The sequence below is a fragment of the Pseudovibrio sp. W64 genome (genome assembly GCF_001623145.1).
GTDB lineage: Bacteria > Pseudomonadota > Alphaproteobacteria > Rhizobiales > Stappiaceae > Pseudovibrio.
The window spans coordinates 115,344-173,014 of record NZ_LMCI01000014.1 but is presented as its reverse complement, the minus strand read 5'-3'; the positions used below and the strand labels follow the sequence as shown (position 1 = coordinate 173,014).

The 57,671-nt window shown below is 51.5% G+C and carries 48 protein-coding genes (2 of these 48 cut by a window edge); 21 read left to right on the top strand and 27 right to left on the bottom strand.

The genetic code is table 11. From position 1 onward, the window contains the following. The 6 genes in view from murJ to PsW64_RS08710 are tightly spaced (at most 58 nt apart) and all read right to left on the bottom strand, a layout consistent with a single transcriptional unit that may run on beyond the window. Positions 1-241: the beginning of a murein biosynthesis integral membrane protein MurJ gene (gene murJ / locus PsW64_RS08735; protein ID WP_063303357.1), read on the bottom strand. 1,313 nt of this gene lie to the left of the window's left edge; 241 of the gene's 1,554 nt are visible here — the first part of the coding sequence; it begins with the start codon at positions 239-241; the stop codon falls past the left edge of the window. Between the two features lie 6 nt (positions 242-247). Further along, positions 248-3,076, bottom strand: coding sequence for a [protein-PII] uridylyltransferase (locus tag PsW64_RS08730; RefSeq protein ID WP_063303356.1), 2,829 nt, complete (start codon positions 3,074-3,076; stop codon positions 248-250). 58 nt (positions 3,077-3,134) lie between these two features. After that, a complete protein-coding gene (locus PsW64_RS08725) occupies positions 3,135-3,506 on the bottom strand; it encodes a helix-turn-helix domain-containing protein (RefSeq protein WP_057463182.1) in 372 nt (123 codons plus the stop codon). Between the two features lie 18 nt (positions 3,507-3,524). Then, positions 3,525-4,196, bottom strand: a complete 672-nt coding sequence (locus tag PsW64_RS08720; RefSeq protein ID WP_063286250.1) for a Smr/MutS family protein — start codon at positions 4,194-4,196, stop codon at positions 3,525-3,527. Between the two features lie 26 nt (positions 4,197-4,222). Beyond that, positions 4,223-5,293 (bottom strand): murein transglycosylase A, encoded by a 1,071-nt coding sequence (gene mltA, locus PsW64_RS08715; protein ID WP_208980666.1) that lies wholly within the window; start codon positions 5,291-5,293, stop codon positions 4,223-4,225. A 35-nt stretch (positions 5,294-5,328) separates the two neighbouring features. After that, complete coding sequence (locus PsW64_RS08710) at positions 5,329-6,075, bottom strand: Tim44/TimA family putative adaptor protein (RefSeq protein ID WP_057463180.1); 747 nt, start codon at positions 6,073-6,075, stop codon at positions 5,329-5,331. Between the two features lie 294 nt (positions 6,076-6,369). On the opposite strand from PsW64_RS08710, the gene PsW64_RS08705 reads away from it, so the two are divergent. Then, positions 6,370-6,903 carry an FxsA family protein gene (locus PsW64_RS08705; RefSeq protein WP_057463179.1) on the top strand — a complete coding sequence of 178 codons (534 nt, stop codon included), beginning with the start codon at positions 6,370-6,372 and terminating at the stop codon, positions 6,901-6,903. Positions 6,904-6,915: 12 nt separating this feature from the next. On the opposite strand, the gene PsW64_RS08700 is transcribed toward PsW64_RS08705, so the two are convergent. Then, positions 6,916-8,010, bottom strand: coding sequence for a serine hydrolase (locus tag PsW64_RS08700; protein WP_208980665.1), 1,095 nt, complete (start codon positions 8,008-8,010; stop codon positions 6,916-6,918). A gap of 336 nt (positions 8,011-8,346) precedes the next feature. Here PsW64_RS08700 and PsW64_RS08695 point away from each other — a divergent pair, with 336 nt between their 5' ends. From PsW64_RS08695 to PsW64_RS08685, 3 genes are all read left to right on the top strand, one after another. Then, on the top strand, positions 8,347-9,393 hold the full coding sequence (locus PsW64_RS08695) for an acyltransferase family protein (protein WP_063292552.1): 1,047 nt from the start codon (positions 8,347-8,349) through the stop codon (positions 9,391-9,393). Positions 9,394-9,567: 174 nt separating this feature from the next. Further along, positions 9,568-10,344, top strand: a complete 777-nt coding sequence (locus tag PsW64_RS08690; protein WP_063303354.1) for a DUF2092 domain-containing protein — start codon at positions 9,568-9,570, stop codon at positions 10,342-10,344. After that, the gene (locus PsW64_RS08685; RefSeq protein WP_063303353.1) at positions 10,341-10,823 is read left to right on the top strand and encodes a hypothetical protein; all 483 of its coding nucleotides are present in this window, start codon (positions 10,341-10,343) and stop codon (positions 10,821-10,823) included. The genes PsW64_RS08690 and PsW64_RS08685 overlap by 4 nt, the downstream gene beginning before the upstream one ends. A 75-nt stretch (positions 10,824-10,898) precedes the next feature. Here PsW64_RS08685 and PsW64_RS08680 read toward each other — a convergent pair whose 3' ends face one another. Beyond that, positions 10,899-11,669: an SDR family NAD(P)-dependent oxidoreductase gene (locus PsW64_RS08680; RefSeq protein ID WP_208980664.1), complete on the bottom strand. Its 771-nt coding sequence runs from the start codon at positions 11,667-11,669 to the stop codon at positions 10,899-10,901. A 77-nt stretch (positions 11,670-11,746) separates the two neighbouring features. Between PsW64_RS08680 and PsW64_RS08675 the strand changes: the two genes are divergently transcribed. Together PsW64_RS08675 and polA are read left to right on the top strand one after the other, a co-directional pair. After that, complete coding sequence (locus tag PsW64_RS08675) at positions 11,747-12,355, top strand: TetR/AcrR family transcriptional regulator (RefSeq protein WP_208980663.1); 609 nt, start codon at positions 11,747-11,749, stop codon at positions 12,353-12,355. A 130-nt stretch (positions 12,356-12,485) separates the two neighbouring features. Further along, entirely contained in the window at positions 12,486-15,428 is a 2,943-nt protein-coding gene (polA, locus tag PsW64_RS08670; protein ID WP_082831060.1) for a DNA polymerase I, read from the top strand. 62 nt (positions 15,429-15,490) lie between these two features. On the opposite strand, the gene PsW64_RS08665 is transcribed toward polA, so the two are convergent. Beyond that, positions 15,491-15,802: a hypothetical protein gene (locus PsW64_RS08665; RefSeq protein ID WP_063303351.1), complete on the bottom strand. Its 312-nt coding sequence runs from the start codon at positions 15,800-15,802 to the stop codon at positions 15,491-15,493. 546 nt (positions 15,803-16,348) lie between these two features. Between PsW64_RS08665 and PsW64_RS08660 the strand changes: the two genes are divergently transcribed. Beyond that, a complete protein-coding gene (locus PsW64_RS08660; protein ID WP_193757771.1) occupies positions 16,349-18,010 on the top strand; it encodes a DMP19 family protein in 1,662 nt (553 codons plus the stop codon). Positions 18,011-18,356: 346 nt separating this feature from the next. Further along, positions 18,357-18,629, top strand: coding sequence for a hypothetical protein (locus tag PsW64_RS08655; RefSeq protein WP_063303349.1), 273 nt, complete (start codon positions 18,357-18,359; stop codon positions 18,627-18,629). 320 nt (positions 18,630-18,949) lie between these two features. On the opposite strand, the gene PsW64_RS08650 is transcribed toward PsW64_RS08655, so the two are convergent. The 4 genes from PsW64_RS08650 to PsW64_RS08635 form a co-directional block, all read right to left on the bottom strand. Further along, positions 18,950-21,208: an amidohydrolase family protein gene (locus PsW64_RS08650; RefSeq protein WP_193757770.1), complete on the bottom strand. Its 2,259-nt coding sequence runs from the start codon at positions 21,206-21,208 to the stop codon at positions 18,950-18,952. A 330-nt stretch (positions 21,209-21,538) separates the two neighbouring features. Continuing rightward, complete coding sequence (locus PsW64_RS08645) at positions 21,539-22,369, bottom strand: DUF3883 domain-containing protein (protein ID WP_063303347.1); 831 nt, start codon at positions 22,367-22,369, stop codon at positions 21,539-21,541. A gap of 75 nt (positions 22,370-22,444) precedes the next feature. Continuing rightward, on the bottom strand, positions 22,445-22,975 hold the full coding sequence (locus PsW64_RS08640) for a GNAT family N-acetyltransferase (protein ID WP_193757769.1): 531 nt from the start codon (positions 22,973-22,975) through the stop codon (positions 22,445-22,447). 155 nt (positions 22,976-23,130) lie between these two features. Further along, complete coding sequence (locus PsW64_RS08635) at positions 23,131-24,939, bottom strand: M2 family metallopeptidase (protein ID WP_063303376.1); 1,809 nt, start codon at positions 24,937-24,939, stop codon at positions 23,131-23,133. A 297-nt stretch (positions 24,940-25,236) separates the two neighbouring features. Here PsW64_RS08635 and PsW64_RS27865 point away from each other — a divergent pair, with 297 nt between their 5' ends. The 3 genes from PsW64_RS27865 to PsW64_RS08625 all read left to right on the top strand — a co-directional run bounded on the left by PsW64_RS27865 (position 25,237) and on the right by PsW64_RS08625 (position 28,708). After that, on the top strand, positions 25,237-25,410 hold the full coding sequence (locus tag PsW64_RS27865) for a hypothetical protein (protein WP_208980662.1): 174 nt from the start codon (positions 25,237-25,239) through the stop codon (positions 25,408-25,410). A 282-nt stretch (positions 25,411-25,692) separates the two neighbouring features. Further along, on the top strand, positions 25,693-26,397 hold the full coding sequence (aqpZ, locus tag PsW64_RS08630; protein ID WP_057463164.1) for an aquaporin Z: 705 nt from the start codon (positions 25,693-25,695) through the stop codon (positions 26,395-26,397). Positions 26,398-26,632: 235 nt separating this feature from the next. Beyond that, positions 26,633-28,708: a TonB-dependent receptor domain-containing protein gene (locus tag PsW64_RS08625; protein WP_063303345.1), complete on the top strand. Its 2,076-nt coding sequence runs from the start codon at positions 26,633-26,635 to the stop codon at positions 28,706-28,708. Between the two features lie 152 nt (positions 28,709-28,860). Here PsW64_RS08625 and PsW64_RS08620 read toward each other — a convergent pair whose 3' ends face one another. Beyond that, complete coding sequence (locus tag PsW64_RS08620; protein WP_063303344.1) at positions 28,861-29,679, bottom strand: HesA/MoeB/ThiF family protein; 819 nt, start codon at positions 29,677-29,679, stop codon at positions 28,861-28,863. 16 nt (positions 29,680-29,695) lie between these two features. After that, positions 29,696-30,781: a heat-inducible transcriptional repressor HrcA gene (gene hrcA / locus PsW64_RS08615; RefSeq protein WP_057463266.1), complete on the bottom strand. Its 1,086-nt coding sequence runs from the start codon at positions 30,779-30,781 to the stop codon at positions 29,696-29,698. A 191-nt stretch (positions 30,782-30,972) separates the two neighbouring features. On the opposite strand from hrcA, the gene rph reads away from it, so the two are divergent. From rph to PsW64_RS08585, 6 genes are all read left to right on the top strand, one after another. Further along, positions 30,973-31,692 (top strand): ribonuclease PH, encoded by a 720-nt coding sequence (gene rph, locus PsW64_RS08610; RefSeq protein ID WP_082596820.1) that lies wholly within the window; start codon positions 30,973-30,975, stop codon positions 31,690-31,692. Next, on the top strand, positions 31,692-32,333 hold the full coding sequence (gene rdgB, locus PsW64_RS08605) for an RdgB/HAM1 family non-canonical purine NTP pyrophosphatase (RefSeq protein WP_063294365.1): 642 nt from the start codon (positions 31,692-31,694) through the stop codon (positions 32,331-32,333). Before rph ends, rdgB begins: the two co-directional genes overlap by 1 nt. A 78-nt stretch (positions 32,334-32,411) precedes the next feature. Then, complete coding sequence (hemW, locus tag PsW64_RS08600) at positions 32,412-33,575, top strand: radical SAM family heme chaperone HemW (protein ID WP_063294364.1); 1,164 nt, start codon at positions 32,412-32,414, stop codon at positions 33,573-33,575. 372 nt (positions 33,576-33,947) lie between these two features. Continuing rightward, the gene (gene phaZ, locus PsW64_RS08595; protein ID WP_063303375.1) at positions 33,948-35,468 is read left to right on the top strand and encodes a polyhydroxyalkanoate depolymerase; all 1,521 of its coding nucleotides are present in this window, start codon (positions 33,948-33,950) and stop codon (positions 35,466-35,468) included. Between the two features lie 108 nt (positions 35,469-35,576). Then, positions 35,577-35,990: a DUF2852 domain-containing protein gene (locus PsW64_RS08590; RefSeq protein ID WP_063303343.1), complete on the top strand. Its 414-nt coding sequence runs from the start codon at positions 35,577-35,579 to the stop codon at positions 35,988-35,990. A gap of 176 nt (positions 35,991-36,166) precedes the next feature. After that, the gene (locus PsW64_RS08585; protein WP_063303342.1) at positions 36,167-36,910 is read left to right on the top strand and encodes a M48 family metallopeptidase; all 744 of its coding nucleotides are present in this window, start codon (positions 36,167-36,169) and stop codon (positions 36,908-36,910) included. On the opposite strand, the gene PsW64_RS08580 is transcribed toward PsW64_RS08585, so the two are convergent. The 7 genes from PsW64_RS08580 to rsmI all read right to left on the bottom strand — a co-directional run bounded on the left by PsW64_RS08580 (position 36,911) and on the right by rsmI (position 47,197). Next, a complete protein-coding gene (locus PsW64_RS08580; RefSeq protein WP_244277259.1) occupies positions 36,911-39,262 on the bottom strand; it encodes a transglycosylase domain-containing protein in 2,352 nt (783 codons plus the stop codon). It lies immediately after the preceding gene. 337 nt (positions 39,263-39,599) lie between these two features. Then, a complete protein-coding gene (locus PsW64_RS08570; protein WP_153042355.1) occupies positions 39,600-40,442 on the bottom strand; it encodes a GNAT family N-acetyltransferase in 843 nt (280 codons plus the stop codon). A 360-nt stretch (positions 40,443-40,802) separates the two neighbouring features. After that, positions 40,803-43,040, bottom strand: a complete 2,238-nt coding sequence (locus tag PsW64_RS08565) for a PAS domain-containing hybrid sensor histidine kinase/response regulator (RefSeq protein ID WP_208980660.1) — start codon at positions 43,038-43,040, stop codon at positions 40,803-40,805. 64 nt (positions 43,041-43,104) lie between these two features. Then, the gene (locus PsW64_RS08560) at positions 43,105-44,631 is read right to left on the bottom strand and encodes a YifB family Mg chelatase-like AAA ATPase (RefSeq protein WP_063303340.1); all 1,527 of its coding nucleotides are present in this window, start codon (positions 44,629-44,631) and stop codon (positions 43,105-43,107) included. Positions 44,632-44,810: 179 nt separating this feature from the next. Further along, on the bottom strand, positions 44,811-45,785 hold the full coding sequence (gene gshB, locus PsW64_RS08555; RefSeq protein WP_082831056.1) for a glutathione synthase: 975 nt from the start codon (positions 45,783-45,785) through the stop codon (positions 44,811-44,813). A gap of 118 nt (positions 45,786-45,903) precedes the next feature. Beyond that, positions 45,904-46,311: a YraN family protein gene (locus PsW64_RS08550; protein ID WP_153040665.1), complete on the bottom strand. Its 408-nt coding sequence runs from the start codon at positions 46,309-46,311 to the stop codon at positions 45,904-45,906. Further along, positions 46,277-47,197, bottom strand: a complete 921-nt coding sequence (gene rsmI, locus PsW64_RS08545; RefSeq protein WP_063303339.1) for a 16S rRNA (cytidine(1402)-2'-O)-methyltransferase — start codon at positions 47,195-47,197, stop codon at positions 46,277-46,279. Before rsmI ends, PsW64_RS08550 begins: the two co-directional genes overlap by 35 nt. Positions 47,198-47,554: 357 nt before the next feature. Between rsmI and PsW64_RS08540 the strand changes: the two genes are divergently transcribed. The 3 genes from PsW64_RS08540 (at position 47,555) to coaBC (ending at position 50,664) form a co-directional block, all read left to right on the top strand. Next, complete coding sequence (locus PsW64_RS08540; RefSeq protein ID WP_063303338.1) at positions 47,555-48,787, top strand: penicillin-binding protein activator; 1,233 nt, start codon at positions 47,555-47,557, stop codon at positions 48,785-48,787. A gap of 159 nt (positions 48,788-48,946) precedes the next feature. After that, positions 48,947-49,312: a hypothetical protein gene (locus PsW64_RS08535; RefSeq protein ID WP_063303337.1), complete on the top strand. Its 366-nt coding sequence runs from the start codon at positions 48,947-48,949 to the stop codon at positions 49,310-49,312. Between the two features lie 149 nt (positions 49,313-49,461). Then, a complete protein-coding gene (coaBC, locus tag PsW64_RS08530; protein ID WP_063303336.1) occupies positions 49,462-50,664 on the top strand; it encodes a bifunctional phosphopantothenoylcysteine decarboxylase/phosphopantothenate--cysteine ligase CoaBC in 1,203 nt (400 codons plus the stop codon). A gap of 59 nt (positions 50,665-50,723) precedes the next feature. On the opposite strand, the gene PsW64_RS08525 is transcribed toward coaBC, so the two are convergent. The 4 genes from PsW64_RS08525 to PsW64_RS08510 all read right to left on the bottom strand — a co-directional run bounded on the left by PsW64_RS08525 (position 50,724) and on the right by PsW64_RS08510 (position 55,648). Next, complete coding sequence (locus tag PsW64_RS08525) at positions 50,724-52,370, bottom strand: GMC family oxidoreductase (RefSeq protein ID WP_063303335.1); 1,647 nt, start codon at positions 52,368-52,370, stop codon at positions 50,724-50,726. A 252-nt stretch (positions 52,371-52,622) separates the two neighbouring features. Further along, positions 52,623-53,123: an MmcB family DNA repair protein gene (locus tag PsW64_RS08520; protein ID WP_057463151.1), complete on the bottom strand. Its 501-nt coding sequence runs from the start codon at positions 53,121-53,123 to the stop codon at positions 52,623-52,625. Positions 53,124-53,198: 75 nt separating this feature from the next. Further along, positions 53,199-54,248: a hypothetical protein gene (locus PsW64_RS08515; RefSeq protein WP_208980659.1), complete on the bottom strand. Its 1,050-nt coding sequence runs from the start codon at positions 54,246-54,248 to the stop codon at positions 53,199-53,201. A gap of 29 nt (positions 54,249-54,277) precedes the next feature. Beyond that, the gene (locus tag PsW64_RS08510) at positions 54,278-55,648 is read right to left on the bottom strand and encodes a DEAD/DEAH box helicase (protein ID WP_063303334.1); all 1,371 of its coding nucleotides are present in this window, start codon (positions 55,646-55,648) and stop codon (positions 54,278-54,280) included. 438 nt (positions 55,649-56,086) lie between these two features. On the opposite strand from PsW64_RS08510, the gene PsW64_RS08505 reads away from it, so the two are divergent. Then, the gene (locus PsW64_RS08505) at positions 56,087-56,404 is read left to right on the top strand and encodes an ArsR/SmtB family transcription factor (RefSeq protein ID WP_057463148.1); all 318 of its coding nucleotides are present in this window, start codon (positions 56,087-56,089) and stop codon (positions 56,402-56,404) included. 11 nt (positions 56,405-56,415) lie between these two features. On the opposite strand, the gene PsW64_RS08500 is transcribed toward PsW64_RS08505, so the two are convergent. Next, on the bottom strand, positions 56,416-57,671 hold the 3' portion of the coding sequence (locus PsW64_RS08500; protein ID WP_063303333.1) for a bifunctional DedA family/phosphatase PAP2 family protein. It continues 748 nt past the right edge of the window; only the last 1,256 of its 2,004 coding nucleotides appear in the window; its start codon lies off the right edge, out of view — the gene reads right to left on this strand; its stop codon occupies positions 56,416-56,418.

Here is a 57,671-nt window from a genome sequence, read left to right as displayed (position 1 = left end):
GCGCGCCCTGCTCTCCGTCTTCCTCAACAGAGCGGGCAAACAGCGGTACGAAAGCTGAGTTAAATGCACCTTCTGCGAACAATCTGCGGAACAGGTTTGGTAAGCGGAAAGCCACAACAAAAGCATCTGCAACAGGACCAGTGCCTACAAAGGCAGCCAGCATCACATCTCGCCCAAACCCGCAGAGACGGCTTAGCATTGTTGCACCACCAACCGTGGCGAAGCTCTTGAAAAGGCTCATATAAAATTACTTACCTGTATGTTTTTGAGGTTTACGGCGTGAGCTCGTAGGCGCTTTTTGTGGCTTTTTACCGTCAAAGGCATTTTTGAGTTTATCGCGAATAGATTCCTGACGCCCCACATTGTGAACTTTCTGTCCAGTCAGATCGGTCACGTAAAATACATCAACCGCTTTCTCCCCAAAAGTCCCAACATGAGCACTCGCAATATTCAGGTTGAGAGCGGAGATCTCGGTGGTCAAATCAGAAAGCAAACCCGGTCGGTCAAGTCCGGTCACTTCAAGAACCGTATAGTTTTCTGACCACGAATTGCTAACTAAAACAGTTGTTTGCAGCGTAAACGCCTTGTTACGAGCATTCGGCTTTGTCGCTGCACCCTTCAGCTCAGGAACAGGCGCGGTCCCACGCAGTGCTTCTTTAATCAAACAGCAAATCCGCTCCCCGCGACGATACTCATCATCGTCCTCCGGCAGCTCACGGCTGATGTAAATCGTATCCAGCGCGAGCCCGTCTTTTGTGGTGTCGATGTGTGCGTCCACAATGTTCCCACCTGCGGCAAAGCAAGCCCGCGCAATTGTGGAGAGTAATCTTGGATGATCCGGTGCCAGAACGGTAATTTCTGTAACGCCCTCAAAAGCATGAGGCTCCACAGAAGTCGCCAGATGTTCCTCTTCCTTGTCCGTTTTGCGGATTAAGTTCGCATGGTTGATCTTGCTCTTCAGATCAACGCGCAGCCAATAGGCCGGATAGTGGCGATTGAGGTAATTATCCAGCTCCTCATCAGTCCAGCCTACCAGCTCTTCTGCCAGCTCTTGCTTCGCATGGTCAACACGTTGCTGTTGGCTCATACGGCCATGACCACCGCTGAGGATCGTCTCGCTCTCATAATAGAGCGTGCGCAGCAACTGCCCTTTCCAGCCATTAAACACATTCGGACCCACTGCCCGAATGTCCGCAACCGTCAAAATCAATAGGAGCTGCAAACGCTCCAGACTCTGCACTTTACGGCAGAAATCCTTGATGGTTTTCGGATCACTCAAGTCGCGAGACTGTGCAACAGTGCTCATTTCCAGATGCTGCTCGATGAGCCAGGCGACCGTATCAGTCTCTGCTGGAGAAAGACCCAGACGCGGGCAAATCTTCCGCGCAATCTTGGCGCCTGCAATAGAATGATCCTCTGGCCGTCCCTTCGCCACATCATGCAAAAGCATTGCAACATAAAGGACTTTTCGGCTGTGAACTGACTTGATCAGATCCGTTGCTAATGGATGACTATCACCACCCATCCCGCGCTCAATTTCAGAAAGAACGCCAACTGATCGGATGAGGTGTTCGTCGACAGTGTAGTGATGATACATGTTGAACTGCATCATGGCGACGACCTTCCGGAACTCCGGCAGGAACTGGCCAAGGATGGACGACTCGTTCATCGCACGCAAAACGGTTTCCGGATCACTGCGGCTTGTCAGAACCTTCAGGAACAGCCGATTCGCTTGTTCATTCTTGCGGAATTCCGCATTGATCAGCCGCCTGGATCGACGAACCAGTTTCAGCAATTCCGGATGCATATCCAAATTGGTTTTGTCGATCAGATAAAACACACGGATCACATTGACCGGATCTTTCTCAAAGACATCCGGCTTCGCCGCAATAATGCGCCCGTTCTCGACAAGGAAGTCCTTGGTTCCTTTGATAGATCGCCGCTTATGCTTACTTCCCGGAACAAAACTGCCAAGGAACCGCGAAATGCTCGGGGCGGATTTCACATGTTGCTCTTCAAGCGCAGCCGCAAAAATGCGTGTCAGATCACCAACATCCTTCGCAACAAGGAAGTAGTGCTTCATGAACCGCTCAACAGCCCGCATACCGGGATGGTCCATGTAACCGAGGCGGTCAGCAATTTCCCGTTGAACATCAAAGCTCAAGCGTTCTTCAGGACGGTTCGTTAAAAAATGCAGATGACATCGGACAGCCCAGAGAAAATCCTGACTCTTTCGGAACCGATTCAATACACGCCGCGAGAAGACACCCTTTTCAACCAGCCCTAAGCCACTGGGAACGCGATAAAAATACTTGGCGATCCAGAACAGCGTGTTCAGATCACGCATCCCGCCTTTGCCTTCTTTGACATTGGGTTCAACAAGGTAGCGGGACGCGCCGTGGCGTTCATGACGGTCATCTCGTTCAGCAAGCTTGGCGGCGATGAAATCCGGTCCTGTACCGGAAACGATTTCCTTATCGAAGCGCTTGGTAAGCTCTTGGAAAAGATCAAGATCACCCCAAACATAACGCGCTTCCAAAACAGCTGTGCGAACGGTCATATCTTCGCGGCACTGCTTGATTGTCTCATCAAGGTTGCGCGTGGAATGACCGACCTTCAGGCCCATGTCCCAAAGCATGTAGAGGATGAATTCAACAACCTGATCACCCCAGGGCGTTTGCTTGTACGGCCAGAGAAACAGCAGATCCACGTCAGAGTGCGGAGCCATCGTTCCACGCCCATAACCTCCAACAGCTATGATGCTGATGCGCTCGGATTTTGTTGGATTTTCAACGGGATAAACATAGGTAACCGCGAACTCATAGATCACCTGAATGAGCATATCCTGCACGCAAGACAAACGCTCGGAACACCGCCGGCCCTGCCCGTCTTCCATCAGGAGCTTTTCAATCTCTTTAAAGGCTGCTTTGTGCGTGGCTTTCAGCTTTGTCAAAACATCGCTGCGCAGCTTAAAGCTGTTGCCGTCGCCATCATGCTTCTCAACCAGCTCTTTGAGTTCGTTGAGAAGGGATTGGGGATCAACCAGTTGATCTACTTTGAGTTCTTCAGGCGTCATATCAGCAGTCCACTTCAAAAGTCAGCAGACTGACTTTACAGAGCTTTGTCGGCTTAGACTAGATATTGTCGCGAGAGCTAACCACTCTTAGTTGATGAATGAGGTGCTCCAGGGATTCCTCTGAGAGTCCATTGATCTTCGAGGCAAGCATGTTCGTCAGCTCAGTCGCCCGGGGTGTCAGGCCACCAGTATCGATGGTGATTTTTGGGTTGGAAAGTTCCGCAAGTCTTTGAAGTTCTTCAGCTTCATCCCAAATCACATTGAAGTAGGTGATCATGCGCTGAACCATGTACCAGGTTGGAGTACCGCGCTTGCCATGTTCAAGCGCACTCAGGTAGGCAGAGGAAACCGAAAGCGCTTCCGCCATTTCCTTCAGAGTAATCTTCTGCTTAGCCCGCAGCTCTCTAACCTTGGCTCCAAAAGGCGTCATCTTACTGAAATTCCTGCCTTATTTTTTGCGCTTACGAATGCGAACGTAAATCGCACCGCTGCCCCCATGCGAAACATGAGCTTGGTCGAAGCCTACCACACAGCTGCGCATATCAGGAAGAGAAAGCCACTGCGGTACCATTCTGCGCAACACACCACGATCATCGCCATAGGGGCTACTTGAATAGTCAAGTCCCTTACCGGTGATCACAAGCACGAGGGAGTAGCCCATGGCCTGCGCTTGATAGATGAACGAGGTTAAGCGTTGATGCGCCTGATACTGCGTCAAACCATGAAGATCGATGCGCGCATCAATATAGCCCTTGCCCCCGCGGACAACTTTTTTGCGCTCTTTCTTATTGAGCGGCGAAAGCGGAGGCATCGCAGGAACAACAGGCTTGGGCGGGCTGTAGTCTGGCGCGGTCTTCCCTTTGGAACCGCGAGACTTTTTGGCCTGAGGCTTCGGTGGAGAGGTCAGCTGCGGCTTAAGCTCAGGCTGAGACACCTCAGCGCTTTGAGCGTGCATAAGGGACTGATCCGGCTCGGAAAGCTGCGTCGTGTCTTCCAGCATATCAGAAAGGCGCTCTTGATGAATAGGCGTCAGAGTGGCTTTCACCCTGTCCCACAAGCGCTTGTCTGCTTCGCTCAGCTGCTTTGTTTTGGCTCGCTTTGCGCGATCACCATTCGTCATCTATCCGATCCGTCCACGATCATTTATTATTTTGGAACAAGGAGATAGAATTCCGCACGGTGACGGATATTCCCGGCAACGGCACCTGCCTCTGCACCACTTCCTACATAGATATCGCCACGCGCGGGGCCTTTGATGGCTGACCCGGTATCCTGAGCAACCATTAGTTTGGCGAAGCGATCACCTGATGTGTCGTAGGTCCTTAACTCACTAGAGACAAAAATTAAACTGCCATAAGTGTGCAGATCATCATCAATTGCCAGTGATCTCAGGTCCGTCAGGGCTGTTCCTGCCCCTCCAATGGCTGCAATCTCAGTGTCTTGCGCAGATTGTAACTCAAAGAAGATGTAGGATTTATTGTGCCGAAACACGTCTTTTTGCTGGGATGGGTTTTTGGATAACCAGGCACGAAGCGCGTCCATGCCCATGTTATCTCTGGAGATTTCGCCCTGCTCTATGAGCACACGGCCAATCGCGGTGTACTCATGACCAGACTTGCCTGCAAAAGCTAAACGCCGCAACTCGCCATCGGGCAGACGAACACGGGCAGAACCCTGAACAGCTGTAAAAAATGCATCTATCGGGTCTTTCACCCACAGCACTTCAAGGCCCATTCCATCCAGTGCACCGTCCATCACATCGCCGCGTGTCGGCATCACCTTCAGGCCTTTGGGATAGGCATGAAGGGGAACAACAAACTCGTCAGTGCGAACAAGTGAGCCTTCCAGCTCTGGCATGTAGTAGCCGGTCACAAACCCGTCGTCCTCTACGCGCTGAAGCGTAAAGTTCTGTTCTAAAAAGGTTTTTGCATCACTTGCGTTATTTACGTCGATTTTGCGCGATTTTGCGCAGATAGCGCGTAATTTTGCGTCGCTAATGCCAAACGCCTTTGTCGGCAGCGTTCGGCCCTCGCTCGCCTCGCAGTGAGCCACAAATGCGGAAAGGGCCGCAGAATGATCATCTGCAGCCCATCCGTCGATTTCGTTGGGATCAAGTGGCCCGGAGAGCTTCGCGCTTCGCATGGTCCTATGGTCTTTTGTAAGGGTGTTTCCAGCTACAGCAGCAGAACTTATCCCCGCCGCGACGCTGAGTGCCATAATGAAACTCATAGCGTCGCGAAAGAAAGAAAACGTCATGCAGATTCAGTTGCAACCAGCTTCCAGTTTGGATCGTTCTCACCAGTTACGCGAGCGAAGGTCCAGATGTCAGTCAGGTCACTCACTGCGGTTGGGTCACCATCCACAATGCGGTTTTCAGAATCCCGTGTCGCGGTGATCAGCTGACCCTTGAAGCGAACAGTCACTTCAGCAAGCTTGTCTTTGTCGTTGAAGACCGCTTCCACAATGTCAGCTTTGTCGATGCCCACAAAGGTGGACTCAACACGCTCATTGCGGCTTTCCCGGTCATCAATCGCAGCAGAGAAACCACTGAACACTTCAGGAGAAAGAAGCTCTTTGAGCGTGCGGCGATCACCCTGCGCAAACGACATCAAAATGATTTCGTAAGCGCCGCGTGCACCTTCCGCAAACTCTTTTGGATTGAAAGACGGCTCAGCTTTCCAGATTTCCCGCAGGCCGTGATTCAACTCACTGCCTTTTTTGGCAAGCTTGTCGATCTCAGCCTCAATCTGTTCGCGAGCTTCACGCTCTGCGCGCTCAGGGTCATGTTGAACATGCTCACTGCCTGGAAGAGGAATAACATTGTCCTCATTCTCAGGAGCCTGAGTCTTTTGAGAGTCTTGTTTTTGCTGAGCAGAATACGGGTCAAATGGTTGACGCTCGTTACCGGTGCGATTGCCCAAAACGGAGCGTAACCGCAGGAAAATAACAACTGCCGCAATAAGGAAGATTATGTTGTAGACGTCGAATATTTCGTTCATTCCGAGTACCGACCGGTCCTTTACTCGTGGGCTGCCAGGCGCCGATGATCAAATGCATTAGATATCTAGATAATGTGCTCTAGCGCATTTTTACAGGCTCTGTCACTAATTTAAGGTTTCTATCAGCAACATCCAGCTATTTCGTGTCCATCCCAACGCCTTTTTAAAGTCTTACCACGCAAGTATAAGCTAAAATCAGTCATTGCAATTCTGTGAAGATCACCCACTATAAGTAAGATCGCTTCAAAAAGAAGTGATCAAAAAGCAAAATAAACCTAAACCTACGCGGACGCTATGCCACTCGGACTTATCATTCTTGCCTGTTTCATTCTGCTACCAACCATTGAGATCTATCTCTTTATTGAGGTTGGAAGTGTTATCGGGGCAATTCCAACAATCCTGTTGACTGTAGCTTCCGCAGCTGCCGGCACCTATATGCTGCGCCAGCAGGGGCTGTCTTTGCTCATGCGCATGCGTTCTGAAATGGACTCAGGACGGGTTCCAAGTCATGAGATGATGCACGGCGCGATGATCGTGTTTGCAGGCCTCATGCTGTTGATTCCAGGCTTCTTTACAGACGCAATCGGCCTTCTGCTCTTCATCCCGCCACTGCGTGAGGTGATTGGCAACTATCTGGCGCGCCACGTGAAGGTGCAGAACCTCAACGTCAATCCGGGTTACCGTCGCCGCGATGGCACTGTGGACCTGAATGAAGATGAGTGGAGCTCCTCCCGTCATACAGAGCAGGATGATGACCCTTCCCATCCTCGTTCCAATGACCCGGACCAGATCAGCCCATGGTCCTCTGACGACGACAAGCGTCGCTAAACCCTGCCAAGTTTAACGGAGAGCCGCCTGAACTGCCTCAGGGCTCTCCAGCAACGTTGCGACCAGCGCGATCAGGTAAGTGACGTTCAGCTCCTGCTTTGCATTCCAGGTGGTGGAGAAGCACCAGTTGTTTCCGTCATTGTCCTCCAGCGCATACGTCATGTTGAGCACGCCAATCTCACTGCCGCCCTTATAAGCATAAGACGCCCAGTTATCCGGTTCGGCCACACCCGGGTTTACGAAAACTCCCTTGATGTCCTTCACTTCTGTCACAATCTTGCACAACTCGCGGTTCGAGATGTACCACTCAACTCCCTCTGTCAAAGGCACAGAAACCTTGTCGATCGGTGGAAGTTGAGCGGGTAAGACAGCAAGAATCCGCGCCCGCTCCTCTGGCCCTGCTTGGCGATAAGCTTCTGCAGCTTGCTCATCCGCTTTCAGGTGAAACAGCTGCTGCGTCGTAAGAGCCGGTGAACTTTCTCCCGGCAACATCACACTTTCCTGCCCCACCAAATCCATCAGCAAGTCTGTGGCCGTGTTGTCGGAGATCTCGATCATGTTGCGCGCCACGTCCAGCAAAACAAACTTCTTGCCAACCGGCTCATTTTGCATTGTGCCACCGGGATACGAGATATGCCGTTGCTCCAGCGTGACTTTGTCTTGCCAGCTCAGGTCCCCGTCCCTGACCCGCTGCGCCACTTGGTCCAGCACATAAAGCTTGAAGGCAGATCCGACGGCCAGTTGTGCATCACTGTTGTTCTCAGCATGCACCTTTCCGTTCTGCATCAGCAAAAAGCTCTGCGTCGCGGTCTGCTGTTTCATGTGTTCCAGCAGGTCTTCGTGTTTCACATCCTTCACAAACGCAAAGCGAAACAGCAGTCCCGTCAGCTGACCAGTCTTATTCTGCTTCAAAAGCGTTGGAATCCTGTAGGATTTCGTCTCAACAAGAAACTTGTGCGGATCCTTGGTCGCTTCAACATGAAGTGCGGGGCCATAGATAGAACGTTGTTGTGAGAGAATGGAGACGAGAAGTTCTTTCGGGATCTTCTTATAGACTTCGGGCGCAAAGTCATCGGCATCAAAGTCCGGCCCATTCCAGATTTTCATGAGCAACTCCGGCGGGCTTGTGGCCTCCTGAGCGCTTAAGGGCTGTGGAGCGATGACTAAAACTGCAACAGCGCATAACGTCTTAAAATACCTAAGCAATTGCATCTCCAGAATATCTGGTGGAACTATATGTATCCTAGGCGCATAAAAACTAACATTACCTTAGGTCATAAAGATACAAGCCATAACATCAGGCTGTGTTGCAAAGTCTCAGGTGGCCCTTTGGCAATCAGGCGCGGTAACCAACAATTAAAGTTGAAGAGATGCCGCTAGTATTCGCATCCCTTAAAACTTATGATTGCACGAATTAATTAGTAAATTTATGGGCGGTATTACATGGCGGCGCACCAAACCTCCAGTCGTGTGGATTGGGTCGACTACGCGAAAGGCTTTTGCATCTTTCTCGTGGTGATGATGCATTCAACCCTTGGGGTTGGAAGTGCCATTGGCGAAATGGGGTTCATGGGCGACATCGTTGCCTTTGCTAAGCCCTTCCGTATGCCGGACTTTTTCATGATCTCCGGCTTATTCCTCGCTTTAACGCTGGATCGGGACTGGCGCCTGTATCTGGACCGTAAAGTCGTTCATTTCTTCTACTTCTACATTCTCTGGCTTACGATCCAGTTTGGAATGAAGGCACCATCCTTCGCAGCAGAGTTCGGCTGGGATGGTGTGTTGATGCACTACGCGCTCGCCTTCGTGCAGCCATTTGGAACTCTCTGGTTCATCTACGCCCTGCCCGTTTTCTTCGTCATCACCAAACTGCTGCACTCACTAAAAGTGCCATGGCAAGTGACCTTGCTGGTCGCTGCTGGCCTGCAAATCAGTGCGTTGCACACCGGCTCGGTGCTGATTGACGAAACAGCCGCTCGCTTCGTGTTCTTTTTCGCCGGTTACATTTTTGCGCAAAAGATCTTCGTCATTGCTGACTGGGTGCGTGAGAATGTGCTGAAAGGCTTGGCCTTTGTGTTTGTCTGGGCCGTCGTCAACGGCCTGTTCGTTGGCTACGGCTATGCCGACCTGCCATTTGCCTCGCTTGCTTTGGGCGGTTTGGGCGCATTGGCGGTGATCACCGTTTCCGCCCTGCTCTCCAAGGTCAAGGCGCTGGATCTGCTGCGCTATATGGGCAAAAACTCCATCGTGATCTACCTGTCCTTCTTCTTCCCCATGGCTGTCTCGCGCACAATCTTGCTCAAACTGGGCATCATTCAGGATGCGGGCGTGATCTCGTTGATCGTCACGTGCACCGCAACCATCGCACCGATGATCCTGTTCTGGCTGATCACCAAAGTAGGTTACGGCCAGTTCCTGTTCAAACGTCCGGCATGGGCCTACATCGCGGAAATGCCGCGCGCCAAGAGCCCTGCACCGTCACCAACCTGATATCTGCACAAAACCGCTGATCTGCCTGAGCCCCCGAAGCCTCTGCTTTCGGGGGCTTTTTGCATGCATGTTCAGCAAGCGCCAATTTTAGTGGTTGGGTTCAGAAGGTCTTTCCGGTCTTTGCTTAGGCTTTGCGGAAGCAAACGGTGTGACAAGATCAAGGAACGTATCTCCATGAAACTCGGGGCTCTCAGGGTTCTGCCGCTTCTCTTCATTCTCGTGGCCATCGGCTGGCTGGAGCTACGCCCCCACCCCGCTGTTGCGCAAAAAGAAGATAAAGCACGTCAAATCCTCAATAAGACCATCGAGAAGTTCAGCGAAATCAAAGCCATGAGCTTTACCGTCTACGCGAGCGAGGAGCGCATCTTTAAAGACAGGGTGCCGCTAAACTTTGTGTTCGAATACACGGTCAACATTCTTGGGCATGGTGATCTGAAAATTGATCTCCCACGCCCCAACGGGATGAGTGAAATCTATCTTGATGACGGCATCATCACTTATTTCGACAAAACGCGGAACATCTACACTCAGGGTGATTTTACTGGAACTTCCTCGGAATTTATTGAGGTACTACGCAGTGACTTTCAGCTCACATTGCCCGGCATTGATTTGGCCAACCCGGAACTGGGCCAGATGCTTGATGACCTGATAACGAAGTCCGTCTACGTCGGGCGTGAGGTTCTGCCAGAAGGGGTTGCCCATCATCTTGCCTTCTTTAACGATCAGGTAGATTGGCAGTTGTGGGTCTACGAAGACAGCGGCCTGCCCGGTTATCTTATTATCACTTATAAGGACCTTGTTGGTTTGCCTCAAACACACCTGTCCTATCGAGGGTGGAACCTTGAACCTCAGCTCAATTCAGAAGACTTCCGCTTCAATCCTCCTGAGGGGGCTGAGCGCTTCAGCCTGCCCGCCCTTTCAGCAGTAGAAAACGGAGGGAGCTCAAGATGAGTTACTCCACCACAGCACAGCTTCTCAGCAACTCACTCAGATCACTGGCCATCCTGACCTTCATCACAGGCGCTGGCATACTCACAGCCCAGGCGCAGGAAACCCCGCCTCCCCCAAAACAAGCCACATCCGCCGAAGTTGCGGAGTGCGAGGAGGAGCACATGAAGCGTGAGGGCATCGCTGATCTGGGCGGCTCTCAATACCGCGATAAGATCCGCGATCTTTGCAACAAATCCGTACATGGCGCTGACAAAGCAGAGGCGGGAAAAGAGCCAGCCACCAACGACTATTACTTCAGCGGTGACAACAACGGCTTTGTCTATGAGCTCAATGAAGAATGCCAGCAAATCCGTATTCAGGATGAGCTGATTTTTATCTGTCCGGAAGGCAAATACAAACCAACCATCCGCAACAACCAATCCGGTTTCATGCCTTATTTAGAGCCCGTGGAACCCATTAGGCAGGGTGAGAAGCCGTAGGAAGGTCATAAGTAAACACATAGTGTACTCCGTGCCGGGTGTTCATTTTGGGAGCGCCTAAATTACATTGGACTTCTATGCCCGACAGAATGCTCTTCGTGTAGCCTTCAACATCATTCGTTGGGGCAAAATTGCTGATAAAATCAAAAGCATACGCTCTGAAAAAGTTGAAACTGTAAGGCGGTGTGGAGGCTTGTCTGACATGCAAGCACGAACGACTAAATTTGCAAATCGCTCCGGGTCATTTCCGCTTTCTTCGCTTCTCGCCATACTATTAATCGCACGTGTTGTGGAAGGTTCGTAAGGGTCGTTGTCGGATGGACTTCGCCTTCTCGCTGCACCAAAGTCAGTTCGATGATCTCCCGGTTCCACCAGTATAACGTGGAGTCCAAAAGTGGCGACCTCCATTGATAAGGCCGCCGCATAATTAGCAATCGCAGCTTTTGATGCACTGTAAAGTGCTTGAAAAGGGATTGGGAGCCGTGATGCAATAGAGCCAATAATTACAATCGTTCCTGCTCGCCTTTTTCGCATATCAGGAAGAAAGGCGCGTACCATTCTATCAACGCCGAGTAGGTTGGTATCGATCTGTCGAACGGCTTCAGAAGCAGCTGTCATTTCAATAGGGCCAGCGATGCCAGAACCCGCATTCAATATCAAACAGTCGGGGACAAGGTTAATGCGGTTGTGAAGTGCAATCACAGAATCTTCGTCGCACACATCAAGTTCTTCTAAAGTGCCTCCTTGGCGAGATGTACCAATCGCTTGCCATCCGTTTGTTGTAAAAGCTTTTAACATTGCGGCACCCAGCCCTTTGGAGGCACCGGAAATTAAAACAGAATTCATGAGTAATTCTCCAGATTTCAAATATGTTATCGATGGTAACATTGGTTGAGGCTATCTGGTCAAGTGGAAAGTTATCAATGGTAACATCGAGGCAAGAAAAACAAACTCCGGGCACATCAGAATATCATCATGGACGATTGCATGAGGCGCTTCTGGATGCTGTCGAAGCTCAGTTGCCTGAAAAAGGGCCTGAGGGGGTGAGCTTACGGGCTGCTGCCAAAAATGCAGGTGTTTCCTCTGCTGCGGCTTTCAGGCACTTTAAAGACAAGCGGGCTGTGATGACGGCAGTTGCCGTCCGCGCACATCGCGGAATGGCAGAGCATATGGAAACAGCAGCCACTGAAGCACGCAATGCGGGGCTCTCGGTATTTTCCGCTAAGGGGCAGGCCTATCTGGACTTTGCTCTTTCTGAGCCTGCCAAGTTCAAAACAATGTTTCGTACGGCATTGTTGGATGAGACAGATGTAGATTTAGTCGAAGCAGAGGCACGCATGACGCGCCTATTGCTTAACGATGCTGTTGAAGATGAAAAACACACTGAAATCCCAGCTAAGTCCCTGCTTGCGTGGGGGGCCGTACACGGCCTGGCTATGCTCTCGATTGAAGGTGGATTACCAAGCACAGCCACGAAGGATACACGATCAGCAATTCTGGAGGCATTAGATCTGTTGGAACAGCAGGATTAGTCAGAGTAACTTCATTTTTGTTAGGTGGAAGTTGAAAGCTAAGTAGCCAGAGGCCGTTCCAAACTCACCCTCCGCTAAAACATCATTGAAAAAGGGTTAATTCCTCTTTCTTTGTCGGCCCAAGGCGGGCATGATCCCGCTCATGTCGACACAATCCATTGCACCAGCTCTCACAGAGAACGATCACCTCATCCTGATCGATGGCTCTACCTTCATTTTCCGCGCATATCATGCGCTGCCGCCGCTTACTCGCAAGCCCGACGGACTACCCGTTGGCGCGGTTTCCGGCTTCTGCAACATGCTCTGGAAGATGATGCAGGAAGGCCCCACCAAAGAAACTGGTGATGAGCCAACCCACTTCGCCGTGATCTTCGATAAGTCCGGCAAAACGTTCCGCAATGACTTCTACCCGGAATACAAGGCCCACCGCCCGCCGCCGCCAGAAGATCTGCGCCCGCAGTTTGGCTTGATCCGTCAGGCAACGCGCGCATTCGGCGTGCCTGCCATTGAGCAGCAGGGATATGAGGCCGATGACCTGATCGCCACCTACGCCCGTCAGGCCGCCGCACAAGGTGCCCGCGTTACCATCGTCTCTGGCGATAAAGACCTGATGCAGCTTGTCACCGATAAGATCGGCATGGTCGATACCATGAAAAACAAAATCATCGGCAAGCCAGAGGTCTTCGAAAAATTTGGCGTTGGTCCGGAAAAGGTCGTCGAAGTGCAGTCGCTGGCGGGCGATAGCGTCGATAACGTGCCCGGCGTCCCAGGCATCGGCCTCAAAACCGCCGCTCTGCTCATCAACGAGTTTGGCGATCTGGATAGCCTTCTGGCACAAGCCGACACCATCAAGCAGAAGAAGCGCCGCGAGAACCTCATCGAGTTCGCCGAGCAAGCCCGCATTTCCAAGCGCCTCGTGCAGCTGGAAGAGGCTGTGCCGGTTGAAACTCCGGTCGAAGACTTCACCGTGTGTGATGTGGATGGCGCACAGGCTGTCGGCTTCCTCAAAGCCATGGGCTTCACCAGCCTCACCAAAAAAGTGGCAGATAAAACCGGCGCTGTGTTGGAAAACATTGAGCCGATTGAGCCCGTGATTGAAGGCTGGGAAAGCACTGCAAAACCGGCAGAACAAGCTGAGGATTCTGCGGGAGAACTTGAGGGTAAAGCATGGACCGCCGCCCCTCTGGCAGAGAAAGTTGCAGCTGAAATATCTGCGCTGCCTATAGATAATTCCGCATACGAAACAGTTTCTACCACTGAGCGCCTCAAAGAGTGGATAGCGCAGGCCTATGAAGTGGGCTATGTGGCTGTGGACACTGAGACAGATGCCCTCAACGCCATGGAAGCTGGCCTTGTTGGCGTTTCCCTCTCCTGCACTCCGGGCAAAGCCTGTTACATCCCGCTGGCCCATGTGGATGGCGAAGGCGATCTCTTCAGCGGCGGTGCGCTGCTGGAAGGCCAGATCCCGCTAAACGAAGCTGTTGCCCTGCTCAAGCCAATGCTGGAAGACCCGGCTGTCCTCAAAATCGCGCAGAACATGAAGTACGACTGGCTCGTGCTCAAGCGTTACGGCGTGGAAATGGCACCGTTTGACGACACCATGCTGCTCTCCTACGCGCTCGACGCGGGCATGGGCGGCAATGGCATGGACGAGCTCTCCCAGCGCTGGCTCAACCACACGCCAATTCCGTTCAAGGAAGTGTGCGGCTCCGGCAAATCGCAGATCTCCTTCGACAAGGTGCCGCTGGACAAAGCCACCTCCTATGCGGCCGAAGATGCAGACGTCACCCTGCGTCTCTGGAAAATCCTCAAACCACGCCTCGCTGCTGAGGAAATGACCGTGGTTTATGAGCGTCTGGAACGCCCAATGGTGGCCACGCTGGCTAAAATGGAGCGCCGCGGCATCTCCATCGACCGTCAAATGCTCTCTTTGCTCTCCGGCGAGTTTGCCCAAGGCGCAGCCGCGCTGGAAGCTGAGATCCACGATAAAGCTGGCGAAATCTTCAACGTCGGCTCGCCAAAGCAGCTGGGTGAAATCCTGTTTGGCAAAATGGGTCTTCCAGGTGGCAAAAAAACCAAAACCGGTGCCTGGTCCACTTCGGCTTCCGTGCTGGATGATCTCGCCGCACAAGGCCATGAGCTGCCTAGCAAAATTGTAGAGTGGCGCCAGCTCAGCAAGCTGAAATCCACCTACACCGACGCTCTGCCAAGCTTCATCAATCAGGAGACGGGCCGCGTCCACACCTCGTTCTCGCTGGCGTCCACCTCCACGGGCCGTTTATCCTCCTCCGAGCCAAACATCCAGAACATCCCGATCAGAACCTCTGAAGGCCGCAAAATCCGTCAGGCGTTTATCTCTGGGAAGGGCAAAAAGCTCATTTCTGCCGATTACAGCCAGATCGAACTGCGCGTGCTCGCCCACATGGCCGATATTCCGCAGCTCAAACAGGCGTTTGCTGATGGGCTCGACATTCACGCCATGACAGCAAGCGAGATGTTTGGTGTGCCGATTGAGGGCATGGATCCAAGCGTTCGCCGCCGTGCAAAAGCCATCAACTTCGGCATCATCTACGGCATTTCCGCGTTCGGCCTTGCGAACCAGCTGGGCATTGGTCGTGGTGAAGCCGGTGATTACATTAAAACGTATTTTGAGCGCTTCCCCGGCATCAAAGAGTACATGGAAGAAACCAAAAAGTTTGTCCATGCAAACGGTTACGTCGAAACCATCTTTGGCCGCCGCGCCCACTACCCGGATGTAAACACTAAAAACCCGAACATGCGCCAGTTCTACGAGCGCGCAGCCATCAACGCCCCAATTCAGGGCTCAGCGGCAGATATCATCCGCCGTGCCATGGTGCGTATGGACGAGGTTCTGGAAACGGCAAATCTGGATGCGCAAATGCTTCTGCAGGTGCACGATGAATTGATCTTTGAACTGCCTGAGGATCAGGTGGACGAGACCAAAAAACTCGTCATCACCACCATGGAAAAAGCAACAGAACCCGCCCTCCAGCTCTCGGTCCCCCTTAAAGTGGAAGCCGAAGCCGCCACCAACTGGGAAGAGGCGCACTAGCGCTTCTGCATCCTGTCAGATCAGCCAGTCTCGGATTTTCGAGGCTGGCGCCTATTAAGTAGCTATTGGCGTTGCTTTTGCTGAGCTCTTTCCTGTCGAGCTTGTTTAGCACCTCTCGGAATGTGCTCACGTGTTGCCAGAACGGCTTTCACGTCCGCAAAGGCGAGTTTCCAGTTCTCTTCCGACTTGAAAGCAATAAGTCCGCTTGAGCGCACGGCTAGTTTTTCCTCGTTAGTCCAGTCAGCCTGCTCCTCGCATTCATGCAAACTTCTCAAAGCTTTAAGGCGAGTAAGAAGTGTTCCAGTATGCAAGCTTTGTAGTTGGTCGAATTGCAACGCTGAGACAGTTTTGAGTTCTGAAATGCCTATTGCCATAAGTGCTTTCACGTAATCATATGATTGTCGTTTAGGAAATACATCAGTTAGTTATTGGCCAGCGTCCGTTTTGCTCACTGTTGATATCGTAGATGTATGATGTTTCAAAGTCATACGACACCACCCCCGGTGTCTTCCCGGCCCCCGAGCCGGGACCCATGAGGCGCCACCTCACACTCAGCTGCTCTTATCGCCCGCACTCCCCAGCAGCTCTGGATCCCGGATCCCCGCTCCGCTCGTCCAGGATGACGCCAAAGGGCAAAGCAACGCCACACCCCAACACCGTCATCCCGCACTTGATGCGGGACCCAACAAACCTCACGCACCCTCAACGTCCTCCACAAACCACACCCGCAAACAAAACCTCTCAACCACCCAGCGCGCCACCCCTCGGTGTCTTCCCGGCCTCCGAGCCGGGATCCAGAAAGCAAACTATTGAATGCCTATGCGAACTTAACAACCAATGAGAGTAGTGCTAGGAACACTGTGAGATTTTATGGAGCGTTGGCTCCTACAGGAATAATGCTTTCGATAGGTCGGCGAGTAATGATTAAGTCAAAGTACAATCCCAATGATCCATCATTGCCCTTGATCTTACCAGAAATGGCACTTCAACAAGAAATCTATCAGCCTATCTGTTCACTGGTTCAATACGTTCGACGGTTATTCGAAGCAGGTTATTCCCCAGATAATTTATTGAATGAATACAGTGATTTGTACCATCTTGATTTTTATGTAGCTCAAGTAAAAAACGGAGGGAACAGTCAGTTTATTCATAATAGCTTTGAACTACTGGAGCAAAATCTTGAGGGAGCAGCAAGGGGAGCTCGTGCTCTCGGTATTCCAGAGCTAGCGGATATCGTTGAGCGGTGCGCTGAATTCTGTCGTAAGAATCCAGAAGAAGCTACAAGGCCAGACCGATACCAAAATCGGGCACCGGAGTTAGTCGCTCTTGATAAAGAGCTTTATGCCCTCGAACTCACGGAAGAAGAACGGTCAGCTTTTTTCTCGACCCTGCCTGAAGAGGTTGCCTTAAACTTACGAAAGAGATTTGAGCTTCCTGAAAATCTGGATGAAGCAGTTTCTGCGGTCACAAGAGCCTTTGAAGAGCGACTTTTAAGTAAGACTGCAAAAGCTGCTGGATTAGAAGCGCTCCAGTACGCTGACCAAGCCTTCAGACATAAAGTAAAGCAAGAGCAAGGCGAGCTTGCGGCTGAAAAAGAAGAAGAAGCTCTCCAAAAAGAGATCGATAAGGTAGTATCTCGCCTCGAAATGCATGTTAGGTTTAAAGATCAGAGAGAGTGGAACAAAAGCGTATCTGAGATTGTAAAAGAACATTTTACGAGACCAGTTTCGTTCAACTCATTTCATTACTATGTTAAGTCATTTGCTTGGATCGCTTGTAATCCAAATCTTCAACTTTTGCCTGAAAAGGAAGTGACATCTGCCACAAGTGCAATTGTCTTATCCAGTCCATTTGCCGTCAAAGAAAAGCTTCGACGTGATCAGCTCAAGAAAGCTCAAGACCTAGAGGAGCTTACTGAGGCTGTTCCAAATGATGAGCAATTTTCGCTGGCAGTTGCTTTGGCAAAACTAAACAACGCAGCCAACGATGGTCCAATCTCAAAGTACATAGAGCGAGATCTAAACTTAGGATTCCGATATCGAGCTGCTCACTTAATTGAGACGACATCTGGTGAGATGGTTCTTTGCCTGAAGAAAAATACTGTTTCACTTCATGAACCACGTCAAAGTTTTAGATATCAGCAATGGTGCAAATTTGTCTTGTATCTTGGGCGCAAAAAACTAGTTGAGGGCGATCGATTAATTGAGTTGACGCAATACCTGCCAAAGAGGAGATCGGGAAAGTTGTTGGCCAGAGCTAAAGTCGTTCCAAGCCTTCCTCAGCTGTTTAAAGATCTTCATCTGCCTGAAGCTGTATTGCTATGGACTGATCACCCTGGGAAGGCTTTAGGCTTTAATCGGGGTGTTTTGGATGCATATAGCTTCGAGCATCGCTTTGTGACGTGGCGTTTCAGAATAAATACAAGTGTCTTTTTAGCAAAAGCCAGTCCTGAAGGCGTTCATTTATCTGATCTTGAGAGTGGAAGAGAAAAGCACTTTCCGATTGCGATGTTAAAGTCAGTGAGGTTGGACGCAGAAGCTGCTCGCCAACTGCGAGATGAAAAGAGAAAGTGCCAAACATAGCCTGCTTGATCTATAAACGGGATATGGGGTGTTTCCGCAACACCTCCCCCCCAACTTGCAACAACTCCCCATTGACACCGCATGCATCTACAGCCATCCTAACAACGAGGCTTCACAACCTCTATCAACGCGGTACCGCTCCCGTTAACTAGCGGATTTTTTGTGCCTTTTTTCTAAGGGCGCAAACCCTTTGCTATGAGCGGGAGGGCGGTGAATACAATACCTCCTTCGGGGGGGAATAAACTCGCCTGTCGTTGTCAGGTTGTGAACCTCCCGCTCGCCAGCGGGCCATCACAAGCTCGTTGCCGTTGCGGTTCTTCAACAGCCTACTACGAGGGCCTTGAGAATGGACGACACCGCATGCGCATGTAGCGCCACAAACACGCTTCAAAACGAAATTGACGAAGTCATCATAGCCGTCTCGGATTTGGAAAATCTGGCTTATATGCAGCAATTAGTGCTGAATGAGCGGATGAAGGAATGCCGAGAACGCGATGCTTTGTTCACTCTGCAACAAGCCTTACGCGACCGACTGGAAGCATTAAGAAAAACCTGCGGAATACTGGAGCGGGTCGCCCATCCGCAGCCAAAAAAATCCAAAATATCGCTTCTTGAATAAGCCAGTCTTTGCCTGAAACTTAAACAGGCAAAACGGCTTAATCCCATCACGCGCGCAAAACCGGGTGTTCCAACCACCCGCCCGTGCGCACTCACGCACTGTGCCTTTCGATGCTCCGGCGATCTCACAACACCCCGTGTCATCGCCCGTGCACACAGCACAAAATGAGCATCCTGCTGGCCTGCGGCCGGGCAACTAAGCCCGCAGGTCAGCGCCTTGGTAAATTTGACCCTAGCAGCACCTACAGGTGCGAGCCATTCCCCGGATCTAAGGAGCCGCAGCACCTGAGCTTAAAGCGAGCCATACTCTGCGCAAACCCCTTAGTCGGTTATCTTGATCTTTCCGCAGGCCTCATCAGAAAAGCTCTTTGGCTTCCACTGCTTACCTGCCAGATACGTGTAGCAAACCTTGATCTTGTTGATGGCGACACTGCTGTTCACGTCACTATCTGCATCAAGCGGGTTCCTGTCGAGTATGACCAGATCAGCCACTTTGCCCTGCTCCAGCGTGCCAACCTTGTCATCAATCAGCGTTTGCTCGGCTGCAACGGCGGTGATGCCCTTCAGGTTCTCATAGATGGATCGGCCATCCCGGTTTCCAGCCCACTTGCTGTCAGGCATATCTTTGACCTGACTGCCCTTGATATCTGGATAGACCCAGGTGTTGCGAGTGACCATCTGCTCAACATACCAAAGCGGATTCACCGGCGCGATTGGCGCATCACTGTGCAGCGTGAAGGGGATGTTGTCGCGAACATCCAACGTGGTGGCATCCAGCGTCGGCGCCCGCCCGTTTGGGTCTCCGTCCGCACCCAAACTATTGAGATCCTTACCATCCAGCAGGCTAACAAACCCGCCACCCCAATACCCGACATGACCGGTAAGGTGTGACACGATGAAATTCAGAGGAAGGCCTCCCTCGTTTTTGCAATGCACCCGCCTTGCAACTTTGGTCAGCTCCCACAAATACTGCGCAACTGAACTGGGTGAAGTCGCAGGGTCCCCTCCAACAGTCGCGTGAATAAGCGTCACAGGATACTCGTTGCACCGCCCGGTACTCAGCCCCAATGTGGTGATCGCAACGGCCTTGATCGCCTTGTCGCCATTGGTGTGGATTTGAATAGGCCAGCCTTTGCTCCAGAAGGGTTGCAAAGCCGCCAGAAAGCTTCCATCCCCTCCGGCAATCTTGCTCAAATCCGGCTCTTCATCATTATCCGGCATAAAGAACTGATAGTTCGCGCCATGCGAGCCAGTAACGGCAGTCTTCTTGCCATTCTCCTCATCCACGCAAATGCCATTTATGTTGTAACCCTGAGTGAGATAAGCCGAGCATCCCTGCGTTGAACCATCCGCCCAGAACTTGATGCCCGTCGCACCGTAGCGACCCTGCGTGTTCTTTATCAGCGTCGTATTGCTCAAAACCTCCTCCGGCCACAAAGACGTCATCTCCGCCTCGGCAATCTCAACCGCTGTTTTGCTATGCTCACTGGGATCAATCGCCGTAGCCGAAATAAGCGTACGGATACGAAACGGGGCTGTGAAATTGCCAGCCTCATCTTTATGCAGCGCAACGTCTTTGTTGAACTGAATGATAGGAACAGTGAAGCCACCACCATTCACAATGGTCGTGACACCAGCCGCCGCAATCTTTTCAACCACCGGAGCAACGGCCTTGAGGCCTTCTGCGTAATCCATGAAGAAGAAGGGGCTACTGGCAGGCACACCTGCCATCTCCTGAATTTTCGCTACAAACGGCCTGTAAGCCGCTTCTTCCTGCAATAAGCCGGAGTAATAGGTGTTCCCGTCCTGACCAGTATAAATCTGCCATTTGCCAAGAGGGTCTGGCGCAGGCATGTCCTTGTTCCTGTTTATCTCCGGCCCACAAGGCCAGGCAGTGCAGATGTTGGCAGCAACAAACGCATTCCCATTGACATAGGCAACGTGTTCGGACTGATCCAGAATAAGTACAGGATGCGCATCAGCACCCTCAACACTTTCACTGATTTCCTCGGCGGGACGGGAGCGGAAAGCAACAACGCGCTGGATCTCATCTGGCGTGACACCAAACCGTGAAGGATCAATGCCATTCCCCACAATCCAGGCCTGTTTTGTGGGCGTCCCATCCGGCGCAAAAGGCACCCAGCGATTGGTTGCACTGTTCAGGACATTCCAAGTCCATTCAAAACCAGTCTCAATACTGCCATCATATTTGCAAACGGTTTTGTCTTTAAAACGCGGGTCAACTTGGTTGTCATAGGTGCGGTAGCTGTAGGGCTCTGGCAAACAAGGAGAAAGGTCAGCAACCGCAGCATAGTTCACCACAAGCGGCATATGCATATGTGGCTCAATAAAGCCCGGCATTAAGGTTGCCCCACCCAAATTGACTTTGGTGACAGCGCTATCGGATAAATAGGTTTGGTAGTCTTCGTCCGACTTGAAGATCTCAGAGATTTCGCCGTTTCGAACAATCAGCGCTTTGATTGTTTTGCGTCGATCCGCCTTCTCATCGGCCATTGTTAGAATATCGCCGCCATAAAAAAGCGTTTGCGGCTCAGCCTGCGCCTGAGAGAGTGTCATCATCAAAACTGCCGGAGCACAAGCGACCAAAAAAGATGCCCGCCGTTTGACCGTGCTGCCTCTACGCCTGGCAGTTGGAAAGCAGATGGATGCAAGCATGAAAACCAAATCTCCAATTGATGACAACCACATAATTGCCAGTGGAGATTGTTATCTGATGTACGCTGATCCCTGATTTCAGCCAACCCGCCGCAAGTTCCAAGCTTGCCTTACAAAATCTAACCCAAGCCCCCCACAAAGAAGCCTTTCTTGAAAGAAAGTCTTATTTTTTAGGTCTACTTACTTGCTCAGCCGACCAACCTATAACAAACGGAAAAAGCATGGGTGTCCTCTTTATTCGGGAACTGCTTTGTAAACCGCAGGCTTCAGCGAGAGGCTCTGGTCCAAAGGCGAGCGCAGCTCGAAACAAGCGGGTTCCTCAAAGAAGTTGTGGACACGGACAAGCACAAACTTCTCCGGCTCATCCTCCGAAAATCTCAGTTCATTCTCGGAGATGTAAAACGGTGTTTCCCGCCCACCATTCGTGGTCTTCACCTCAATGAGCCGCTCAGTACCATCAATTTCGTAAGAGCGAATGTCATACCCAAGCCCATCGCCTTCCTCTTCAGAAGCCCAAATGACTTTCTCGGCTAAGTCAGTTCTTTCAGCTTTCTTCAGCCGTTGTTGCTCTAGTTGAACAACATATGCCTCACCTAGCTTGCCAAGTTCCCGATTGCTCGCATCCCGCTCCGCATAATCCAGCTTTTGAGCCCGACGAACCACACTGCGAGGCTTGGTGAGCTCAATCGTCGAAGCTTGGGACGGTGGCGGAGCGATGTACTCCTCAGGTCCTTCATCAAGCTCCATTCGTTCTTCTGGAACTTGCTGCAAGTCCTCCTGTTGTCGTGCATCTAAGTGCCGTTGAACTGCATCTTTGAGAGATTTTTGATAATGTTCGGCTGGACTGAGGCCAGTGATCCATAGTTGATTGCGGTCTTCCAGAATAGCACTTACATTCTGCTGTTTCCGTCCAATGGCTTTCACCGACCTTGGAATAGAGCGCGCAAGTTCTCTCTGCCGAGCAGCCTTATTGAAACTCTGACCTTGAAGCCCCAACTTCAGCATTTCAAAATACTCAGCGACAAGAAGATCATTCTCCTCGTCTGTCCAATCATCTGCGCCCATGAAAATCTCAAATCAAACAATGTTTGAATTGAAGTTAGCACGTTCATTCTACAACCTTAAGTAGGTTTATGAGCCTTATCTCTCATCCCTCACATAAAGCTCGTGGGGCAATCCATCCTCTGTGGAGTCTTTGCAATAGCGAAAGCCTGCGCGTTGAGAGCAGTGGAGTGCAGAGGTGTTTTCGGATCGGTGACCAACGCAAAAGAACTGATCCTCAGCGCAGACAAGCGGCTTCACATGCTCAACTGCAGCATTCAGCATGACTGTTCCTAGTTGTTGGCCTAGGGAAGCAGGATCGCCGATGTAGTAATCGAAGCTAACACCAGCTGTTATGCCAATTGTACCGGTGCCGTACTCTGGAAAGTCGCGGTTCAGATACCATTGCAGATAACCGAAGGGCGCGCCGTTAAGCTCCGCGATCAGGCAGTTGGTTGGATGATTATTTGAAACGCGGCACGCATAGCGCTTTGTTACTTGCTCAAGCGTGCTGGGCTCACGCTCATAAAAGGGTCGCAGATGGGGTTGGTTGAGCCATTCATGCAATAAAGGCATGTCCGAGACGGTAAGGGCCCTCATTTGAACAGTGATGCTTTGCGCCTCGCTCATGACCAATGCCTCCGTTTTCCCTGCGTTCAAAACTCTAACGAATCCAAGCTGTCGCTGACAGGCCCCAGACAAAACAAACCCCGCCATAAAGACGGGGTTTGATAATATCCGGCGGACTTGTAGGGCATCAAGGCCGGCAGGATTACCTTGCTGGTCTACCAGCCGCAGGATTTGCCAGAATTTTGCTCGTCCAGATAAGCTTGGAGTGGAGCAAAATATTCAAGAATAGCTGTCGCGTCGGCTTCACGGCTTCCGGTGAAGGCCTCCAGGCTGTCCTGCCATGGAAGCGCAGCGCCTGTTTCCAACATCGCGTTGAACTTCTCGCCAACTTCCTTGTTGCCATAGATGGAGCACGCTGCCAGCGGTCCTTCCCATCCTGCAAGGCGACAAGCCTCACGGTAAAACTGGAACTGGAAGATGTGCGCCAGGAAATAGCGCGTGTACGGCACGTTGTTGGGAATGTGGTACTTGGCACCCGGATCAAACGCATCCGCAGCACGGTCAACCGGAGCCGCAACGCCTTGATACTTCTCGCGAAGGTCCCACCAACCGTCGTTATAGGTGTCTGGAGTCAGCTCTCCGTTAAACACCTTCCAGCGCCACTGGTCCACCAGCAAGCCAAATGGCAGAAATGCGATCTTGTCCAGCGCCTGAGCCAACAGGATGTTGGTGTTGACCTCTTCTGAAGCATCAAGCGGCAGAAGGCCGATCTGCTTCAAGTACTTAGGCGTAATGGACAGGCTCACCATGTCGCCAATCGCTTCATGGAATCCGTCGTTCGGATCATCCTGATACATCGGCGACTGGTGATTATAGGCGCGCTGGTAGAAGTTGTGACCCAGTTCGTGGTGAACGGTATTGAAATCCTCACCCGTCACCTCGGTGCACATTTTGATGCGCAGGTCATCCTTGCCATCCACGTTCCAGGCAGATGCATGACACTGCACGTCACGATCACGCGGTTCGGTAATCAACGAGCGCTCAAAAAACGTCTCAGGCAGCGGGTCAAAGCCAAGCGAGGTGAAGAACCCTTCCGCCGTCTTCACCATTTTGAGCGGAGTATAGTTCTGCTTTTCCAGCAACTTGGTCAGGTCGTAGCCTTGCTCGTCCCCATCAGCAGCGACAAGCGGATAGATGTTGCCCCAGGATTGAGCCCACATATTGCCCAGCAAATGCGCAGGAATTGGCCCGTCCGCAGGTACTTTATCGGCTCCGTAATGATCTGCCAGCTTATCGCGTACATAACAATGCAAGCTGTCGTAAAGCGGCTTCACTTCACCCCAGAGGCGATCAACATCCTGCCGGAAATCATCCGGATCCATGTCGTATTTGGAACGCCACATGGAGCCAGTGTCTTTAAAGCCCAGCTCACTGGAACCCTGGTTGGCGATGCCGACCATCTGGGTGTACATGTCCTTCATAGGCGGAGAGACAGTGCGCCAGCCTTTCCAGACTTCCAGCAGCTTATCGTAATCACGACTTGTCGCCATGATGCGGCTGAGCTTGGAAAGAGACAGCGCCTCGCCATCAATCTCATACTTGCCCGTGCCGTAAATGGTTTCCATCTCAGTATTGATCTGCGCAAGCTTCTTGATCTTGGCAGGGTCATTCTCGGGGGCAGGCAATGTCAGGTTCAGCTTCAAAAGCTTCATTTTCCGAGCAAGGTCTGGCGGAAGGTCAAGGCCGTCATACTGCTTGGTCTGATTGGCAAGAGAAACGTAGAGCTTCGTGGTGCGCTCCGACATCAGCGCATTCAGCCAGTTGGTGTCATAGGTGATGAAATTGGCATTCACCCAGGCAACGCGGCCCGCTTCTTCGCCGATCTCCTGAATGGCTTTTTCGGAGGTTTCAATAAACGTTCTCGCATCCTCAACGCTGACTTTCTTCTCGGCGTCAGCCTGTGCTGAACTCAGCGGAATGAGAGCGAGTGAAAGTGCGGGCAATACAGATAACAACCGCTTCAAGGCAGCCTCCCCAACCATGCATATTTTAGAGATTCCAGATGCATTTCTAATGCATAATCTCTCTGTTATGCCGTTACGGTAAGGGTTTTATCCTGTAAGTCTAGCCCGTTTCATCGCGATATTTCTCCTATTTTTAGAGTGATCTAGCAAAATTATTGCATTAGCAATTTAGAAGAATCTTCAACACTGAGCCCGTTTCACGCACATAGCTGCAATGCCTGAAACGGTATAATGATTGCGTTTTAAAACGACATTTTGAGTAAGTGACAGCCCTCCTTGCGAGTCGAGGCAAACTTCATGACGTACTACCTCCAGAAGCTGTCCGCTGTTCATTTGACGCCGGTTGAAGACAAAGAAAATGAGGCTGCTGCTCTGGCAACGGTTCAAACATTCGCCGTAGCGTTTGGTACCCGCTCTTGCGGACCGCATTGCCAAGTCAACTGGTTTCAACAGTACGGCGGGTATCGCTAACTCAGCCTTTTGGCTCTTCTCCAGTTTCGCGGTCTTTGGCATTCTCGGCATATTCAGCACATGCAAAATCACCAATTGGCATGCATGTGCCGAGCTGAAAGAGGCTGAGGCACATTTCTAACCATATGAAGAAAAAAGAAGTTCCGCCTCCATTCATGCTAGTGCCCTCCTAAAGATCTAGCAATGCATGCTTAAGGCAATCGTTAGATTTCTGGTTACCCTAAACGTAAGTTAGAAATCTCACTGTGATACCTCCCTCAAATCAATATGAGGAGAAGTGTCATGTTGAGGAAGCTAGGCGCAGAATTTGTAGGAACCTTTGCTCTGGTCTCCGCTGTGTGCGGCGGGGCATTGGTGTCCTATGCACCGGTTGAGTGGTATGGCGGATCTGGCTTGCTGGGCGTTGCCTTTGCAGTTGGTCTTTCAGTTGTCTGTATGGCTTACGCATTCGGCAATGTGTCAGGTGCTCATTTCAATCCATCGGTGACCATCGGCCTTTGGGCTGCAAAACGGTTCCCAACCTCAGATGTAGTCCCCTACATCATCGCACAGGTGATTGGCGGCACAACAGCAGCCTTTGTATTCTGGATCATTCTCGCCCATGGCCCGGGTGACCCTCCGGGTTTTGCTTCCAACGGTTATGGAGAGCATTCCAACGGCGGCTTTTCTGAAATTGCGGTCGGCATTACCGAAATCACAGTCACAGCGCTGTTCCTGATTGTTATTATTGGTGCAACCTCCAAAAAAGCACCCGCAGCCCTCGCTCCGCTTGCCATCGGCCTGATGCTGACATGCATGCACATCATCGCGATCCCCATCTCGGGTGCATCTTTAAACCCGGCTCGGTCCACGGCAACAGCGATTGTCAACGGTGGTTGGGCACTGGACCAGCTTTGGTTGTTCTGGCTGGCACCAATAGTTGGAGCGCTTATCGGGGCGGCAGTCTGCTGGATCATCGGCACTTGTGGTCGTGAAGAAACAGATTAACCAACGGAGATGCAATCGTTTTTTGGCCTCCTTCGCAGTCAGGAACCTGCGAAGGAGGCTTTTCTGATGAATGCACTCAATCCCCAGCTAGGGAAAAACCCTCAATTTAAAACTTGACTATTATATTCATATTTATAAAACACGGATAGAAACAACGTTTGCAGAACGCAAACACAAGCTAGCCAAAGCAGCGTCTCAGCCAGCTACTCCCATAAAAATTCAGACTGAGGCGACCATGTCCATTTCGCGCTATTCCCGTGCGGCCCTCCTGGCCAGCACAACCCTCTCGCTCGCCCTGATTTCTGCGGCTGTTTCAGCGCAGGAAGCTAAACAGCCTGTTGCTGCCGACAGCTCTGCAACCATGCTGGATGAAATCATTGTTTCAGCAGGTAAAGAGAAGGTGGCGATTGATACACCTCAGGCTGTGACTTCAGTCTCTCAGGAGCAAATTGAAGTAGCCCAAGCAAGCACATTGGGTGAGATCCTCGATGCGGTTCCGGGGATCACCACTATAAATGCCGACAATGCGCTGGGGCAGTCCATCAATATTCGCGGCATCGGTTCTGCTCTCGGTTCCGGTGAAAACCGTAATATCATTCAAGTGGATGGCGTCACCTCCTACTTCGAGATGTACCGTGCAGGCTCTTTCTTCTTCGATTCTGAATTGCTTAAGGAAGTCGAGGTTCTGCGTGGACCAGCTGCCTCCACATTGTTCAGCGCAGGCGCGCTTGGTGGTGTGGTCAGTGCGCGCACGAAAGATGCTAGCGATTTGTTGGAGGGAGATGACAAACTGGCTGTCCGCACCAAAGCCATGTGGGACTCGAACGGCAATGGTGCGCGAAGCACAGTTACAGTCGCTGCCCGACCGCTGGAAAATCTGGAGCTATTGGTCAACCTGAACTATGGCCGTGATGGAGATTATGAGGGCGCTGATGGCGCAGACCTCGGCAACTCCCGCATGACAGATCTCTCGGGCCTCGCCAAGCTGAAATACAGCTTCGGTGCCGATAACGATCAATCTCTTACTGCAAGCTATTTCAACGTCAATAAGTCTGGGTATGGCCTATATGACCAGACAACCTTTAGTCCCGGATTTGGTTATGCAGACCAAACAACAAGCGAACAACAGGCACTGCTTGCTTATGAAAACGCTTTTTCTGGCAATGATTTGTTGGATGTAAAAGCGCAGGTATCCTGGAGCCAGACCAAGCGTGATTTGGATGATATTACGTTCCGCGCAGGTCCTGGTGCTCCTTTGGGAACTGAAGCTGAGTACGTCTACAACAATTGGCAGGCAAAACTGGAAAACACATCGGAATTTCGGCTTTCCGAAGGTGTAGAAACCTACTTCACCTACGGGGTGGAAGGGAAATATCAGGAGCGTCTTAACCCGCGTCTGAATCCGGATGGAAGCTCAACGCGGGGCTCCTCATCTCATCCAGAAGGTGAAACACATGCCCTTGGTGTGTTCGGGCAGGCTGAGTTTGTAATTCATGACCGCCTTACACTCATTCCTGGAATGCGTGTTGACCATTCTCGCCTGAAGCCGGGGACTGGCGTGGCTCTGCGTAAAGATTTGGATGAGAGGGCCTATTCTCCAAAACTTGCAGCAATTTATGAGCTGACAAACTGGCTGAATGTCTTTGGTTCTGTTGCACACACAGAACGCATGCCAGTTTTGGATGAAGTTTTCTCGGGTGATGGCTTTACCGATCTCGGAAAAGAAAAATCTAACAATTTTGAAGCTGGCTTAGGCTTTAAATTCAACGACGTATTGTTGGAAAATGATAGCCTTCGCTTCAAAGTAACGGGCTTTTACAACAACATCGACAACTACCTCTATTCCTCTCGCGATCATGCAACGGGCAAGACAATCACAACTGCTATTGATGAGGCGCGGATCAAAGGCATCGAGTTAGAAGCAGGTTATTCCTCTGACAGCTGGTACGGCAATCTAGGTGCTTCAGTCACACGGGGTGACAACCTTTCTGATGATGAATATCTGGATAGCGTAGCGGCAGATAATCTTTTCCTTTCAGTAGGATATAAGATTGCCGACTATAATTTGGATGTTTCCTGGCGCTCTGATTTATACGCAGAACAGGACCGCGTGAACGATGCTGACGATGCTTCGCCAGGTTATGCGCTGCACAGTGCGCGTTTAGCTTGGAAGCCTGAAGATGGGTTCCTTGCAGGCTCAGAAGTGCGCGCAAGCGTGACTAATATCTTCGATCAGCAACACACAGCGCATCTGAGTGAAACCGAAGGCAAAGGCCGGTCCTTCAAGCTTAGCTTGGCGAAAACGTTCTAAGCCTCTCTTCGGTGCGCTGCAAATGCAGTGCGTCTGGCAATGCTGGTGAGACAGGTTTGCCTGAATGAGGCTAGGCCTTCTGTGGCGGAAAGGCCGGGATCGGTGGGGAAGAAATTCTCCGCCGTTTTCTTTTGTAACTCAATTACGCTGGATCAGCCGTGCTCAATTTCCAGCATTTCACTCCATGTTTTTGGAGTGTCGCCGTTGAGCGGGTTCTTTGTAGAGCGTTTGTACTTGATGGTCTCAAAATGCATGCTCAGTGTGTCTGCGAGCAACAAGCGCCCAACCAGACCTTCACCAAACCCAACGATTTCCTTGATCACCTCAAGCGCCTGCAATGTGCCAACCAGGCCTGTCAAAGCACCCAAAACACCCGCCTCTGTGCAGGTTGGTATGGAGCCAGCCTCAGGGCGTTTGGGGAACAGGCAGCGATAAGTTGGGTTGATGTAGTTGCCCTCGTCATCGCGCTCAAATGGTTTCAGCAGCGTAACGGAGCCGTCAAACTGGCCCACAGCAGCGGTAACGAGCGGACGTCCTGCATAAAAACACGCATCCGAAACGAGGTAACGGGTGGCAAAGTTATCAGAGCCATCAACAACGATATGGTAGTCGTTGATCAACGCCATGGCATTTTGCCCACTAATGCGTGTCGGATGCGGAACAACGCGCACATTCGGGTTCAGCCGAGCGATCGCCTCCGCCGCACTGGCAACCTTAGGCTCGCCAAGCTTCTCCGTGTCATGGATGATCTGACGCTGAAGGTTAGACAGCGAAACAACGTCATCATCAACAATACCAATGGTGCCAACGCCAGCCGCCGCCAGGTATTGCAGAACCGGCGCACCAAGCCCCCCTGCTCCAATCACCAAAACACGCGCAGCTTTTAGTTTTTGTTGTCCCGGGCCACCAACATCCCGCAGGACGATGTGGCGGGCATAACGTTCCAGTTCAGAAGCTGTAAGGGAAAGCAATTGGGACTCCAGTAGTTTAACCGAGCATACGGCTCACCAGTCGGGCTGTGTAATCCACCATGGGAATGACACGCGCATAATTGAGACGAGTCGGCCCGATAACACCAAGAACGCCCACAACGCGCTGTTCACTATCGCGGTATGGAGACACGATCAAGGAAGAACCGGAAAGCGAGAACAGCTTGTTTTCTGACCCGATAAAAATACGTACGCCTTCGCCGCCCTTTGCAAGATCAAGCAGGCGGATCAGTTCACTCTTGTTTTCCAAATCATCAAATAGCAGGCGAATACGCTCCAGATCTTCCTTCGCACCCACGTTTTCCAGCAGGTTGGAGCGTCCACGCACGATCAGTGTTCCGGGATCATTCTTGTCTCCACCCCAAACAGCAACACCCGCATCGACTACTTTGGATGTGAGCGTATCCAGCTCAGCCTGAAATTCGTTTCGCTGCCGAACAAGTTCAGATTGTGCATCGGCTAGCGTGCGGTTTCTGATGATGGAGTTGAGGTAGTTCGAGGCTTCAGTCAGCGCAGATGGAGGCAAGCCAGCAGGTAGATCGACAACACGGTTTTCAACGGAGCCATCTTCACTCACCAGCACGACAAGCGCTTTTAGCGGCTCAATCTGCACAAACTCGATATGGCGAAGGGTGGTGTCTGTCTTGTTGGAAAGAACAACCCCCGCCCCGCGGCTCAGGCCAGATAGCATCTGACTGGCTTCGGTCAGGACTTGCTCCGGTGTTTTCTCACCACCTTTAGCCTTCACCTGAACGGCAATCTGCTCGCGCTCTTCCTTGGTCAGGTCGCCAACTTCCAAAAAACCATCCACGAACAGACGAAGACCGGACTGCGTCGGCAAGCGTCCGGCACTGGTGTGCGGAGAGTAGAGCAGCCCATGGTGCTCCAGATCTGCCATTACGTTGCGAATAGAGGCCGGAGACAGAGGCTGCGAAAGCCCACGTGCAAGGTTGCGAGACCCCAACGGTTCGCCGGTATCAAGGTAGTTCTCAACAATGCGCCGGAAGACCTCACGGGAACGTTCATCAAGATCCTCAAGAGGGACAGAAGGAGGAACGCTCGTCACGGTATCGGTACTCCACATCAACAGCAGGTTTGGGCCAAAGCCTGTATTCAATCCCTAACACAGGACAATTGAACAGCCAAAACTCATTTTTAGCAGAAAATAGCCTCTCAAACCAAAACCAGCCTTTGCGCTAACGGCAATCCGCAGCTAAAAGATCCGCAATACCATTTGTGAATTTGTAGCTATTAAGCAACCCGAGGGAGCTTGCCTTGAACCGTCCATCCAAACGTACACCAGAAGAAATGCGTCCAGTCAGCCTGGAGCGCGGTGTTGCAAAACATGCCGAAGGCTCCTGCCTGATCAAATTCGGCGATACCCATGTTCTGTGTACCGCAAGTTTGGAAGAGCGTGTTCCGCCGTGGCTCCGTGGTCAGAACCGTGGCTGGGTAACTGCAGAATACGGCATGCTGCCACGCGCAACTCATGACCGTATGCGCCGTGAATCCTCCGCAGGTAAGCAGTCTGGCCGTACTCAGGAAATCCAGCGTCTCATCGGCCGCTCTCTGCGTGCTGTTGTTGATCTGGGTGCACTGGGCGAGCGTCAGATCTCCGTTGACTGTGATGTCATTCAGGCAGACGGCGGCACCCGTACAGCATCCATCACCGGCGCATGGGTCGCTCTGCACGACTGTCTGAAATGGATGGAAGCGCGCGACATGGTCAAAACCGATAAGGTTCTCAAAGACCACATCGCAGCGATCTCCTGCGGTATCTACGAAGGTACTCCGGTTGCTGATCTGGACTATATCGAAGATTCCTCTGCTGACACTGACGCAAACTTCGTCATGACTGGCAAAGGCGGCATCGTTGAAATTCAGGGTACTGCTGAAGGTGAGCCATTCTCCGAAGAAGAACTCGGCCAGCTCATGGGTCTTGCAAAACAGTCCATTTCCAAACTGGTTGAGCTGCAAAAGCTGACGGTGCTCTGATGCAGGCAGACACAACAGAAAACCGCCGCCTGGAACCTGGCAAGCTCGTGCTTGCCAGTCACAACAAGGGCAAGCTGCGCGAAATTCAGGACATGCTGGCAACGCATGGCTTTGAAGTTCTCTCTGCTGGTGATCTGGATCTGCCAGAGCCAGTGGAAGATGGCGACACGTTTGAAGCAAACGCTGCAATCAAAGCACTTGCTGCGGCAACAGCCACTGGCCTGCCTGCCCTTGCAGATGACAGCGGTTTTTGTGTAAACGGCCTCAACGGTGATCCGGGCATCTACTCCGCACGTTGGGCTGGGCCAGGTAAAGACTTCGGCGTGGCCATGCAGGCCGTGCAGGACAAGTTGACCGAAACGAACGCTACAGACCGGACCGCTTACTTCGTTGCTGTGCTGTGCATGGCATGGCCGGATGGGCACACTCAGTTCTACCGTGGTGAAATCCATGGCGACCTGGCATGGCCTCCGCGCGGTCTGGAAGGCTTCGGCTACGATCCAATGTTCGTTCCGGAGGGTTTTGATAGAACCTTCGGTGAGATGGACAAGCAAGAAAAACACAAAACAAAAGAAGACGAAGCGCTGTCTCATCGCGCCCGTGCCTTTGTTAAGTTTCAAAAAGAGTGCTTGCCGGCGTAATACGCGTTCCCGAAAAGTGGCTTCCAGTTTTCGGATAAGAACTCGTGCAAATGAGCTGGCAAACGCAAAGGAAAAAGAATGACTGTGTCACCGGTTGGCGGCTTTGGGATTTACGTGCATTGGCCTTTTTGTTTGGCAAAATGCCCATATTGCGACTTTAACTCCCACGTGCGCCACCAGCCGGTTTCGCAGGAGCATTACGCCAAAGCTCTGGCAACAGAGCTGGCACGTTATGCGCAGATGGTGCCGGGTCGCACAGTTGACTCCGTCTTCTTCGGCGGCGGCACGCCATCTTTGATGGAGCCGAAAACCGTTGAGACAATCCTCAATGAAGTTGCGCGCCTCTGGCATCTGCCGTCCACCGCTGAAATATCCATGGAAGCCAACCCAACCAGCGTGGAAGCAACCCGCTTTGCAGGCTACAGATCTGCAGGCGTAAACCGCCTCTCCGTTGGTATTCAGGCGTTGGATGACAAAGAGCTGAAGATCCTTGGTCGCCAGCACTCTGTTTCGGAGGCGATTCGAGCTGTTGAAATTGCGCGCAAAACTTTCCCGCGCATCTCGTTTGATCTTATCTACGCCCGCCCCAATCAGACCTTGAAGGTATGGGAGCAAGAGCTCAACCGTGCTATCGATCTGGCCGCTGATCACCTCTCCATGTATCAGCTCACCATTGAAAGCGGCACCATGTTCCAGCGCTTGTATGCAGCTGGAAAGCTGGAGATGCTGGACCCTGATCTAGCCGCAGACATGTTTGACCTGACACAGGAGGTCACCGCAGCACGCGGTTTGCCGGCCTATGAGGTCTCAAACCATGCGGCGCCTGACGCTCAGTGCCAGCACAACCTCATTTACTGGCGTTATGGTGATTACGTCGGTGTTGGACCTGGTGCACACGGCCGATTGACGCTGGAAGATGGCACCAAGCTGGCAACCTCGACTGAAAAACATCCGGAAACATGGCTAGGTTTGGTTGAAAGTCAGGGCCACGGCTCTATCTCTGAAGACATACTTGGTCATGGCGAGCAGGGTGACGAGTTGTTGTTGATGGGTATGCGATTGCATGAAGGCATTGACGTACCACGTTATGAACAGCTCTCTGGCCGTCAGTTCAATCCGCAGAGATTGTTAAATCTGCAGGAAAACGGCATGGTAGAATGGGTGAGCAACACTCGCCTGCGTGCAACGCAAGCAGGCTTTCCCCTACTGGATGCCGTAATTGCTGAGCTGGCTTCCGATTAGCATTCCCAAATAAAATTCATTAGCGATTTCAACTTAGTGAAATAATTGCAGTCGAATTACTCGATTCGATTGGGGTATTAATTTACATATTGTGCAATGCAACATAATTGATTACACTGACATGTACCTCAGCGATGGTGAAGAACCTATTGATCTTCAATGCAAGTTAAGGTTGGTTTGAATTTCTCCATGAGTCTATGTTGCTGAAAAGGTATAGAGCTGTCTATACTTTTGCGGTGCAGCACTTCGGGCTAAAGTGTATTCGTGTTGCGGAAATCAAGAATTACATGAACAAGAGTTGGCTGAAGCGAACGTCTTGGGAGGAAACATTCTGTGCTGTTCTACCACTTGTATGAAATGAACCATGCAGCGATGTCCCCTGTCCGGGCTGCAGCAGACATGACAAGATTGTGCTTTCAAAACCCGCTCAATCCCATGTCACACACGCAGGTTGGTCGCACGGTTGCTGCATCCTGTGAGATGCTTGAGCGCGTAACCCGTCGTTATGGCAAGCCGGAGTTTGAGCTCGACACCACTGTCGTGGATGGCAAAGAAGTAGACATCACGGAAGAAATCATCTGGGCGAAACCATTTTGCGGCCTGTTGCACTTCAAGCGTGATTTACCTCAAAGCAGAAAAGACGATCCTAAAATTCTGATCGTCTCGCCCATGTCTGGCCATTACGCAACTCTTCTGCGTGGCACTGTTGAAGCCTTACTGCCAAATCTGGATGTTTACATCACGGACTGGGAAGACGCGCGACAGGTGCCTGTAGCTGATGGCCGTTTCGACCTGGACGATTACATCGAATACATCATGCAGATGCTGCATTATCTGGGACCAAATACGCACGTTCTGGCGGTTTGCCAGCCATCCGTTCCAGTTTATGCAGCCGTTGCCTTGATGGAAGAGAACGGAGACAAATGCGCTCCGGCGACTATGACGCTGATGGGTGGCCCAATTGACACCCGCGAAGCGCCAACCGCCGTGAATGATCTGGCCGTCGAAAAAGGTATCGACTGGTTCAAGCGCAATGTTGTCATGGAAGTTCCCTTCCCCCACAAAGGGTTCACGCGACAGGTTTATCCGGGCTTCCTCCAGCTTTCTGGCTTCATGAGCATGAATCTGGATCGGCATATGGTTGCCCACCGCGATTTCTTCCAGCATCTGATTGAGGGTGATGGTGACAGCGCTGAGAAGCACCGTGACTTCTATGATGAATATCTCGCTGTTATGGATCTGACCTCCGAATTCTATCTCCAGACCGTGGAAACCGTGTTCATCGAGCATTCGCTGCCAAAAGGCGAAATGATGCATCGTGGCAAGATGGTTGATCCGAAAAAGATCACCGGCACGGCGCTGTTTACCGTTGAAGGCGAAAACGACGACATTTCTGGTGTTGGCCAAACCCAAGCGGCTCAAAAACTGGCTGAAAACATCCCATCCAGGCGCCGGTTGCACTACATCCAGCCGGGTGTAGGCCACTACGGTGTGTTTAACGGTTCAAAGTATCGTTCTGAAATCGCGCCACGTATCGTCAAGTTCATTCAGGATAATCCAAGAAACGTGCGCGCGGAGCAAGTTTCCAAACGTGCAGCGAAAAAGACCCTGCGTGAAAACACCTCTGAGAAAATTGCGGGTGACCCACTACGCGAAATCCTGCTTGCTGAGCCAAAAGGTGCTGCAGATGACCTGCAGTTGATCAGCGGTGTTGGACCTAAACTAGAGCGGGCTTTGAACGGCGCAGGTATCTTCCACTACTGGCAAATTGCAAATCTGACAGAACATCAGGCCGCGGCGCTGGACGATCGTTTGGATATTCGCGGACGCATGGTTCGGGATAATTGGGTTGAGCAGGCACGCCGTCTCAATGAAACAGTGCATTCCAACTGAACGTAAGTGAAGATAACTCATCGTCTAATAAAATTTCATTCTATCTCTTGAAAGTAAAATAAAATCATCCCATCTCAAGCTTGTTGATTTGAGAAAGGGGTGATTTTAATGAATGTAAATGCAATAAAACCCTCCTGGAATCCTCTAAGTATTGCACTTATGGTTCTTGGATTCGTAATTTTCTGGCCTCTTGGCCTTGCTATGCTTGCCTACATCTTATGGGGCGACAACTTTAATGGCTGGAAGCGTGAAGCTAAATGCCAGTGGAATCGTAGCAACTTGAAAAATACGATGGACAATATGCAAAATGCGACCCGCAGCGGTAATGCTGCATTTGACGACTACCGTGAAAAAGAGCTGACCCGCTTGGAAGAAGAGCGCAGAAAGCTTGATAGCATGCGTCAGGAATTCGATGATTACATGAACGACCTGCGTCGGGCTAAAGATCAGGAAGAATTCGACCGCTTCATGAGAAACCGCCACAACCGTCCAGGCGAGCCATCTGCTGGTGAAGCAATCTAGTGGTTCTCAAAGGTTCATAACAAGCATCTGGTGCTCTGCTTTCGCAGGGCACCCTTTTGTGCGTTGAGGCTTACTCGCAAAGCAACACACGCGCTAAAGTAATTCGCACTGGTCGACTTTCAAATCGCCCCTTTCTCTGCAATAACGAGAGCGACCAGTGCAATTTTTGAGGTGATATGGGGTTCTTTGCGACAAAGGTTTTGCCGGAGTTTATTGAGGTGGATCTGGGGCATAAGCCTCTGCAAATCCGCCTGAAGCGTAACTCCAGAGCAAAGCGCTATATCCTCAGAATTCCCCCTGGAGACCCAACACCCGTCATCACTGTTCCTGCCCGTGGCAATTTGAAGACAGCCCAGGATTTCGCCAACCGGCAAGTCGAGTGGTTGAAGCAAAGACTGGGTTCTCGTCCGGATACCATCAAATTTGAAGAGGGTGCGCGCATCCCCATTAAAGGTGTCCTGCACACCTTGCGGTCTTCTGGCAAACTGCGTGGGCTTGCGAAGCTTGATCTCGAAGAAGAGACGGATGAACCGCTGTTGTTGCTGCCGGGCGAAACCCAAAGCTTTCATCGTAAAACCAAAGATTTTCTGCGCAAATCAGCCAAAGAAGCTCTTGAGGCACACGTACAACACTTCACAAAGAAGCTTGGACGCAATTATCATAGCATCACACTACGAGACACCAAGAGCCGTTGGGGATCCTGCTCGTATGATGGGAAACTATCGTTCTCCTGGCGCCTTGTGATGGCACCACCCGACATTCTGGAGTACGTAGCCGCTCACGAAGTTGCTCACTTGGTGAAACTGGATCATTCACCAGAGTTCTGGCGTGTTTGTGAGCAGTTAGCACCCCACACAAATCAAGCCCAACGCTGGCTCAAAGAGCACGGTTCTCAACTTCACCTTTTCGGACAGGAATAGCTAACCACCGCCAAACAACCTTCCAAGCAGGTCCAGAGGGCTTGTGCTGGTGTTGTTTTGCGGGCGCGGAGCTGTTGTTGCTTGAACAGCAGGCCTTGGTGGCTGAGGAGCTGCCACAAATGTTGGTTGACGACGCGTAGGCGCAGTGCCCGGTTTCAACAATGGTGATGTTTCGGCAAGATTAATCGGCACACCCGGCAGTCTGGCAATCGGGATACCCTGATGCTCTGTCTCCATCACCCATGCCCAGATTTCTGCTGGTAGTGTACCTCCACTCACCTTCTTCATCGGCTTGTTATTATCATTCCCAAGCCAAACCGCAGTGGTGAGTGAGTTTGTATAACCAATGAACCACGCATCTTTGTAGCCTTGCGTTGTACCGGTTTTGCCTCCCGCCGGTCGTCCAGCCAACAGCGCGCGTTTTCCTGTGCCTCCATAGACTGTTTGTGCCATCATAGTATTGATTTCACTCAGCTTATCTCCACGAACAACGCGTCCTGTACCATCACCGGAACGGCGATAAAGCACTTTGCCATGTTCATTTCGAATTTGCCGTACCACATGAGGAACGACACCATATCCGCCATTGGAGAAAGGCACATACGCAGCTGCAATTTCAAGCGGGGTGACCTCAGAAGTTCCAAGAGCGATGGACGGATTGGACTTCAGCGCGGATGTAATGCCCAGACGGCGCGCTGTACGCGCCACATTGGCCGGGCCAACCTCATGCGCCAACTTTGCTGCAACGGTGTTGATCGAAAATGCAAGCGCTTGTGTCAGTGTCACATCGCCGTAGTATCGCTTGGTGTAGTTCTTCGGCGTCCAACCCCTGTAGGTGACACGAGCATCCCTGCGGACAGTATTAGGGGTCATACCCCGTTCCAACGCAGCAAGATAAACAAACGGTTTGAAGGCAGATCCCGGCTGTCTGCGTGCATATACAGCGCGGTTGAACTGGCTTTTCCGATAATCAACACCACCAACCAGAGCACGGATTGCACCGCTGCGATTGAGCGTAACAACCGCGCCTTGAGTGACATTAAACTCTCGGCGAGACTCCGCAATTCGAGTGGTCAGCGCTGTCTCTGCCGCTTGCTGCATATCCCAATCGATGGTGGTATCGACGATGATGTCTTCACCAATAGAGCCGACGAAGCCGGGTAGCAACTCCATCACGTAATCAGCAACATAATTGCCACTGCTACTGTTGTGGCTTGTAACCACGTGCGCTGGGTTGAACAATGCGTTCTTGGCGTCATCAGCGGTGATGAAGCCAGCCTTGTGCATTGATGCGATCACCACCTGCGCACGACCCTCTGCAAGAGCGGCATTGCGTGTGGGTGCATATTTACTAGGTGCTTTCAGCAGTCCTGCAATGGTTGCCGCTTCAGCGAGGTTGATGAGATGAGCGGATTTACCAAAATAAACCCGCGACGCGGCATCAACACCATAAGCCCCGGCTCCGAGATAGACCCGGTTAAGGTACATCTCCAGAATTTCGTCCTTGCTGTAATTCCACTCCAACCACAGCGCCATCACCACTTCCTGCATCTTACGTCGCATGGTGCGCTCAGGCTTTAGGAACAGGTTCTTCGCCAGCTGCTGTGTGAGTGTTGACCCGCCCTGCACAGTGCGCCCGCTGGTGTAATTGACAAATGCAGCGCGGGCAAGACCGATTGGATCGATGCCGAAATGATACCTGAACCGCCTGTCTTCGATAGCCATCACAGCTTCAGGCAGATACGTAGGTAACTGCTCCAGACGGACCGCCTCTCCACCGGTATCGCCACGATTGGCAATCAAGGTGCCGTTTGCTGAAACGATGCGCACGTTAGGTGGGCGTTGTGGAACAGCCCACTCCGAAGCTGGTGGCAAATGCGCAGCGTAATAGGTGAGAATTCCGCCAACAACGACGATCCCCCAAATGCCAAGTACGACGCTCCAATACATGGAAAAGCGAAAGGACTTCCACAAGAACCGCCGAAACTTGCTTTGGCTCTTTGGCTTGCCAGAAGAGGTCGCTGCATCAAGAGCTGCCAGTGTCTGTTGACGTGCCTTGCGGCTAGGTTTTTTGGCAGGCTTCTTGACTGGCATTCCTTGCGCAGGTCTGGGACGCTGAGGAGCAGGTTTTCTGGCCTGTGCCGTTGGGTTTTGCGGTGAAGAGCGTTGCCCTGATGATGATTGCTTGCTTGGAGCGTTGGCTTTGCTCGGACGGCGAATATAATCTTCGACCTCGTCCGGACGCAATGCGACGCCTTGTAAGCGTGGGCGTTGAGGTTGTGCTGGGCGTTTTGGCCGCTGTCCTTCGGGATGTTGAGGCGGCTTGCCGGAAGGGCGTTGCCCGGGGCGCATTGGCCTCCGTTTTCTGCCATTTCCATTTTGGCCTGTCGCCATAACTCTAAAACACCCCAGTACCGATCACTCAAATTTTGGGCAAATATTGCCATGAAAGATTGAGCAAGCCTGAACAAACTCAGGCTGCTGACCGCTTGGGAGGGAGATCGCAACCTGGATACAAAACACGAACGATTTTAGGGAAACACGCTTAATTGAGCGTTAAGCTATTGGGGTGAATTGCGCGCAGTTGGCTGAGAAATGCCAAAAATATGCAGAGATGCTAGCGCTTCTACGCAAATAAAAAAGGGCGGAAACCCGCCCTCTCCATTTTGAGATACTAGTAGCTCTGTGATCAGCTGGAATACCGGCTGGCATCTTGACCATAGTAGTTCACATAGCGTGAGTTCAGCTTGGACACTGGCATGATGATCAAAACATCAGTGGTACCGAACTGGTGATCAACAACTGCTCCGTTACCGATATAGGCGCCAAGGCGTAGATATCCTTTAATCAGCGGTGGCAGAGAACGTAGCGCAGCGCGTTGATCCACCTGATCTTTCGCAATGCGGTTCATCTCCACATACTGGTCCGGCAGTGCTGATACATGCCATTCTTCTGGCGCACTAGCAAAGTGATGCAGGAAGGAAAGCTGCTCAACAAGAAGATCAGGATCAGTACCTTCGATAGAGGCACAGCCAATCATAACATCTACATTATGCGTCAGCACATAAGACCAGATGCCATGCCATAGCAATTCTACGGTCTTCTTGGTGCGATAAGGTTTCAAAACACAAGAACGACCGAGTTCCATGAAATTCAGATCACTGTGGCGATCCAGAATCCCTTGAATATCAAACTCACCTGCTGTGTAGAAACCGCCATTGAGCTGTGCAAGTTCCTGACGGAGCAGTCGGTAAGTGCCTACAATCTGTGGCTTGAGTTTGGAAAATGGTTTGTTGCGAACCTGACTGTTGTGATCAACGACCAATAGATGATCACAAATCTCGTCATAACTGTCGCGATCAAGACGCGATAACTGAGTTTGTGCATCTGCAATAGCGGACATCTCTTCGTAAAACACTTCGTAGCGTAAACGCTGAGATTGCTTGAGTTCTTTGGCTCCGTTGGAAAGACGAACCTCGAGTGGGCCGACCTTACCGAGGCTTTGTCCTGCCTCCGGCATTTTTCCAAGCATTGCCTGAGGGATCCACCGTGGCGTAGGTCGCCCTGACAACTTGCTCGGTGTAAACTTTTTTAGGACTTTCATCGGGGAGATATGTCCAGATCCAGCCATACTATTATTATCTCATATTGCTTAGGTGTTTATGAAACAATGCAATAATGAGAACGCCTTTCTGAATTTGCACCAATCGAGTCACCCATGTCAATTTTGGGTAGTCAATCTGTGATATAAGCCCATTTTAGGACAGTTGAGTGACATAACACCAACATTTACCCGCGTAACGACGCTCACATCTGCTAAACAATGCTGCGGTCGCGGTTAATCTGAGTATAACAACCGCCTCGTGATATTGAACAGGCTAAATATACCGAGCTATCCCTTAGCATAGCGTTTTAAAACAGCTTCGAGATCCTGCTTTTTTAGGGGTTTGCTTAAAAAACCGTCTGCTCCGGCATTAAGAGCCTCTTCTTTTGCGTCTGGCATAACATCTGCTGAAACAACATAAATTGGCACTTTCGATGCAGATTTTTCTTCCCGGCCTCTAATTTTTGAGATGGCTTCAAGTCCATCCAGACCGGGCATGTGCAGATCCATGAGCACAATATCAAACGAGCCGCTGGCACAGAGCGAAACAGCCTTATGCCCATCCTCAGCAAGCGCGGATGTGTGGCCCAGTTTGCCCAGCAATGCTTCAACCAGCATCCAGTTAATTGGATTGTCTTCGGCCACTAACACATTGAGATTTGTACTCTGGCCTTGTGGTGTAGATGCCACCTCTTCTTCTGTGACATCGTTGTCTACCACGTCAGTTTGCAGCGAGCTGGGTGAGAGCACCCGAAGCAGTGAGCTGCGACGAACAGGACGGGTCAAGTAACCGGAGAACTCTCCAGTCTTGATATCGGCAATCCGCGCTCGTTCCTGAGGTTTAATGAGGACAAAGATCTCCGGTGCACTCTCAGATTGCTGCCCATAGAAATTGCGAATGCGTTCTACATATTCTTCACCAACAAGCAAACGGTCAAATTGTGTCGTAAGAGGCAAACCTTCAAGTTCATCTGCTGCCAGAACCTTGGTGTGATTGTAACCGCTTGTGCTCAGCGTTTTATAGACGAGGTCGGCCTCAATCTGATTGCTGGTTATGATCGCGATACGATCATTATGTTCTTTTACAAAGTCCTCTGAAATCTCATCAACTGGCATCTCAAGAAGGAAAGTGGAGCCACAACCCAGCTGGCTTTGAACGGTGAGCGAACTTCCCATAAGTTCCGCGAGTCGTTTGGAAATTGCCAAGCCCAGGCCTGCTCCATCGAACTTGCGGTCTCGCCCATATTCACCCTGTTCAAATTCCCTGAAGATGCGAGCTGCTGTGACGTCATCCATGCCGGGGCCAGTATCTTGAACAGCGAACTCCAACAAGTGGTGGCCTGTAGTATCCGTAGTAACTTGCAGGACTAAAGAAACGCCGCCCTCTTCTGTAAATTTGATCGCGTTTCCAACCAGATTGTATAGGATTTGCTGCAACCGTGCCGGGTCACTCTGGATGGTTTTTGGTACGGCTGGATTGATAAATGAACCAATCTGCAACCCCTTTGCATGGGCTTTGGGAGAGAGCAGCTCCACAACGCGTTCCACTAACGGAGCAAGCTCAACATTACCAGTCTCCAACTCCAGCTTTCCCGCTTCGATCTTGGAATAATCAAGAACCTCATCGATGAGCATTAAAAGTGTGGAGCCTGAAGTTCTGATCGCATTAATGTAATTTTGCTGCTCTGCAGTGGTTGTCGTGTCATCCAACAAATCTGCCATGCCCAAGACACCGTTTAAGGGCGTGCGAATTTCGTGACTGACCATCGCAAGGAAGCGAGATTTTGCCTCGCTGGCATTTGCTGCATGGTCGCGATCTTCTCGCAGCTTTTGCTCTGCTTGTCGCCTATCTGTGACATCTGTCAGGATCCACTGAATGATAGGAGCTCCACCGCTGCCATCGCGAATGCTCAGGCGCAGGAGTGAATACCAGCGGGTGCCATGTTTTGTACGCAAGGCGACATCTTCAGTGGTTCCAGCAGCCCCTTCCTCAAGATCAGGAGTAAAGTCTTCGGCATAAGGCAGATGAATAGCTCCTCCGATCTCAACTCCAAACCCAGCTGGAAAATTGCGTTTACCTGCATCATTGACGGACAGCACCACCCCATTGCTATCACAACGGACTACAATGGCGCCCAGCGCATCCAGAATAGAACGGTGCCGATCATCCGCTTCACGTAATTGCCAGTCAGTATCGCTAGCTAATTCAGATGGGTCTTCAAGTTGCTCCACTTCACTCTGGATTTGAGCCGTTTTCCAACTTTGGGCGATAACATCACTTGCTGGAAACCGGCGAAACAAGACAACGCCAGCCCCAAAAGCAAGCAACACAACATAGAAACCTTGCAAGAATTGCCAATCGGTCAGCAGCAGCGCAATCAGCAAGCATACAACGCCCACGAAAATGGAGAGGCTCTTCAGAACAAAGGAGGATTTCTCGGTGATTTCGCTTTGCTTAATCAGAGACACGCGAGCCTGAGTAACAACATGGGTGCTCTCCTCAGTTTTCAGTCTCCGTTTCAACACAGCTTTTGCTCCACCCGAACTATTTCGGTAAATCAGTAAAATTCAATTGGTAGGATATAACAGATTATGCTGCTGCCAAATAGGCTGAAGAGCGTTTGAAGCTCAGGGCCTCGGCCAGGTGAATGCGCTGAACGGACTCAGATCCATCCATATCTGCGATTGTCCGCGATAGTTTCAAAACACGATGGTAGCCACGTGCAGAAAGACCAAACTGTATGGAGGCCTGTTCAATCAACTCCTTGCTGCCCTGATCCAATGCAACAATTTGCTCGATGGTCCGCGCACTGGCATGTGCATTGACAGTGATATCTAACCCAAGAGAGGCATAGCGAGCTTGCTGTATTGCACGAGCGCGCCCTACACGTTGAGCAACCACCTGCGAACTCTCAGAAGTGCGCGGGCTGATCAGGTCTCTTGCGGAAACCGCGGGAACATGAATTTGCAAATCCATCCGGTCCACGAAAGGCCCGGACACGCGCGACTGGTAAGAACTGGCGCATTTATCACCTCGCCTGCAAGTATGTCCCGGTTCTCCTGCATATCCGCAACGACAAGGGTTCATCGCAGCAACCACTTGCACTATGGATGGATAGCTCACCCGATAATTGGCGCGAACAATCGTCGCCACACCGTTCTCAATAGGCTGCCTCAAGCTGTCCAGAACGGAGCTATCGAACTCTGGCAGTTCATCCAAAAAAAGCACACCATTGTGAGCCATGGACACTTCGCCAGGTCTGGCCTTTATGCCTCCGCCAACCAGTGAAGCCATGGATGCGGAGTGATGTGGTGCCCGGAAGGGGCGTTGATTGCTCAAAGCGCCATCTTCCAACTCTCCTGAAATGGAAGCGATCATGGATACTTCCAGCAGTTCGCGAGCTGAAAGTGGTGGCAATAGAGCGGGTAACCTGCTTGCGAGCAAGGTTTTTCCTGAGCCTGGAGGGCCGACCATCATCAGGTTATGAGAGCCAGCTGCAGCAATCTCCAGTGCCCGCTTCGCTGTTTCCTGACCTCGAATATCGGCAAGGTCCAGTGAACTGGCAGCTTGTGGAGAGCTGCGCGGTTTTGGGGCAGAAAGAGTAATATCACCTTTCAATGCGCGGTAGAGCTGAACCAGTGATCCCGCGGCCATAATCTTCAGGTTCTCATCCGCCCATGCCGCTTCAGAGCCGCAACTTGCCGGACAGATCAAACCTTTCTCGTTTGCAACAGCAGCGATTGCAGCTGGGAGGGCTCCGTTGACGTGCGAAATGCTGCCATCCAGTGAGAGCTCACCTAGTACGAGGAAGCCTTCGACAGCTTCCGCAGGCAGTGCCCCCATCGCCACCAAGAGGCCAAGTGCAATTGGAAGGTCATAATGAGATCCTTCCTTTGGCAGGTCAGCCGGAGCCAGATTAACCGTCACACGTTTGGCGGGGAGCGCCAAGCCGGAGGCAATGAGAGCTGAACGAACCCGCTCTTTGCTCTCTGCAATTGCCTTGTCGGGCAGGCCCACAAGAGTGAAATAGACGGATCCGGGGCTAATCTGGACCTGCACGTCAACATTTGCAGCGTCGACACCCTGAAAGGAAACGGTAGAGATGCGAGCAAACACCTGACACTCCTGCGGCCACAATTAATCATCATTGTAGTAATTAAGCAGGAACGAATGAGAAACACACAAGCCTTGAATACTCAGAAATACGAAAGCTCCCCTAAGAAACTCTACCTGAATTCTCGGAGTTCATGATGAGAAAGAAAAGCCCTGTTGAAGAACAGGGCTTTTGTTACTTTTTAGGCTTCCAGCTTTTTCTCAAGCACATCCCAGACCATGCCGGCCACATCTGGCCCGCCCAGCTTCTGGATCGCTCGAATGCCAGTCGGGGCAGTCACGTTGATTTCAGTGAGGTTTCCGTCAATCACATCGATTCCAACGAGAATGAGCCCCTGCTCTTTCAGTGTCGGCCCAAGGCGCGCGCAAATCTCTCTTTCGCGCTCAGTCAGGTCACTGTCTTTAGGAGAACCGCCACGCACCATGTTGGAGCGTAAGTCACCTTCTGCAGGCACACGGTTCACTGCACCAGCAAACTCACCATCAACCAGGAGAATGCGCTTATCACCGTGCTTCACATTCGGCAGAAACTTCTGAATGACCCAAGGTTCGCGGAATGTGACGGAGAAGAAGTCGTAAAGAGACCCATAGTTCAGGTCATCCTTGGTCACGCGGAAAACAGCAGCTCCACCATGTCCAAACAGCGGCTTCATCACGATGTCGCTATGGATGTTGCGGAACTCATCAATCTCCTCGCGATCGTGAGTGATCAGCGTTGGCGGCATCAGGTCCGCAAACTGGGTCACAAACAGTTTCTCTGGTGCATTACGTACAGAGACTGGATTGTTCAGAACGAGCGTTGTCTCGGAAAGCTTTTCGAGAATGTGGGTCGCAGCGATGTAAGCCAGATCAAATGGAGGATCCTGACGCATTAGAACGACGTCCATCTCAGACATGTCAACGCGCTGCGGCTCACCAAAACTGAAGTGATTGCCAGGTTCGTCGCGCACGGTTACCGGCTCAACGCGGCACATAACCTTTTCACCCCACAGCGCCAGACGCTCTGGTGTGTAGTGATACAGTTCATAACCACGATCCTGCGCTTCTAGCATCAGAGCAAAAGCACTGTCGCCCGCAATGTTGATGGTAGAGATATGGTCCATCTGTACGGCGACTTTAAGTGGCCGCTTGGCACCAGAAGAAGCTGCTTGGGACATGAGGCACTCCTGAAATAACGCTGGGATAGAAATCCAAGTAAATAAAAATGGATGTTAGCTGCAGATATGTGGGTCAGAAAGCAATTTGTCTACATTTTTGCGATAAAATATTTGTTTCCTAAAAAATTTCAGCTTCAAAAAGATTAGGGAAGTGCTGGGCTTCTCCGTGTTTGGGAAGAATAACCGCATCAAATCGCAAGGTTTTTCCAACCACGTCGTTGTGGTGTGAAACCCATTCTCGGGCGGCATTTGCAATCCTTCGTTGAGAGCGTTGCGTGATTGCATATAAGCCATCATCCACACCCCGTCTGGCTTTTACCTCCACAAACACGATCGTCTGGTCTTGTTCGGCGATCAAATCAATCTCGCCCTGCTTGGTTTTGTAGCGTCTTTCAAGAATCTGCCAGCCAGCCTGGCGAAGCAACATCTCTGCTTTCAATTCCGCCTGCAGGCCTTTTCGGTAAGCTGCCTGCTTCTTCAGAAGGCTGCTTTTAGTCGCTCTCGGGCTCTTCTGCGGTTCCTGCATTTTTAAGCTCCATCGCACGGATATAAATCGTCTTTCGATCCACCCCGGTCGCTTTGGAAACTTTTTTGGCTGCTGCGCTCACTGGCATTTCTTTCAATGCCTCATGCAAAAGCGCGTCTGCATCAACCTCGGTCAGTTCCTGCTCTTCAGGTGGTGAGACAAGAATAACAATTTCTCCCTTGGGGCGATCCCCCGAATAGAAATCACTCAGTTCTGCAAGGGAGCCACGCTGGAAAGTCTCAAACCGCTTGGTCAGCTCGCGAGCAACAGCCGCCTTTCGCTTTCCAAGAATTTCAGTCATATCGACAAGAGAAGCTCCAACTCTGTGAGGGCTCTCATAAAACACCAGTGTCGCCGGAATATCTTTCAATTCTTCAAGGCGTTTCTTTCTGCCATGGGTCTTATTGGGCAGGAAGCCAGCAAACAAAATGGTATCAGAAGGCAAACCAGCACCGACCAGACCGCTCAACATGGCCGAAGCACCCGGAATTGGCACAACCTTGTGCCCGTGCTCCACCACATCTCCTACAAGCCGAAAACCGGGATCAGAAATGAGCGGTGTTCCTGCATCGGAGACCAGCGCAACGGCTCGTCTAGCGCCCAATGCTTCCAAAATTTTGGGAAGTTGCCTGTGAGCATTGTGCTCATGATAGGTCATCATCTGCGTGCGGATGCCATAACGCTGTAACAAAACACCCGTCACACGAGTATCCTCGCAGGCAATAAGATCACAAGCAGCCAAAGTTTCCAGCGCACGGATTGTGATGTCCTGCAGATTGCCGATTGGGGTCGAAACGATGTGCAGTCCCGGTTCAATCCGTTTAGCCGTTAGCGAATGTTCGCCAATGTAGTATTTCCGCTCGGATGCAGCTTCGGAATGATCCATGGTCGCCTCGTGAAAGCTCCAGAATGGAGCAAGTTTTGCACAGTAGAGAGTGCACATCTAACCAACAAACCGCAAAATGACTAATTACAACGGGGAGTTTTTGACAGAATCCTTAAAAAAATCGCGGATTTCCTTGGGTTGAGGCTGTATTAACTGCGTTGGATCTGTAGAAATAAACCAAACTAAGGCATATCTCCGAGAAGTGGGGTCCGGTTTTCGGATAAGAGTGTGCGTAAAATAATCGATTAGAGCATGGCGCGGGAACAATCGCGACGAGTTCTAAATGTAAATTGCCGGATTTCGTCCCTTGCAAAATGAGGGATTGATGGAACGGCCTTCGGAATAGATGGGGCATCCATGAGCTTAGGATCAGCCACACTGCGTGGAATGAGCTTCCGCAAACTTGTGACAGGGGCTGCACTTGGCGTCTCCTTCTTGTTGGCTGGCTGTGTTAATTCACCTAACTTCTCATCGGTGAACACTCCTTTTCAGCCTGATTTGAACCCGAACGGCCAGCCGCAGCTGGTTTCAGGCCGTGCCATCGGCAATGGCTCCGTTCGTGTTGGCCTGCTGCTGCCATACTCTGGCGAAGGTCAATCCGCCGCTTCTGTTGCCACTCTTTTCGAAAACTCCGCCAAGCTTGCACTTGAGGATTTTCAGGGAGCTGACATCCAGCTGCTCGTAAAAGACACTGGCGGAACCTCAGAGGGTGCAAGCATTGCTGCTCAGCAGGCGATCAGTGAAGGTGCAGAACTCCTTATCGGTCCGGTTTTTGCCCCAGCTGTTCAGGGTGCTTCCGCTGTTGCGCGTCGCTCTGGTGTTCCAATCGTTGCATTCTCCTCTGATATCAATGCGGCAAAGCAGGGCACGTACCTGCTCAGCTACCTGCCAGTATCTGACGTGAACCGCATTGTGTCTTATGCAGCAGAACAAGAGCGTGGCTCCTATTCTGCACTGTTGCCAAACAATGCCTATGGTGCGGTGGCTGAAGCTGCATTCCGTCAGGCTGTTGGGCAAACAAATGGCCGTATCATCACCATTGAGCGCTACATCCCGGGCAATGCTGAAGACATCCGCGCTCGCGTTGCCAGCCTGAGCCGCTCTATTTCGCAGGTGGACACTCTGTTTGTTCCTGAAGGGGGCGGTGTTCCTCCATTTGTGATGCAGGTGATGACCGAAATGGGTGCAAGCCTTGGTGAAGTGAAGATGATCGGCAGTGGTCAATGGAACACACCGGACATCCTCCAGTCTCCTGTCATGGTTGGCAGTTGGTTCCCGGGTCCGGATAACCAGAGCTTCGAGCGTCTCGCGACCCGTTACCGCGAAACCTATGGCTCTCAACCACCGCGCAATGCGTCCTTGGCTTATGATGCAACAATTCTGGCCGCTGGGCTGGTCCGCTCCGCTGGACCTGATCGCTTCTCTGACCGTGTGTTGACCAATCGTGATGGTTTCCTCGGCATTGATGGTATCTTCCGCTTCCAGCAAGATGGCCTGAATGACCGTGGACTTGCGGTTTATGCTGTTTCTGGCAAGAGGACTGCCGAACCAATTGCTCCGGCACCTCGCAGCTTCTCTGGCCAATTCTAGGCTCCGAAACTTTTGATGTTGAAAGCCTCGCTCGCAAGAGCGGGGCTTTTTTGCGTGTGGCCCTGAAAAATGGCTTCAATTGCACCTGTTATCTTGGGGCTGTGGTGATCGAAAAAGCCTAATCTGCATTGGCAAAATCGCCATTAGAGGCAAGGAGCCATGCAGGAACTACGCTTTCATCATGTCGGTATTCCAACCAGCGAAAAGCTGCCGGAAACGCACTACAACAAAACCCTTAAACTCACTGCAACAGGCTATTTTGAGGGTCCCTATGCCATTGAGTGGATGAACTTTGATGATGACAACCCACTCCCCGAGATAATCAAGACAACCCCTCATGTTGCCTATGTGGTTGATGACCTTACCGAAGCTTTGCAAGGTAAGAACGTTATTTTGTCTCCGGAAAGTCCGGCCAAAGGCGTTTGGGTCGCTTTCATTTTGGAGGGTAGAAACCTCATCGAACTCATGCAATTCGATAAACCCGAAGAGGAAATTTGGCCTCATCCCGGAAAATTCAGGATCTGAAGGCGCTGCACTGTTACCGCGATTTACTCAATGGGACGAAAGGCCTTTAGGAAACTAATGAAATCTGGAGCGAAAACGGATAGAAATACCTCAGGAAATGAGTTGGCGGGCCTGATGGTGATCAAGCCTGCGCAAAAGGTGGTTTTAAAATGCTTTCAGACAAGCGCATTCTCCTCATCATCACAGGCGGTATTGCAGCCTATAAATCGCTGGATCTGATCCGCCGCCTGCAAGAGCGAGGCGCGAAAGTTCGGGCAATTCTGACCAACGGTGGCTCCCAGTTCATCACACCGCTTGCTGTTGGTGCGTTGACGGGCGACACAGTCTTCACCGAGCTGTTTGACAGAGAAGCCGAGCACGATGTCGGCCACATCCGCTTGTCGCGAGAGGCGGATCTCGTCGTCGTCGCCCCAGCCACCGCAAACATCATGGCAAAGATGGCGCACGGGCTGGCTGACGATCTGGCCTCCTGCGTATTGCTGGCCAATGACAAACCGGTCCTCGTTGCTCCTGCTATGAACTCCAAAATGTGGAGCCACCCGGCCACCCAACGCAATGTTGCTCAGTTGAAAGCGGATGGCCTGAATTTTGTTGGCCCCAACGCAGGCGAGATGGCAGAAAAAGGCGAAGCAGGCTATGGCCGCGTGTCCGAACCGCTGGAAATTGTTGCCGCGATTGAAGATCTCGTTTCTCCCAAAGAACAGCCCCTGAAGGGCAAACGCATTGTCATCACCGCTGGCCCAACCCATGAGCCAATTGATCCAGTGCGTTACATCGCCAATCGATCCTCCGGCAAGCAGGGCTATGCCATAGCAGAAGCCGCCGCGAAAGCTGGTGCGCAAGTGACACTTGTTTCAGGCCCAACAGTTCTGTCAGACCCGAAAGGCGTTGAGACAATTCGCGTAGAGTCTGCAAGCGCTATGCTGGCCGCAGTTGAATGTGCCTTACCAGCTGACATCGCGATCATGGCTGCTGCCGTAGCAGACTGGCGGGTTGCTCACGATAGCAACCAGAAAATCAAGAAAGACGGAACAGGCTTGCCACCAGCGCTGAGCCTTGTCGAAAATCCGGATATTCTGAAGACAGTAGGACATTTGCAGGGCAAACGACCGAAGCTAGTGGTTGGTTTTGCTGCCGAAACAAATGACCTGATCAACAACGCCCGCGGAAAGCTGGAGCGTAAAGGCGCTGATTTGATTGTAGCAAACGATGTCAGCCCAGAGAATAACGTCATGGGCGGCGACAACAACACCGTCCGTCTCGTGACCCATAACGGCGTGGAAGATTGGCCGAAAATGGGTAAGGACGAAGTCGCTCGCCAGCTTGTCAAAAAGATTGCAGAGCTGGCTTAACCCGTTCGCCAAACTGTCTCGTTAGAAGGCCGGTAAGTTCGTACCGGCCTTTTTGCTGTTTAGGCCGAAACCTGTTCGCTCTCGTGTTCTGCACTCAAAACCGGTTTACCGAGGATCATGTCTGAAGCCTTCTCGGCAATCATGATTGTCGGAGCATTCGTATTGCCTGAGATCAGCGAAGGCATCACAGAAGCATCGATCACACGCAAACCTTCCAGCCCGTGTACTTTCAAGTCCGGTCCGACCACCGACATCTCATCTGTGCCCATCTTGCAAGTGCCAACAGGGTGATAGATCGTCTCCGCCCTCTCCCGCACCGCTTGCTTGATGCTGCGCTCATCACGACCAAACTCGTAGAGCATGTCCTCCCTATAGTCTGAGAGCTCTGGCCCTTCCAGAATGTCCCGTGTCATGCGGATACCCTTCACCAACACATCCATGTCTTCCGGATCTGTCAGATATTTCGGGTCAATACGCGGAGCATCCATCGGGTTTGCTGAGTTGAGCCCAACTTCCCCGGTTGATTTTGGCCGCAAAACGCAAACGTGACAGCCAAACCCGTATCCGCCATAGAGCTTTCGACCATGGTCATCGATGATGGAGATGACGAAATGTAGTTGAATGTCAGGCCTGTCCAGTTCCGGGTTGGTCTTCAAAAAAGCCCCACCCTCTGCTGCCGGAGAAGCAATTATGCCAGAGCCGTCTTTCCGCCAGCGCAGTATCTCCTTGATCAGCTGAATGCCCGGCTTCAATCCCAATCCCAGCATATCCGTTTTATTGGAGCGGTAGCTGATGGTGTAATCCAGATGATCCTGCAGGTTCTTACCCACACCAGGCAGGTCATGCAGGACCGGAATGTTGTGTTTCGCCAGCTCATCCGCTGGCCCAATGCCAGAAAGCATGAGCAACTGCGGAGACTGGAAAGCGCCTGCTGAGACTATAACCTCACGTCCAGCTTTCACCGTCGCAAGTTTGCCCTTCTGGCTGTATTCAACACCAACGGCTTTCTTGCCTTCAAACCACACCCGAGTACTGCGGGCATGGGTAATCACGGTCAGATTGGGGCGATCCATAACGGGATGAAGGTAGGCAGCAGCAGCTGAACAGCGTTCGCCCTTTTTGTCTTCCTCATGGAACTGCGTGACCTGATAAAGCCCAACACCCTCTTGATCACCGCTGTTAAAGTCATTGTTGCGTTTAATTTGCCTGCCTTCAGCTGCCGCTAGAAAGGCATGCGATATTGGCAGAGGCGAACGTTGCTCGGAAACGTGTAAAGGCCCATCGGCCCCATGCATTCCGCTTTCACCGCGCTGATTGCATTCAGATTTTTTGAAGTAGGGCAGCACATCATCAAAGGACCACCCTTCAGCGCCCTGCTCCACCCAACCATCATAATCCTGTTTTTGGCCGCGGATATAAAGTTGCGCGTTGATTGCGCTGGAGCCACCCAAAGCCTTGCCGCGTGGATGGAATGTGGTTCTGTCGTTAAGCTCTGTTTGTGGAACCGAGTTAAAAGCCCAGTTGTTGATGGCAAAGGGCTTTGCGGAAACCATCGCTGCAATGCCAAGAGGTGCCCGTACCAGAACGGACTTTCCTTCACCTCCAGCCTCAAGCAGGCAAACCGTTATTGAAGGGTCTTCTGTAAGTCGGGCTGCAAGCACACACCCTGCTGAGCCGCCTCCAACAATCACATAATCAAAATCCATTGCGCCCCTCCCCAGAAACACACCACACGCCCGAAAGCCCTCACCTCTTCCGGAAATGAAACAGCAAAAATGTCTAAAGCACTTTTCTCTCGCCCCAATACGGACAAGCTGTTTTATGTTTCAATGTTAGTGAGCCTTTCCCCAAACGGAAACCTGAACATTCTGGTGAGTATGTTATGCGCTAAACTTCTCTGAGGGCGTTCTTTGAAAATAACATTTGAACGCAGAGGCTTGCTGAGGTTCTTCCCCAGTTTATCCCCTGCGCAGGTTTCTCTGGTTCGGGTCAGTCAGATCGTGCAGTCTGTTCGCCGCAGCCTGCGCAAATCGCAAAATCACCGCTTTACGGGTTGCAGCAGAAAGCTTGTGTTCCGGAGCTTCGCGAATGATTTCTGCCATGTAGTCATCAGCCAGAATGAAGCCGGTTTCTTCTGGAAAGATCTCTTGCGGGACATCCGCGCTGGTAGCGAAAAACAGCCGGTCGCAATAATCGCGGTACTCATGCCATTTATTGTCTGCTTTGAAGTCCTCAATGGATGACTTGATCTCGATAATCCAAATCTCGGACTTCTTGCCAAGAACCACCAGATCAGCCCGACGGCCTGAGGCCAATGTGATTTCTGGCAGGCTCGTATGACCCAGCACTCGCAGATAGCGTTGCACCCCACGCTGGATTTTCAACGCACGCTCGGACTGACGACCATCGACCAGCGGATCATCCAGTTGAACGCGATTTGAGCCCTTCACAAATTCCATGAAATCGTTCCCACTTTGTTCTTAGTGATACTATCAAGCTGTCTGATAATTTCAATCCAGGATTAGATCAGGGCTTCACTGAGTTTCAGGTAAAACGAAATCCAGCTCGGCTGCCAACTGCAACATCCGCTCATCAATCGGGAACTGTGCAGCGCAGTTAGCAAGGGCTTCCCGAGCTTTTGTGTGCTCAGAGCAGCTTGAATACAACTCAGCTGCACCTATCAAAAAACTCTTGCGCCAACGCTTTGGTGTCGTCTTCAACACGGCATCACATTGCAAGGTACTACCCCACTTCTGCAGTTCAGCGCCCTCTTGAGGCTTTCCTTGCAACGCAAGATGTTCGGCCTTTAGCAACCTATAGCCCGGATTGACAGAGAGTTCTCTCGAGACATCTGGCAGATGCATCACTCTGCCTTCTGCGAGCGCTTGCCCCAGACGAACGAAACCCGCGCAGTCAGCAAGGCTTGGCGTGATAAGGAGACCTCGCGCCCTAAGCAGCTCAGCAACATCGCACTGAAACGTCTTGATCAGCTGGCGAATAATGTTGAGAGAGTAAAGCTGATCATGCAACGCATGCGGCCCTGCAACCCCATAACAAAACCGGTTTGCACAATGCGGCAATCGCTGCGCGGCAAGGTATCCGTTCGTATCGACCCAATCGAATAGCCCGAAGAAGAGGTGAACGGGATACTTCATACTCTCTGATAGAAGCGCCAGCAGATCTGCCTTATCAGGAGCAGAAGGTGTCAGGTATGCAGCGCTCTGCGTGCCAACCACACCCAGCTCCAGCTCCGGTGAAAACGCATAAATCTCACCGTCCTGACGCCGCAGGCCGGTCACCAACGCCCCATAAGCCCCCATGGATGCGCCGTAATAGATGACGCGCTCCGGGTTCTCTTGCGCAATCGCTTCGTCAATCGCACGGTCAATGCCTTGTTGAGCACTTAGGTACCATTGTGAATGGATATCATTCAGAAAAACACAGGAATGCTGTGTCTTTGCAAACAAGCGCTCCAGCCCGAATTTACCAGAGGGTATCCGGACCTGAGAGAAAACAACCAATAACACACCGCTGCGACCACCAGATTGGAACTTTACTTCCAATCCGTGAGATACACTCTGCACTGTCGTAAGCCCCTGCATTGAGCGGAGGCTTAAGGCTTCTTGCGCTTGAGATAAACGCCACCACCGGAAGCAGGCGCTGAAGATGTGTCAGATGACTTGCTTGGCGACCGGCGTGGAGGTGCTTTTTTACTCGGCTTGGCAGAAGATTTGCCCTTTGGCTTTTGAGCGAACTTACCGCCGCCCGGGCCTTTCCGCTGCCCACCAAGCTTCTGTTTTTTGCCCGCTAATTGCGCATTGCTGCGTGCACTTTTCGGCTCGCGATCTGATGGGAAGAAGGTGTATCCATCCATCTCGGGGATCTTCTTACTGATCAGCTTCTGAACAGCACGCAGCATGCCGCGATCTTCTGGCAAACAGAACGTAATCGCGTTTCCGCTCTTACCCGCACGCGCTGTGCGGCCAATGCGGTGCACGTAGTTCTCGGTCGCATTCGGCATGTCAAAGTTGATCACATGCGAAATGTCTGAAACGTCAATCCCGCGGGCTGCAACATCAGTCGCAACAAGGGTTTTCAGCTTACCGCCCTTGAATTTGTCCAGCGTCTTCTGGCGTTCTGCCTGAGACATGTCACCATGAATAGCTTCTGCTGGCACACCGTCTGCGTTTAGCCGGGCAGCTAGTCGCGCACTGCCTTTTTTGGTGAGCGTAAACACAAGAGCGCGCTCGCACTCTTCCGTTTCAAGAAGCGTCTTCAGCAAAGGATACTTGGCGTTATCTTCCAGATGCGCGATCTTCTGAATTACAGCTTCTACTGTTGTTGCTGGTGGCGCAGTGCTCACCTCAACAGGATCGCTTAGGAAGCGACCAGCAAACTCACGAATTTCTGCAGGCATAGTCGCTGAGAACAGCAGTGTCTGCCGTTTTTCCGGCAGCAGATAAGCAATCTCTTCCAGTTCTGCGATAAAGCCGAGATCCAGCATTTGGTCCGCTTCATCGAGAACGAAAATCTCCAACTCATCAAAGCTGACGCCGTTTTTGCGGTGCAAGTCGAGCAGTCGACCAGGTGTCGCCACAAGCACATCCAGACCACGCTGCAAAGCACGGAACTGCGGAGGAAATGGCACACCGCCAACAACGCAGCTGGAGTACATTTTGGTGCGGCCTGAATAGGCTTTGATGTTCTTTGAAATCTGATCCGCCAGCTCGCGAGTTGGCGTCAGAATAAGGCTGCGCACGCTCTTTGGCGCTGCGCGATACCGGCTCTCAAGCAAGCGCTGAAGAAGCGGCACTGCGAAAGCTGCGGTTTTACCCGTTCCGGTCTGAGCAAGACCAAGCAGGTCCTTGCCATCCAGAATGTATGGAATAGCGTTTTCCTGAATAGGTGTTGGCTCGTCATAACCTTTAGATTTCAGGGCGATCTGAAATGGTTTTGCAACGCCAAGTTTGTCGAAGTCGGTCAAAAGTGATCTTTCGAATGAGCAGAGTGTCCGAAGCCGGTTCTGCTGATTTCATCATGTGTTTTTTGCGCGTCCCGGAAAAGTAGAAACCGTTTTTCGATTTAGGATGCGCACAAAACAAGCTTGAAGAAGTTTGCCTTCGAGAAATCCAGCACAAAAGCAGGCAGCTTCAATTAATTCTACTGGAATAGTCTCTGAGGCTCGGTTTGATCGGGCTATTAACATAGACCCGCCACATTATGCTAGAATTATTGCAGGAGAGCATAATATTCTGGTTGTCCCGACAAGAAAAGGACGACAAATTTGGTTAGAGCAGTCCAGCTACTTGCATGTTTCATGTTCTTCTTTATGTATGGGGACCAAGAATAATGACGCTGCTTTTATGGCCCACATCCTATAAATGGCCTGCTGCTAATAACATTAAAGATTAGGGTTCGAGCTTTGATTGATGCAAATTTTGAAGACTTAGAAGAAAACGCTGAGGAAGCTTCGCGGCTTCTTGCTAACATGGCGCATCCCAAGCGCTTGATGGTGTTGTGTCGACTGGTACAGAGCGAATGTACTGTAGGTGAACTTGCAGAAGCTGTTAATCTTAGTCAGTCTGCGCTGTCTCAACACCTTGCCAAGATGCGTGCCAGCAATCTGGTTTCCACCCGTCGTAGCGCCCAGACAATCTATTATTCTCTGGCAAGTGCCGAAGTGGAATCCGTTCTGCAAACTCTCTACGGCCTGTATTGCGCTCCTCAGGAAAAAGCCTAGCAGGGCCTGCTTTAAGGCCCGGCAATGACCACAGAGCTACCATCCCACCTGCGCTTCTCTTCTGCATTCGGTAGCTGGTTGAACATGTGAAGATCCACTGGAATTTCATCTTCAGACTTCAGACCTGAAAACTCACCAAACAGACGGACGGTTTCTTCGTCCAGCGCACCGCCGATATACAGATTGGAAATATCTCCGCTCACATCGGAGAGCTTGAACCGGGTTTCCCAGAGCCAGAACACCTGTCTGTGGTCCTGATCGCTTTCATAAACCATCGTCAGCGCAGGCAGAAAGCCTGCATTGGTGTGTGGTACCGGAGGCAATTCGCCAGCAGGTGTCTCGCCTTTCAGGTATCCAGTCGCCGTTGGAACAGACCATTCCGGAGCCTTGCGCCAACCCAGGTCTGTCAATTGTTTTTCCAACTGTTCCGGCGTGCCGGACCATTGCAGTGTTATCGGCTCTTCCAGTTCACCCGTAATGGATACACGCTTGGCAGGCAGCAAACGCCAGTCCTGCAAGCGCCAGCTGGATTTTTGGATCACAACGGATTCACTGCGCGGCTCATAAGCCTCAGCAGTTGTCTTATAATTGGTGCTGATGTGCCAGACGGAAGCAATCGCCAGTGCACTCAGCGAAATGATCGTCAGCGCAGTTCTGCCAACTTTCTCGTTGTGAATGTGCCCAAACACGAATGAGAAGAAGAAGACCGTACCGGAGCCAAACAAGAGACCAGCCAGCACGTCAGAAAGCCAGTGCGCGCCAAGATAAACTCGTGAGAACCCGATCAGGATCGCAAAGGTTGCCGCCACAGAATAGATGATCGTCTTGCTCAGACGGGAACGATCATGAGCCACCAGAACCGCAATCACCCCGATCAGAACCGTATTGATCGTTGCGTGCCCCGATGGAAATGAAAATGCGTCCGCTCCAGAGTACAGCTCAATCGGACGATCGCGGCCAATCAATGCCTTGGTGATCACCACAAAGATAGAGGAGCTGACAATCGCGATGACAAAGCCTGTCGCTCTGCGCCATGCCTTCCGCCCAAACAGATAAAGCCCAACAGCCAGCGTCACGGTTGCAGTGACATGACCATCGCCCATCATGGTGATCATAACCATGACCTTATCGATGACTGGCGTCCGGGCGATCTGGAAGAAGTTGCTGATCGCAAGATCAGCCCGCGCCATCGGCATTCCCGGCGCCACAGCACCTGTAAACCAGATGAAACCGGGCAGCGTCACAAGCAGGAAGAATGCAGAAACCA

Bases quoted from the DNA above. Each gene is read 5' to 3' on its own strand.
- PsW64_RS08730 (WP_063303356.1), bottom strand. From the start codon at position 3,076: ATGACGCCTGAAGAACTCAAAGTAGATCAACTGGTTGATCCCCAATCC.
- PsW64_RS08725 (WP_057463182.1), bottom strand. From the start codon at position 3,506: ATGACGCCTTTTGGAGCCAAGGTTAGAGAGCTGCGGGCTAAGCAGAAG.
- PsW64_RS08720 (WP_063286250.1), bottom strand. From the start codon at position 4,196: ATGACGAATGGTGATCGCGCAAAGCGAGCCAAAACAAAGCAGCTGAGC.
- mltA (WP_208980666.1), bottom strand. From the start codon at position 5,293: ATGGCACTCAGCGTCGCGGCGGGGATAAGTTCTGCTGCTGTAGCTGGA.
- PsW64_RS08710 (WP_057463180.1), bottom strand. From the start codon at position 6,075: ATGAACGAAATATTCGACGTCTACAACATAATCTTCCTTATTGCGGCA.
- PsW64_RS08705 (WP_057463179.1), top strand. From the start codon at position 6,370: ATGCCACTCGGACTTATCATTCTTGCCTGTTTCATTCTGCTACCAACC.
- PsW64_RS08700 (WP_208980665.1), bottom strand. From the start codon at position 8,010: ATGAAAATCTGGAATGGGCCGGACTTTGATGCCGATGACTTTGCGCCC.
- PsW64_RS08695 (WP_063292552.1), top strand. From the start codon at position 8,347: ATGGCGGCGCACCAAACCTCCAGTCGTGTGGATTGGGTCGACTACGCG.
- PsW64_RS08690 (WP_063303354.1), top strand. From the start codon at position 9,568: ATGAAACTCGGGGCTCTCAGGGTTCTGCCGCTTCTCTTCATTCTCGTG.
- PsW64_RS08685 (WP_063303353.1), top strand. From the start codon at position 10,341: ATGAGTTACTCCACCACAGCACAGCTTCTCAGCAACTCACTCAGATCA.
- PsW64_RS08680 (WP_208980664.1), bottom strand. From the start codon at position 11,669: ATGAATTCTGTTTTAATTTCCGGTGCCTCCAAAGGGCTGGGTGCCGCA.
- PsW64_RS08675 (WP_208980663.1), top strand. From the start codon at position 11,747: ATGGTAACATCGAGGCAAGAAAAACAAACTCCGGGCACATCAGAATAT.
- polA (WP_082831060.1), top strand. From the start codon at position 12,486: ATGATCCCGCTCATGTCGACACAATCCATTGCACCAGCTCTCACAGAG.
- PsW64_RS08665 (WP_063303351.1), bottom strand. From the start codon at position 15,802: ATGGCAATAGGCATTTCAGAACTCAAAACTGTCTCAGCGTTGCAATTC.
- PsW64_RS08660 (WP_193757771.1), top strand. From the start codon at position 16,349: ATGATTAAGTCAAAGTACAATCCCAATGATCCATCATTGCCCTTGATC.
- PsW64_RS08655 (WP_063303349.1), top strand. From the start codon at position 18,357: ATGGACGACACCGCATGCGCATGTAGCGCCACAAACACGCTTCAAAAC.
- PsW64_RS08650 (WP_193757770.1), bottom strand. From the start codon at position 21,208: ATGATGACACTCTCTCAGGCGCAGGCTGAGCCGCAAACGCTTTTTTAT.
- PsW64_RS08645 (WP_063303347.1), bottom strand. From the start codon at position 22,369: ATGGGCGCAGATGATTGGACAGACGAGGAGAATGATCTTCTTGTCGCT.
- PsW64_RS08640 (WP_193757769.1), bottom strand. From the start codon at position 22,975: ATGAGCGAGGCGCAAAGCATCACTGTTCAAATGAGGGCCCTTACCGTC.
- PsW64_RS27865 (WP_208980662.1), top strand. From the start codon at position 25,237: ATGACGTACTACCTCCAGAAGCTGTCCGCTGTTCATTTGACGCCGGTT.
- aqpZ (WP_057463164.1), top strand. From the start codon at position 25,693: ATGTTGAGGAAGCTAGGCGCAGAATTTGTAGGAACCTTTGCTCTGGTC.
- PsW64_RS08625 (WP_063303345.1), top strand. From the start codon at position 26,633: ATGTCCATTTCGCGCTATTCCCGTGCGGCCCTCCTGGCCAGCACAACC.
- hrcA (WP_057463266.1), bottom strand. From the start codon at position 30,781: ATGTGGAGTACCGATACCGTGACGAGCGTTCCTCCTTCTGTCCCTCTT.
- rdgB (WP_063294365.1), top strand. From the start codon at position 31,692: ATGCAGGCAGACACAACAGAAAACCGCCGCCTGGAACCTGGCAAGCTC.
- hemW (WP_063294364.1), top strand. From the start codon at position 32,412: ATGACTGTGTCACCGGTTGGCGGCTTTGGGATTTACGTGCATTGGCCT.
- phaZ (WP_063303375.1), top strand. From the start codon at position 33,948: ATGTCCCCTGTCCGGGCTGCAGCAGACATGACAAGATTGTGCTTTCAA.
- PsW64_RS08590 (WP_063303343.1), top strand. From the start codon at position 35,577: ATGAATGTAAATGCAATAAAACCCTCCTGGAATCCTCTAAGTATTGCA.
- PsW64_RS08585 (WP_063303342.1), top strand. From the start codon at position 36,167: ATGGGGTTCTTTGCGACAAAGGTTTTGCCGGAGTTTATTGAGGTGGAT.
- PsW64_RS08580 (WP_244277259.1), bottom strand. From the start codon at position 39,262: ATGCGCCCCGGGCAACGCCCTTCCGGCAAGCCGCCTCAACATCCCGAA.
- PsW64_RS08570 (WP_153042355.1), bottom strand. From the start codon at position 40,442: ATGCTTGGAAAAATGCCGGAGGCAGGACAAAGCCTCGGTAAGGTCGGC.
- gshB (WP_082831056.1), bottom strand. From the start codon at position 45,785: ATGTCCCAAGCAGCTTCTTCTGGTGCCAAGCGGCCACTTAAAGTCGCC.
- PsW64_RS08550 (WP_153040665.1), bottom strand. From the start codon at position 46,311: ATGCAGGAACCGCAGAAGAGCCCGAGAGCGACTAAAAGCAGCCTTCTG.
- rsmI (WP_063303339.1), bottom strand. From the start codon at position 47,197: ATGGATCATTCCGAAGCTGCATCCGAGCGGAAATACTACATTGGCGAA.
- PsW64_RS08540 (WP_063303338.1), top strand. From the start codon at position 47,555: ATGAGCTTAGGATCAGCCACACTGCGTGGAATGAGCTTCCGCAAACTT.
- PsW64_RS08535 (WP_063303337.1), top strand. From the start codon at position 48,947: ATGCAGGAACTACGCTTTCATCATGTCGGTATTCCAACCAGCGAAAAG.
- coaBC (WP_063303336.1), top strand. From the start codon at position 49,462: ATGCTTTCAGACAAGCGCATTCTCCTCATCATCACAGGCGGTATTGCA.
- PsW64_RS08525 (WP_063303335.1), bottom strand. From the start codon at position 52,370: ATGGATTTTGATTATGTGATTGTTGGAGGCGGCTCAGCAGGGTGTGTG.
- PsW64_RS08520 (WP_057463151.1), bottom strand. From the start codon at position 53,123: ATGGAATTTGTGAAGGGCTCAAATCGCGTTCAACTGGATGATCCGCTG.